At 68.7% G+C, this 57671-nt stretch carries 39 protein-coding genes and 4 pseudogenes (1 of these 43 running past the window's edge); 19 read left to right on the top strand and 24 right to left on the bottom strand.

The features are described from left to right. Both AB0F81_RS01370 and AB0F81_RS01365 read right to left on the bottom strand, forming a co-directional pair. On the bottom strand, positions 1 to 384 hold the 5' portion of the coding sequence (locus AB0F81_RS01370) for a universal stress protein (protein WP_360189510.1). Its footprint begins 57 nt before the window's first position; 384 of the gene's 441 nt are visible here — the first part of the coding sequence; its start codon is at positions 382 to 384; its stop codon lies off the left edge, out of view. A 6-nt stretch (positions 385 to 390) separates the two neighbouring features. Then, positions 391 to 756 (bottom strand): annotated as a pseudogene (locus tag AB0F81_RS01365) (universal stress protein); the annotation flags it as partial. A gap of 678 nt (positions 757 to 1434) precedes the next feature. Between AB0F81_RS01365 and AB0F81_RS01360 the strand changes: the two are divergent. Both AB0F81_RS01360 and malQ read left to right on the top strand, forming a co-directional pair. Next, positions 1435 to 3864 carry a phosphoketolase family protein gene (locus AB0F81_RS01360; RefSeq protein ID WP_328465875.1) on the top strand — a complete coding sequence of 810 codons (2430 nt, stop codon included), beginning with the start codon at positions 1435 to 1437 and terminating at the stop codon, positions 3862 to 3864. A gap of 348 nt (positions 3865 to 4212) precedes the next feature. Further along, on the top strand, positions 4213 to 6048 hold the full coding sequence (gene malQ / locus AB0F81_RS01355) for a 4-alpha-glucanotransferase (RefSeq protein ID WP_360189138.1): 1836 nt from the start codon (positions 4213 to 4215) through the stop codon (positions 6046 to 6048). A 17-nt stretch (positions 6049 to 6065) separates the two neighbouring features. Here malQ and AB0F81_RS01350 read toward each other — a convergent pair whose 3' ends face one another. Then, the gene (locus AB0F81_RS01350; RefSeq protein WP_328465871.1) at positions 6066 to 8501 is read right to left on the bottom strand and encodes a glycogen/starch/alpha-glucan phosphorylase; all 2436 of its coding nucleotides are present in this window, start codon (positions 8499 to 8501) and stop codon (positions 6066 to 6068) included. Positions 8502 to 8838: 337 nt separating this feature from the next. Here AB0F81_RS01350 and gap point away from each other — a divergent pair, with 337 nt between their 5' ends. From gap to AB0F81_RS01335, 3 genes and pseudogenes are all read left to right on the top strand, one after another. Further along, positions 8839 to 9840: a type I glyceraldehyde-3-phosphate dehydrogenase gene (gap, locus tag AB0F81_RS01345; protein ID WP_360189135.1), complete on the top strand. Its 1002-nt coding sequence runs from the start codon at positions 8839 to 8841 to the stop codon at positions 9838 to 9840. 6 nt (positions 9841 to 9846) lie between these two features. Then, complete coding sequence (locus AB0F81_RS01340) at positions 9847 to 11043, top strand: phosphoglycerate kinase (protein ID WP_360189132.1); 1197 nt, start codon at positions 9847 to 9849, stop codon at positions 11041 to 11043. Continuing rightward, positions 11043 to 11350 (top strand): annotated as a pseudogene (locus AB0F81_RS01335) (triose-phosphate isomerase); the annotation flags it as partial. The gene AB0F81_RS01340 and the pseudogene AB0F81_RS01335, both read left to right, overlap by 1 nt. A gap of 87 nt (positions 11351 to 11437) precedes the next feature. Here AB0F81_RS01335 and AB0F81_RS01330 read toward each other — a convergent pair. The 3 genes from AB0F81_RS01330 to pflB all read right to left on the bottom strand — a co-directional run bounded on the left by AB0F81_RS01330 (position 11438) and on the right by pflB (position 15864). Beyond that, positions 11438 to 12556, bottom strand: a complete 1119-nt coding sequence (locus AB0F81_RS01330; RefSeq protein ID WP_328465865.1) for an acetate kinase — start codon at positions 12554 to 12556, stop codon at positions 11438 to 11440. A gap of 231 nt (positions 12557 to 12787) precedes the next feature. Continuing rightward, positions 12788 to 13606 (bottom strand): pyruvate formate-lyase-activating protein, encoded by an 819-nt coding sequence (gene pflA / locus AB0F81_RS01325; protein WP_360189129.1) that lies wholly within the window; start codon positions 13604 to 13606, stop codon positions 12788 to 12790. Further along, positions 13603 to 15864, bottom strand: a complete 2262-nt coding sequence (gene pflB / locus AB0F81_RS01320) for a formate C-acetyltransferase (protein ID WP_360189126.1) — start codon at positions 15862 to 15864, stop codon at positions 13603 to 13605. The genes pflA and pflB overlap by 4 nt, the downstream gene beginning before the upstream one ends. A 654-nt stretch (positions 15865 to 16518) precedes the next feature. Here pflB and AB0F81_RS01315 point away from each other — a divergent pair. Continuing rightward, the gene (locus AB0F81_RS01315; RefSeq protein WP_328465859.1) at positions 16519 to 18168 is read left to right on the top strand and encodes a TrkA C-terminal domain-containing protein; all 1650 of its coding nucleotides are present in this window, start codon (positions 16519 to 16521) and stop codon (positions 18166 to 18168) included. Positions 18169 to 18401: 233 nt separating this feature from the next. Here AB0F81_RS01315 and AB0F81_RS01310 read toward each other — a convergent pair whose 3' ends face one another. The 3 genes from AB0F81_RS01310 to AB0F81_RS01300 all read right to left on the bottom strand — a co-directional run bounded on the left by AB0F81_RS01310 (position 18402) and on the right by AB0F81_RS01300 (position 20716). After that, entirely contained in the window at positions 18402 to 19277 is an 876-nt protein-coding gene (locus AB0F81_RS01310) for a universal stress protein (RefSeq protein WP_328465857.1), read from the bottom strand. Between the two features lie 346 nt (positions 19278 to 19623). After that, positions 19624 to 20253: a GGDEF domain-containing protein gene (locus AB0F81_RS01305; protein ID WP_360189121.1), complete on the bottom strand. Its 630-nt coding sequence runs from the start codon at positions 20251 to 20253 to the stop codon at positions 19624 to 19626. Positions 20254 to 20566: 313 nt separating this feature from the next. Next, positions 20567 to 20716 (bottom strand): hypothetical protein, encoded by a 150-nt coding sequence (locus tag AB0F81_RS01300; RefSeq protein ID WP_328465853.1) that lies wholly within the window; start codon positions 20714 to 20716, stop codon positions 20567 to 20569. A gap of 261 nt (positions 20717 to 20977) precedes the next feature. Between AB0F81_RS01300 and AB0F81_RS01295 the strand changes: the two genes are divergently transcribed. Genes AB0F81_RS01295 through AB0F81_RS01285 form a run of 3 tightly spaced genes read left to right on the top strand, consistent with a single transcriptional unit; the run spans position 20978 to position 25048 of the window. Further along, a complete protein-coding gene (locus tag AB0F81_RS01295) occupies positions 20978 to 21865 on the top strand; it encodes a universal stress protein (RefSeq protein WP_360189117.1) in 888 nt (295 codons plus the stop codon). Continuing rightward, positions 21862 to 24522 (top strand): GNAT family N-acetyltransferase, encoded by a 2661-nt coding sequence (locus AB0F81_RS01290; RefSeq protein ID WP_360189114.1) that lies wholly within the window; start codon positions 21862 to 21864, stop codon positions 24520 to 24522. The genes AB0F81_RS01295 and AB0F81_RS01290 overlap by 4 nt, the downstream gene beginning before the upstream one ends. A gap of 25 nt (positions 24523 to 24547) precedes the next feature. Beyond that, complete coding sequence (locus tag AB0F81_RS01285) at positions 24548 to 25048, top strand: flavodoxin domain-containing protein (RefSeq protein WP_328465847.1); 501 nt, start codon at positions 24548 to 24550, stop codon at positions 25046 to 25048. An 88-nt stretch (positions 25049 to 25136) separates the two neighbouring features. On the opposite strand, the gene AB0F81_RS01280 is transcribed toward AB0F81_RS01285, so the two are convergent. Continuing rightward, a complete protein-coding gene (locus AB0F81_RS01280; RefSeq protein WP_328465845.1) occupies positions 25137 to 25778 on the bottom strand; it encodes a response regulator transcription factor in 642 nt (213 codons plus the stop codon). A gap of 71 nt (positions 25779 to 25849) precedes the next feature. On the opposite strand from AB0F81_RS01280, the gene AB0F81_RS01275 reads away from it, so the two are divergent. The 4 genes from AB0F81_RS01275 to AB0F81_RS01260 are packed head-to-tail and all read left to right on the top strand — an operon-like array spanning position 25850 to position 30905. Further along, the gene (locus tag AB0F81_RS01275) at positions 25850 to 27574 is read left to right on the top strand and encodes a GAF domain-containing sensor histidine kinase (RefSeq protein WP_328465843.1); all 1725 of its coding nucleotides are present in this window, start codon (positions 25850 to 25852) and stop codon (positions 27572 to 27574) included. Between the two features lie 45 nt (positions 27575 to 27619). Then, entirely contained in the window at positions 27620 to 28429 is an 810-nt protein-coding gene (locus AB0F81_RS01270; protein ID WP_328465841.1) for a MerR family transcriptional regulator, read from the top strand. 5 nt (positions 28430 to 28434) lie between these two features. After that, on the top strand, positions 28435 to 29328 hold the full coding sequence (locus tag AB0F81_RS01265; protein WP_328478914.1) for an ABC transporter ATP-binding protein: 894 nt from the start codon (positions 28435 to 28437) through the stop codon (positions 29326 to 29328). Next, entirely contained in the window at positions 29325 to 30905 is a 1581-nt protein-coding gene (locus AB0F81_RS01260) for a hypothetical protein (protein WP_360189108.1), read from the top strand. Before AB0F81_RS01265 ends, AB0F81_RS01260 begins: the two co-directional genes overlap by 4 nt. A 103-nt stretch (positions 30906 to 31008) precedes the next feature. On the opposite strand, the gene AB0F81_RS01255 is transcribed toward AB0F81_RS01260, so the two are convergent. The 11 genes and pseudogenes from AB0F81_RS01255 to AB0F81_RS01205 all read right to left on the bottom strand — a co-directional run bounded on the left by AB0F81_RS01255 (position 31009) and on the right by AB0F81_RS01205 (position 46696). Continuing rightward, complete coding sequence (locus AB0F81_RS01255; RefSeq protein WP_360189105.1) at positions 31009 to 32025, bottom strand: nitroreductase family protein; 1017 nt, start codon at positions 32023 to 32025, stop codon at positions 31009 to 31011. A gap of 296 nt (positions 32026 to 32321) precedes the next feature. Continuing rightward, positions 32322 to 32585 (bottom strand): annotated as a pseudogene (locus AB0F81_RS01250) (transposase); the annotation flags it as partial. A gap of 263 nt (positions 32586 to 32848) precedes the next feature. Beyond that, positions 32849 to 33133 carry a hypothetical protein gene (locus AB0F81_RS01245; protein WP_360189102.1) on the bottom strand — a complete coding sequence of 95 codons (285 nt, stop codon included), beginning with the start codon at positions 33131 to 33133 and terminating at the stop codon, positions 32849 to 32851. Then, a complete protein-coding gene (locus AB0F81_RS01240) occupies positions 33123 to 33938 on the bottom strand; it encodes a slipin family protein (protein ID WP_360189099.1) in 816 nt (271 codons plus the stop codon). The genes AB0F81_RS01245 and AB0F81_RS01240 overlap by 11 nt, the downstream gene beginning before the upstream one ends. After that, positions 33935 to 34597, bottom strand: a complete 663-nt coding sequence (locus AB0F81_RS01235; protein WP_360189096.1) for a hypothetical protein — start codon at positions 34595 to 34597, stop codon at positions 33935 to 33937. Before AB0F81_RS01235 ends, AB0F81_RS01240 begins: the two co-directional genes overlap by 4 nt. After that, complete coding sequence (locus tag AB0F81_RS01230; protein ID WP_360189093.1) at positions 34594 to 36966, bottom strand: cbb3-type cytochrome c oxidase subunit I; 2373 nt, start codon at positions 36964 to 36966, stop codon at positions 34594 to 34596. Before AB0F81_RS01230 ends, AB0F81_RS01235 begins: the two co-directional genes overlap by 4 nt. Before the next feature lie 229 nt (positions 36967 to 37195). Continuing rightward, positions 37196 to 39835, bottom strand: coding sequence for a bifunctional acetaldehyde-CoA/alcohol dehydrogenase (gene adhE / locus AB0F81_RS01225; protein WP_328465827.1), 2640 nt, complete (start codon positions 39833 to 39835; stop codon positions 37196 to 37198). A gap of 228 nt (positions 39836 to 40063) precedes the next feature. Then, positions 40064 to 40813, bottom strand: a complete 750-nt coding sequence (gene narI / locus AB0F81_RS01220; RefSeq protein WP_328465824.1) for a respiratory nitrate reductase subunit gamma — start codon at positions 40811 to 40813, stop codon at positions 40064 to 40066. Continuing rightward, positions 40810 to 41478: a nitrate reductase molybdenum cofactor assembly chaperone gene (gene narJ, locus AB0F81_RS01215; RefSeq protein ID WP_328465822.1), complete on the bottom strand. Its 669-nt coding sequence runs from the start codon at positions 41476 to 41478 to the stop codon at positions 40810 to 40812. The genes narI and narJ overlap by 4 nt, the downstream gene beginning before the upstream one ends. Next, entirely contained in the window at positions 41475 to 43076 is a 1602-nt protein-coding gene (gene narH / locus AB0F81_RS01210) for a nitrate reductase subunit beta (protein WP_328465820.1), read from the bottom strand. The genes narJ and narH overlap by 4 nt, the downstream gene beginning before the upstream one ends. After that, a complete protein-coding gene (locus AB0F81_RS01205; RefSeq protein ID WP_328465818.1) occupies positions 43076 to 46696 on the bottom strand; it encodes a nitrate reductase subunit alpha in 3621 nt (1206 codons plus the stop codon). The genes narH and AB0F81_RS01205 overlap by 1 nt, the downstream gene beginning before the upstream one ends. 560 nt (positions 46697 to 47256) lie before the next feature. Between AB0F81_RS01205 and AB0F81_RS01200 the strand changes: the two genes are divergently transcribed. After that, the gene (locus tag AB0F81_RS01200) at positions 47257 to 48000 is read left to right on the top strand and encodes a YwiC-like family protein (RefSeq protein ID WP_328465816.1); all 744 of its coding nucleotides are present in this window, start codon (positions 47257 to 47259) and stop codon (positions 47998 to 48000) included. Positions 48001 to 48117: 117 nt separating this feature from the next. On the opposite strand, the gene AB0F81_RS01195 is transcribed toward AB0F81_RS01200, so the two are convergent. Continuing rightward, positions 48118 to 49008: a universal stress protein gene (locus tag AB0F81_RS01195; protein ID WP_360189086.1), complete on the bottom strand. Its 891-nt coding sequence runs from the start codon at positions 49006 to 49008 to the stop codon at positions 48118 to 48120. A 374-nt stretch (positions 49009 to 49382) separates the two neighbouring features. On the opposite strand from AB0F81_RS01195, the gene AB0F81_RS01190 reads away from it, so the two are divergent. From AB0F81_RS01190 to AB0F81_RS01180, 3 genes and pseudogenes are all read left to right on the top strand, one after another. After that, a complete protein-coding gene (locus AB0F81_RS01190) occupies positions 49383 to 51875 on the top strand; it encodes a cation-transporting P-type ATPase (protein ID WP_360189506.1) in 2493 nt (830 codons plus the stop codon). A 190-nt stretch (positions 51876 to 52065) separates the two neighbouring features. Then, positions 52066 to 52425 (top strand): hypothetical protein, encoded by a 360-nt coding sequence (locus AB0F81_RS01185; protein WP_360189083.1) that lies wholly within the window; start codon positions 52066 to 52068, stop codon positions 52423 to 52425. Continuing rightward, a pseudogene (locus AB0F81_RS01180) lies at positions 52385 to 52561 on the top strand (DUF4839 domain-containing protein); the annotation flags it as partial. The gene AB0F81_RS01185 and the pseudogene AB0F81_RS01180, both read left to right, overlap by 41 nt. Positions 52562 to 52703: 142 nt before the next feature. Here the strand turns inward: AB0F81_RS01180 and AB0F81_RS01175 are convergent. Both AB0F81_RS01175 and AB0F81_RS01170 read right to left on the bottom strand, forming a co-directional pair. Beyond that, positions 52704 to 52964 (bottom strand): hypothetical protein, encoded by a 261-nt coding sequence (locus AB0F81_RS01175; RefSeq protein ID WP_328465808.1) that lies wholly within the window; start codon positions 52962 to 52964, stop codon positions 52704 to 52706. A gap of 30 nt (positions 52965 to 52994) precedes the next feature. Beyond that, on the bottom strand, positions 52995 to 53906 hold the full coding sequence (locus AB0F81_RS01170; protein ID WP_328465806.1) for a universal stress protein: 912 nt from the start codon (positions 53904 to 53906) through the stop codon (positions 52995 to 52997). Positions 53907 to 54407: 501 nt separating this feature from the next. Here AB0F81_RS01170 and ppdK point away from each other — a divergent pair. Both ppdK and AB0F81_RS01160 read left to right on the top strand, forming a co-directional pair. Further along, the gene (gene ppdK / locus AB0F81_RS01165) at positions 54408 to 57068 is read left to right on the top strand and encodes a pyruvate, phosphate dikinase (RefSeq protein WP_328465804.1); all 2661 of its coding nucleotides are present in this window, start codon (positions 54408 to 54410) and stop codon (positions 57066 to 57068) included. Between the two features lie 9 nt (positions 57069 to 57077). Further along, a complete protein-coding gene (locus AB0F81_RS01160; RefSeq protein WP_328465802.1) occupies positions 57078 to 57437 on the top strand; it encodes a hypothetical protein in 360 nt (119 codons plus the stop codon). Positions 57438 to 57671: the final 234 nt, after the last annotated feature.

The following is a 57671-nucleotide window of genomic DNA, read 5'->3' as shown; positions in this document are numbered from 1 at the left end:
CTTGTCAGCGACGGTCACGACGACATCGCCGGTGCGGACCCGGCCGAGCGGCCCGCGTCGTTTGTCGCCGACCACGAGCAGGGCAGCGCCTGCACCGGCCTGGATCAGAGCGGCGGCGACATTGCCGTGCAACACCGTTGAGACGACGGGCACATCCGGGTAGGTGCGTTGCCGAGCAACGACATCGTCGGCCAGGCGCTGTACGGCTGCCTCCGGCTGCCGCTCGCGGTGGGTGAGAACATGAACCGCGGCGAGCGGCAGCCGATGCTCTTGCGCGAAAGCGAAGGCGAAGTCGACTGCGGCGCCACCGGCGGCACTGGCATCGACGCCGACGACCACCATGCCGGCGAACGATTCCTGCGGTTGTGGCGTTGTGTTGCGCACGATGACAGTCGGGCAGTGTGCACCGCGCAGGACCCGGCGGGAGGTCCTGCCGCCAGCGCCGACGACCAGCAGGTCAGCCCCCGATGATGCCTCGACGAGCCGTGACGAGGCGTCTCCCGAACGAATGGTCAGCCCAACCCGCCGACCGCCCAGTTTCCGGCGGCTGGCCGTGACAGCGCGAGCCAGCCCTGGATCCGTCAGTTCCACCTCAGCAGCCGTCGGTTCACCGTCACCGCGGTCCAGCATTGATCCCGGCGGGCAGACGTGCACCAACACCAGCCGGCCCCCGGACTGATGGCCCTGCTCGACGGCCCACGCCAGGGCATTCCATCCGCCGGCTCCTCCGACACCAACCGCAACTGAGCGACGCATCCTGCTCGCCCTCCTCGTTCGGAAACCGCAACCGGCGCCACCTCGGGTCTCAGCAAAGGGACCTTCCGGCGAACACCAGCGGTGACGTCCTTCACAGCTCACAGTGACCGCGCGGGGCGGTACTTGTTCAGGGCCGAAAGTCCCTCGGCGGCGCAACACGGCCGCCATTCACCGATATGGCGTACCGCACGGCCGACCCACCGGCATGCCGCGCACGCGCTCTGATCGGCGGCCTTCAAGGACTCGCTGGCCAGCCCTGCCCGATGCATCCGCCAAGGGGACGGTGAAGCGGTCACTGACTCCGGCGTGAGGGGATCGGCGTGCGCCCGCTGCGCCGCTGTATTCCTACTTGGGCAACGACTGCGGCGAAGGTGGTTCACGACGGCCGTGGCCTCGGCGACCTCCGTGGCCGCGACCCCGGAGTGACAATCTCGGACAGCCGGCCCAGGGGCCATCGACTCGCCATGGCCAGCGGCCCGCCGCCTGCCGTACACAGGACGGCAAATCATCGGACACTCGCCTCGCCCGGCGTGTCACTCACAAGATCTCGGCGCTGCACAGCCTGAGCTGCGAACACGACCGCACGGCACTGGCCACGGAATCGTCCTTTCGCTGCGAGCCACCGTGCGCGTCAATAGCATTCGATCGAGGTGCCATCGCAACGAGAGGACCACATCTGTGACCGCCGTTTCGGACAACCGGGCCACCCGGATCGACCATGAAGAAGTCGTGCGGCGGCTCGCCGCACCGGACGACGCCGAAGTCGCCGGCCTCGATGCCTGGTGGCGGGCTAACAACTATCTGACGATCGGTCAGATCTATCTGCAGGGCAATCCGCTGCTGCGGGAGCCGCTCAAGAACGAGCACATCAAGCCACGCCTGCTCGGGCACTGGGGCACCAGCCCCGGCCTGTCCTTCATCTACGCCCACGTGTCGCGCCTGATCAAGCAGACCGGCCAGCAGGCCATCTATCTGGCCGGTCCGGGGCACGGCGGCCCCGCCCTGGTCGCCGCCGGTTACCTGGAGGGCACCTACTCCGAGGTCTACCCCAAGGTGAGCCTCGACGAGGGCGGCATGCTGCGGCTGTTCCGGCAGTTCTCCAGCCCCGGCGGCATCCCCAGCCACGTCTCGGTGACCACCCCCGGCTCCATCCACGAGGGCGGCGAGCTCGGCTACGCGCTGGTGCACGCCTTCGGCGCGGTGATGGACAACCCGGACCTGCTCGCCATCGCGGTGGTCGGTGACGGCGAGGCCGAAACCGGGCCTCTGGAGGGTTCCTGGAAGGGCATCTCCTTCCTGAACCCGGCGCACGACGGCGCGGTCCTGCCGATCCTTCACCTCAACGGCGCGAAGATCGCCGGCCCGACGGTGCTGGCCCGCAAAGACCCGGCCGAGGTGCGCAAGCTCCTCGAGGGCCACGGGTACGAGGTGCTCGAGGTTGAGGGAGCCGACCTACCGGGGATGCACCACCGGTTCGCGGCGGTGCTCGCCGAAGCCTGGGACAAGATCCAGAAGATTCAGGACGCTGCCCGTGGCGGGGCGTGGGACGGCCAGCGGCCGCGCTGGCCGCTGATCGTCATGCGTACGCCGAAAGGCTGGACCGGGCCGGAGAAGATCGACGGCATCACGGTGACCGGCACGTGGCGCTCGCACCAGGTGCCGCTGTCCGGGGTGAAAGGCAACGAGGATCACCTGCGTGAGCTCGAGAAGTGGCTGCGCTCGTACCGGCCGGAGGAGCTGTTCGACGCCACCGGGGCCCCGGTCGAGCAGGTCCGCGCTCTTGCGCCGGACGGGGATCTGCGGATGAGCGCGTCCCCGCACGCCAACGGCGGCCTGCTCACTCGCGACCTGGACATGCCCGACTTCCGGGACTACGCCATCGGCGTGGACAAGCCGGCGTGCGGCAGGGCGGAGTCGACCCGCAAGCTGGGCGAGCTGATGCGTGACATCTACACCCGCAACCCGGACCGGTTCCGGCTGTTCTGCCCGGACGAGACCAACAGCAACCGGCTCGGCGCGGTCTTCGAGGTCTCCGACCGCGGCTTCATGGAATCGGTCACCGACGACGACGTGAAGCTGAGCCGTAACGGGCGGGTCATGGAGGTGCTCTCCGAGCACAACTGCCACGGCTGGCTGGAGGGCTACAACCTGACCGGCCGGCACGGCATGTTCGCCACCTACGAGGCGTTCGCCATGGTCAGCGCCTCGCAGACAGTCCAGCACGGCAAATGGCTGCAGGAGGCCTCGCATCTGTCCTGGCGGGCCAAGGTGCCGAGCCTGAACATCCTGCTCACCTCGACCGCCTGGCGCAACGACCACAACGGGTTCTCGCACCAGGGTCCCGGCCTGATCCAGGTGGTGCTCACCCAGCGCGGCGACGTCGCCCGGGTCTACCTGCCGCCGGACGCGAACACCCTGCTCTCGGTGGCCGACCACTGCTTCCGGTCGAAGTCGTACATCAACCTGATCGTGATCGACAAGCAGCCGCAGCTGCAGTGGCTCGACATGGACCAGGCGATCGAGCATTGCAAGAAGGGCGCGGGCATCTGGGAGTGGGCCGGCACCGACGACGGCAGCAGCGACCCGGACATCGTGCTGGCCTGCGCCGGTGACGTGGTGACGATGGAAACCGTGGCGGCCGCCCGAATCCTGATGGAGAAGCTGCCGCAGCTCAAGGTGCGGGTGGTCAACGTGGTCAACCTGATGACCCTGCCGCGGCCGAAGGACCACCCGCACGGCATGAGCGAGACCATGTTCCGGGAACTGTTCACCGACCACGTGGATGTCGTGTTCTCGTTCCACGGCTACCCGGGCGCCATCCACCAGCTGGTGCACGGCCGGCCGGACGCCGACCGGTTCCGGGTGCGCGGCTTCATCGAGCAGGGCACCACCACCACACCGTTCGACATGACGGTGCGCAACCGGGCGTCCCGCTACCACCTGGTGATGGACGCGATCAACAACGCCAAGCGGCTGCCGACCGGCGCTACCGACCTCAAGGCCTGGTGCGAGGCGCAACTGGCCAAGCACGAACGGTACGTCGTCGAGCACCTCGAGGACATGCCGGAGGTCCGGGACTGGTCCCTCGGCGACTGGGCCCAGCACTGACCGACGAAGACGGGCAGGTCCGGCGCCGAGGTTGGCACGGACCCGCCCGTGTCGTTCCCTGGGGCGCACTGTCAGATAGACCGCATAGTCCACGGGTGACGCGCCAGTCTTCTACGCGCGGCCCGCGGCTGCGGGCACCGCGCTCGCTATGGCGTCCGCTGGAGACGGTGATCCGTTCGTCGGCCAGCTGGGAGTGGACGGTGAACCACGTCGCGGCACCGGCGCCGGCATGACGACGCCGGCAAGCCGAGGATCATGGACCTGACGGTGAACCGTGTGGGGCCCTGCACCCGGATCGCTCCCTGGAGATGCGGCCGGTGACAACTGGTAACCGCGACTGTGAACGGCATGACTGCGCCATCGCCTGTTGTTGACCTCGCCGCTCTCGGGGTCGTGCCGGGTTACGTCGATGCCTTCGGCGTCGAGCGGACGCTAGCCGACTCGACCCGCCGCGCCCTCGCCGATAGGTTTCTGCGTAGCAGCATGCTCGCGACGGAGCCGATCGTGGCCACTCCTGGACGGCACCACCCCCGGTTGTACGGGCAGTTGCAGTACGAGGACGGTACGACAAGTCGGGTCTGCGGTGTCGTAGACCGGGTCGGCTACCACACGCTGACTGCTGACGACGGAACGGTGCATCAGGTGCTGGCCGCCGAGGAATACCTGCCGCAGCCGCCACGAACCTCTGGACTCGCGGTGCAGCTGTACGCCGCTCGCAGCCGTGACTCGTGGGGAATCGGCGACTTCCGTGATCTGGCCTTCATCGCCCGGTCAGTCGCGGCGCGCGGGGCGGGGGTGCTACTGGTCAGCCCGGTGCACGCAATGGCCCCCATTTGCCCCGCCCCGAACTCCCCGTACAGCCCGGCCAGCCGGCAGTGGCTCAACGTGTTGCACATCGCGCCCGGCGACGCTCCCGGCGCCGAACGCGTCAACCTGTCCGACCTGGCTGCGCAAGGCCGATCGCTCAACGCCAACCGACGAATCGACCGGGATGCTGTCTCCCGGCTCAAAGGGGAGGCGTTGGAGCGGATCTGGGCGGCTGTCCGTGATGAGGAGCCGGTTGAGTTCCGCGACTGGGCCACAGGTCATGGTGACGATCTGAGCTCGTTCGCGACCTGGACGGTGCTGGCGGAAACGTACGGCGGCGACTGGCGAGGTTGGCCCACCGAGTTCGCCCACCCGCTCGCACCGGCGGTAGCCGCGTTCGCCGCGCAGCACGCCGACCGGGTGCGCTTCCACATGTGGTGCCAGTGGGTCGCCGACCGGCAGTTGGCGGTAGCCTGCCGCAACGGGGCCACCATCTGCCTGGACGCCGCCGTCGGCTTTGACTTCGGCTCCGCCGACGCCTGGCTGCACCAGGATCTGCTGGCCCTCAACTTCGAGGTGGGCTGCCCCGCTGACCCCTGGAACCGGGAGGGCCAGCGCTGGACCCTGCCGCCATTCGACCCGCACGCCCTGGCCGCTGCCGGATTCGCTCCGTTTCGCAACCTGGTTCGCTCGGCACTGCGGCACGCCGGCGCCCTGCGCATCGACCACGTCATGCAGCTGTGGCAACTATTCTGGATCCCGGTCGGTGGCCGGATCACAGACGGCGCCCACGTGCGCTACCCGGTCGACGCACTGCTCGCGGTACTTCGCATCGAGGCCGGCCGCGCGGGAGCATGGATCGTCGGTGAGGACATCGGCACGGTCGCCGACGGCATCCGAGAGACCATGGCCGCAATCGGCATGCTCGGCTACCGTACCGAGATCGCCGGACGCTGCGCCGGGAATCCGGAGAACACCGTCGGCACAACCGGCACCCACGACCAGGCCACCATCACCGGCATCCTGACGGGTTCCGACCAACGTGACATGGCCCGCATCGGTAAAGCCTTCGACGCCACTGACATCGAACAAACGCGAGACCAACTACGCTGCCAGGCCGGCATCGAGGCGTCACAGCCGATCGGCACCAACCAAATACGTGCGGCGATCCTCGCCCAGTACCGGCAACTGGCGGCCTGCCCATCCCGCGTCGTGCTTGCCACGCTGGATGATGCCGCCGGAGTCACCGAGCGGCCCAACATGCCGGGCACTATCGACGACTACCCGAACTGGCGCATCGGCCTGCCCGCACCGGTCGAGGACCTGCTGAATGCACCGTTGGCCAACGACGTGATCGCCGCCATCAGCCGTCGGTAGCCGCCTGACACATCCGATCAGTCCTCGCGGGCAACCGTCACGGCGGCGACGCGCCACACGCGGGCGGCGTAGTCCGCCACCGTGCGGTCGGAGCTGAAAAAGCCGCTGCGGGCGGTGTTGAGGATCGACATGCGGGTCCAGCGGTCCCGGTCATGCCATGCCTGTTCGACCTGTTCTTGAGCGTCGAGGTAGGAACGGAAGTCGGCGAGGGTTAGGTATTCGTCCCAGCCGAGCAGGGAGCCGGCGACCCGCTGGCCGACGTCGCCGAAGGCGCCCGAGCCGAGGGCGTCGAGGGCGGCGCGCAACTCGTCGTCCTGTTCGTAGAAGGCGCGTGGGTGGTAGCCGTTGATTCGGGCCTGGGCTGCCTCGTAGGCGTCCAGCCCGAAGAGGAAGAAGTTCTCGTCGCCGACCCGGGCGCGGATCTCGATGTTGGCGCCGTCCAGGGTGCCGATGGTGAGCGCGCCGTTGAGCGCGAGCTTCATGTTGCCGGTGCCGGACGCCTCCTTGCCAGCGAGCGAGATCTGCTCGGACAGGTCGGTCGCCGGGATGATCTTTTCCGCCAGGGTGACGTTGTAGTTCGAGGGGAAGACCACCTTGAGGTACGGCGAGACCACCGGGTCCGCTTCGATCCGGGCCGCGATCGTCGCGATGAGCCGGATGATGTCCTTCGCCGCGTGGTAAGCAGGGGCCGCCTTGCCTGCGAACAGAATCGTGCGCGGCACAAAGTCACCGCCCGGGTTGTCTCGGATCCGGTGGTAGAGAGAGATGACGTGGAGCAGCTTGAGCTGCTGCCGCTTGTATTCGTGGAACCGCTTGATCATCACGTCGGTGAGCGAGTCGGGATCACCGACTGCCAGGTGCGCCTTGTTGGCACGTTTGATCGCCGCCCATCGGTCCAGGAACCGGGCGTCTCCGGCCAGCGGTTCCAGGCCGGCGAGCTGTTCCAGGTCGCGAATCCAGCCGTCACCGCCGAGACCCTCGGTGATCAGGTCGGACAGGCGCGGGTTGGCCAGCTTCACGAACCGGCGCGGCGAAACGCCGTTGGTGACGTTCTGGAACTTGCCCGGCCACAACTCGGCGAAGTCGTCGAGCACCGTCTCGCGCAGCAGTTTCGAGTGCAGCTCGGCGACCCCGTTGACGGCCTCGGTGCCGACCACCGCGAGATGCGCCATCCGGACCATCCGCGGCTCCTCGCCGATGATCGACATCCGCCGGAGCCGGTCGGTGTCACCGGGGAACCGGGCCTCGACCTCGCGCAGGAACAGCATGTTGATCAGGTAGATGATCTCCAGGTGGCGGGGGAGCAGCCGCTCGAACATGTGTACCGGCCACGTTTCGAGGGCCTCCGGCAGCAGGGTGTGACAGGTGTACGCGAACGTCTTCCGGGTGATCTCCCAGGCCCGGTCCCACTCCACCTCGTACTCGTCGACGAGCAGCCGCATCAGCTCGGGGATCGCGATCGTCGGGTGCGTGTCGTTGAGCTGGATCACCGTCTTCCCGGCGAACTCGTCCCAGCCCTCGTTACGCAGCCGGAACCGCCGGATGATGTCCCGCAGCGAACACGACACCAGAAAGTACTGCTGCTTGAGCCGCAGCTCCCGGCCCAGCTCGGTGCTGTCGTCGGGGTAGAGGACCTTGCTGATGTTCTCGGCCCGGACCGCCTCTTGAACGGCCTCGGCGTACTGCCCGGCGGAGAAACGGGACAGGTCGAACGACGCCTCGCTGGCCTTGGCGCTCCACAGCCGGACGATGTTGACGGTCTCGGTGCCGTACCCGGGGACCAGCATGTGGCTGGGCTCGCCGAGCACGATCTCAGCGGGCACCCACACCTTGCGGGTCGTTGATCCGGGAACCGGCTCGGTGTGTCCGTAGAAGCCGACGGTCTGCCTGTCGTCCGGGGCTGGGAACTCCCACGGATTACCCTGGAACGCCCAGTCGTCGGGGAGCTCGGTCTGCCCGTTCTCGGTGATGACCTGACGGAAGATCCCGAGGTCGTAGCGGATGCCGTAGCCGACGGCCGGGATGTCACGGGTGGCCATCGAGTCGACCAGGCAGGCCGCGAGCCGGCCCAGGCCGCCGTTGCCGAGACCCGGCTCGACATCCAGGTCCTCCAAATCCTCCAGACTGAAGCCGAGGGCCTTGACCGCCTCGGCGGCGATCTCGCCAGTGCCGGAGTAGAGCAGGTTCTGCTCGAGCTGCGCGCCGAGCAGGTATTCCGCAGAGAGGTAGTAGACCCAGCGGGGGTTGCTGGCGAACTGCGCGGCGGCGGTCCGCGCCCGCCGTTCGGCGAGCCGGTCGCGCACGGTCTGGGACAGCGTCTCGTACGCGTCCCGTGCGCTCGCCGACTCGACGGTCGTGCCGCGCCGGTAGTAGAGGTTGCTCAACAGGTCCTGCTGGAACTCGTCGGCGGTCCTGCCCAGTTTGCGTAGCCCGATGCCGTGTCGAAGATCCATGCCGCCATTGTGACCTTCCAAGGTTGCTGGCGATTGACGTTCACGAGGAGCAGTGCCATCGTCCCGGTAGGTCAACTCAGCAACCCAAGTCGCGGACAGCTCGGCCGGTGTTGGTGAAAGACCCGGCGAGCAGCACTCCGTGGGTAGGGTCATCAGTGACGGCGACGTGCTGGAAGTTCGGCCGAACCCCTCGCGGTGACGCCCCGAGTCTGCTGTGGCGTTCTCGAAGTCAAGGGCGCGGCGGCCGGACACCCCATGAGCCGGCCGTCCCTACGGTCGGCATGCAGACCCCTCCGCCGGTCGCAGAATCCGGCGGACCGAAACGAGGAGACCACCTGTGACCATCCGGGTTGGCATCAACGGCTTCGGCCGTATCGGTCGTAACTTCTTCCGGGCGGTTCTCGCTTCCGGGGCCGACATCCAGATCGTCGGCGTGAACGACCTGACCGACAACGCCACGCTGGCTCACCTGCTGAAGTACGACAGCATCCTGGGCCGTCTCGGCCACGAGGTGAAGGCGACCGCCGACGAGATCACCGTCGGCGGCAACACGTTCAAGGCGTTCGCCGAGCGCGACCCGAACAACCTCCCGTGGGGCGACCTGGGCGCCGACGTCGTGATCGAGTCGACCGGCTTCTTCACCGACGCCACCAAGGCCAAGGCGCACGTCGACAAGGGCGCCAAGAAGGTCATCATCTCGGCTCCGGCCAAGAACGAGGACATCACGATCGTGATGGGCGTCAACGACAACCTGTACGACGCCGCGCAGCACACGATCATCTCGAACGCGTCCTGCACCACGAACTGCCTCGCCCCGATGGCGAAGGTCCTGAACGACAGCATCGGGATCGAGAAGGGTCTGATGACCACGATCCACGCGTACACCCAGGACCAGAACCTGCAGGACGGCCCGCACAAGGACCTGCGTCGCGCCCGCGCCGCCGCCCTGAACATCGTGCCGACCTCGACCGGCGCCGCGAAGGCCGTCAGCCTGGTGCTGCCGGAGCTGAAGGGCAAGCTGGACGGCTTCGCGCTGCGGGTGCCGATCCCCACCGGCTCGGCCACCGACCTCACCTTCACCGCCGCTCGCGACACGTCGGTCGAGGAGGTCAACGCCGCGATCAAGGCCGCCGCCGAGGGCCCGCTCAAGGGCATCCTGGTCTACACCGAGGACGACATCGTGTCGGCCGACATCGTCACCGACCCGGCGTCCTGCATCTTCGACGCCGGCCTCACCAAGGTCATCGGTGGCAACCAGGTCAAGGTCGTCGGCTGGTACGACAACGAGTGGGGCTACTCGAACCGCCTCGTCGACCTGGTCAAGCTCGTCGGGGCCTGATCTGCCTTGAAGACTCTCGACGACCTGCTCGGCGAGGGTGTCTCGGGTCGGCGCGTCTTCGTGCGCGCCGACCTGAACGTCCCGTTCGACAAGGCAAACCCGGGTGTCATCAGTGACGACGGCCGCGCCCGCGCGGTTCTGCCGACCCTGATCGCCCTGCGTGACGCGGGCGCCCGCGTCATCGTCATGTCGCACCTGGGCCGCCCGAAGGGCGCGCCGGACCCGAAGTACACCCTGCGCCCGGTCGCGACGCGGCTGGCCGAGCTGCTCGGGTCGTCGGTGGTCTTCGCTGACGACACCGTCGGCCCGGAAGCCACCCAGGTGGTCGCCGAGCTGCAGGACGGCCAGGTGCTGCTGCTGGAGAACCTGCGGTTCAACGAGGGCGAGACCTCGAAGGACGACGCGGTTCGCGGCGCGTTCGCCGACCAGCTCGCGGCGTTCGCCGACTCCTACGTCGACGACGCGTTCGGCGCGGTGCACCGCAAGCACGCCTCGGTGTACGACCTGCCGGCCCGCCTGCCGCACTACGCCGGTGGTCTCGTCCTCAAGGAGGTCGAGGTCCTCAAGAAGGTGTCGGAGAGCCCGGAGCAGCCCTACGTCGTCGTTCTCGGCGGCTCGAAGGTCTCCGACAAGCTCGCCGTCATCCAGGCCCTGCTGCCGAAGGTGGACAAGCTGCTCGTCGGTGGCGGCATGTGCTTCACCTTCCTCAAGGCCCAGGGCCACGAGGTCGGCAAGTCGCTGCTCGAGGCCGAGATGATCGAGACCTGCCAGGAGCTGCTGAAGCAGGCCGAGGGACGGATCGTGCTCCCGGTCGACGTGGTGGCCGCCACCGAGTTCTCGGCGGATGCGGACCACGTGACCGTGGACGCCTCCGAGATCCCGGCCGACCGGCTCGGCCTGGACATCGGCCCTCGCTCCACGGCGCTGTTCGCCGAGGCGATCGCGGGCGCCAAGACCGTGTTCTGGAACGGCCCGATGGGCGTCTTCGAGCTGGCGCCGTTCGCCGCGGGCACCCGCGGCGTGGCCGAGGCGATCACCAAGATCGACGGCTTCTCGGTCGTCGGCGGCGGCGACTCCGCTGCCGCGGTCCGCACGCTCGGCCTGGACGAGTCCGCGTTCGGCCACATCTCCACCGGCGGGGGCGCGTCCCTGGAGTACCTCGAAGGCAAGACGCTGCCGGGCGTCGCCGCACTGGAGAAGTGATGACGACCCGTAAGCCGATCATTGCCGGCAACTGGAAGATGAACCTCAACCACTTCGAGGCGAATCTGCTGGTCCAGAAGCTGGCCGCAAGCCTGTCCGCCGAGCAGCTGGACGCCGTCGAGACGGTCGTGCTGCCGCCGTTCACCGACCTGCGCACCGTGCAGACCGCGGTGGACGGTGACAAGCTGGCCATCGCGTACGGCGCCCAGGACATCTCCCAGCACGCGTCCGGCGCGTACACCGGGAAGATTGCCGACTCGATGCCGGCGAAGCTGGCTGCAGCTCCGTGGTGCTCGGGCATTCCGACGCCGCCGGTGCCTCGGACCTGAAGGCCTGGCTCAAAACCAGCTCAAGACACAACACGTACGCGGTCGAGACCCTCAACGACATGTACTCAATGCGGCCGGGCGGCGAGCGCGCGGCGGGTCTCGTTCGCAATCTCGAGTTCCTCCTCGGTCGGGACCACGCACACAGCGATGGGTGACCCATCAACAGAGATGACAGGGGCGTCGGCCTCATTGCGGTTGCTATCAAGGAAAATGCCGAACGCCTCAAGGCCGGAGAGTGACTGGCTGCGGACAAGCGCTGAGTGCTCACCGATACCGGCGGTGAACGTGATCGCGTCCGCCCGCCCCAGGACGGCCAGGTATGCACCGACATACTCCTTGACTCGCCGGCAGTAGATGTCGAATGCGCGGCGGGCGGCCGGGTCATCAGCGTCCCGCCGCTGTTCGATCAGACGCATGTCGTTGTCACCGGTGAGGCCGAGTAGTCCGGATCGACGGGTGAGCAGCTCTTCGATCTGGTCGAGGGTGAGACCGGCAACGCGATGCAGATGGAAGATGACGCTCGGGTCGATGTCTCCGGTGCGGGTCCCCATGACCAGGCCGCTGAGCGGGGTGAGACCCATGGACGTGGCGACGCTGCGGCCGGCGTGGACTGCGGTGATGCTGGCGCCGTTGCCCAGGTGCAGGATGATCAAGTCAGTGTCCTCGACCGGTTTGCCGAGCAGGCGTGCAGTCGCACGGGAGACATAGGCATGGGATGTGCCGTGGAAGCCGTACCGTCGGATCCCCCACCGCTCGGCGATCTCGGTGTCGAGTGCCCACATGGCGGCCTCGGTCGGGATGGTGGAGTGGAACGCGGTGTCGAAGACGGCGACCTGGGGAACGGAGGGAAGCAGTTCGCGGCAGACCCGGATGCCGGTGACCGCGGCGGGGTTGTGCAGCGGCGCGAGCGGTATCAACTCGCTGATCGCGCTGATGACGTCGTCCGAAACGACCGTCGGCGCAGTGAATGTGACCCCGCCGTGCACTACCCGGTGACCGATTGCGGTCAGGCCGTTGAGGTCGACGGAGTCCATCAACTGCTGAAGAGCCTGGCGGTGGTCGGCAGGCCCGCCACCGGGTTCTCCGATCCGTTCAGTCAAGCCCTTCGCGGTGGCGGTATCGCCGTTGAACAGTTTGTACCGAACCGACGACGAGCCGCAGTTGAGTACCAGCACCCGGTCCATGCCGCCTCCGATCGATTCCTCCGCTCGCTTGCCTGGCGCGGCGTAGTCCCGAGCGCGGCGGCGCGGTGTTCGCACGGATATTGTCGCTCGTGTTCTCCGTGGTCGTGGCCGAAGTCCGCACCTTCCCGCAGTGCGACCCCTTGATCACTGCTCGGCCGGTGCACGGTCGGCGATCATGACCGTGCACCGGCCGATGCGATAGCACACTGAGTTAGAGACAGTCTTACGGATTCAGGCGATCGTCACGCGCAGCCCGCGGTCGGTGAAGTGTGCGGCGGCCGCAGTCAGCTGCTCGGTCGTGGGCGGCTCGGTGTCGGCCAGCGGGTAGCGCAGTCCGAGCTCCTTGTATTTGGCCACGCCGAGGCGGTGGTAGCCGAGGATGTCGACCTGCTCGACCACCCCGCCGTGTTCGACGCTGCCCCACCGGGCGGCCAGGTCGGCTACGCCTGCGATGTTGTCCGGGTCGTCGGTCAGGCCGGGAACCAGCACGAACCGGATTCGCATCTGGTTGCCGCGCTCGGCGAGGCGGTCGCCGAAGACGATGGTCGGGTGCAGGGCGACGCCGGTGACCTTCCGGTAGGTCTCCGGGTTGCTGGACTTGATGTCGAGCAGCACCAGGTCGGTGTCGTCGAGCAGCCGGTCGCTGGCGCGGACGCCGAGGAACCCGGCGGTGTCCAGGGCGGTGTGCATGCCCTCCTGCTTGCAGCGGCGCAGGTACGCCTCGACGAAATGGTTCTGCAGCAGCGGCTCGCCGCCGGAGACCGTCACTCCCCCACCGGACGCGGTGATGAACGCCTTGAAGGTGAGCATCTTGGCGACCAGGTCGTCGAGGGTGACGTGCTGGCCGTTACGGCCTTCCCAGGTGTCCGGGTTGTGGCAGTACAGGCAGCGCAGGTGGCAGCCGGCGAAGAAGGTCACGAACCGGGTGCCCGGACCGTCGGCCGCAGTCACGACATCCCACGAGTGCACCGACGCGACGAGTTCGCCTGGCGGGTGCGTCCCGACCGGGGTGATTCCCAGGTCGGGACGCTGGATCACGGTGCCGTTCACAGCGCGCCGTGGAAGGTGCGGGAGATGACGTCGGCCTGCTGTTCCTTGGTGAGCCGCACGAAGTTGACCGCGTAGCCGGAGACCCGGATGGTCAGCTGCGGGTAGTTCTCCGGGTGCGCCATCGCGTCTTCCAGGGTGGCCCGGTTCAGCACGTTGACGTTCATGTGGAAGCCGTCGACCGCGGTGTATCCGTCGAGCACCCCGACGAGGTTGCGGATCTGCTCGTGGCGGCTGTTGCCGAGACCGTTCGGGGTGACCGTGGTGGTCAGCGAGATGCCGTCCTGGGCGTGCTCGTACGGCAGTTTCGCCACCGACAGCGCCGCGGCGACCATGCCGTGCTTGTCGCGGCCGTTCATCGGGTTCGCGCCCGGCGCGAACGGCTCGCCGGCGCGCCGGCCGTCCGGGGTGTTGCCGGTGTGCTTGCCGTAGACGACGTTCGAGGTGATCGTCAGCACCGACTGGGTGTGCACCGCACCCCGGTACGTCGGGTACTGACGGATCTTCGCCATGAACGACTCGACCAGCCCGGCCGCGATCGTGTCGGCGCGGTCGTCGTTGTTGCCGTAGGTCGGGAACTCCCCGTCGACGGTGTAGTCGACGATCAGGCCACGCTCGTCACGGACCGGCCGTACGGTGGCGTGCTTGATCGCGGACAGAGAGTCGGTGGCGACCGACAGGCCGGCGATGCCGCAGGCCAGGGTGCGCAGGATGTCGGTGTCGTGCAGGGCCATCTCGATGCGCTCGTAGGCGTACTTGTCGTGCATGTAGTGGATGATGTTGAGCGCGTTGACGTAGGTGGCGGCCAGCCACTCCATCATCGTGTCGAACCGCTCGGCGACCTGCTCGTAGTCGAGGACGTCGCCTTCCAGCGGCGGCAGCTGCGGGCCGACCTGGGCGCCGGAGTTCTCGTCGCGGCCGCCGTTGATCGCGTACAGCAGGGTCTTGGCGAGGTTCACCCGGGCGCCGAAGAACTGCATCTGCTTGCCGACCGCCATCGCCGACACGCAGCAGGCGATCGCGGTGTCGTCGCCGAACCGGGGCCGCATCAGCTCGTCGGACTCGTACTGGATGGCGCTGGTGTCGATGGACACCTGGGCGCAGAAGCTCTTGAAGCCCTGCGGCAGCTGCGGTGACCAGAAGACGGTCAGGTTCGGCTCCGGCGCGGGGCCGAGGTTGTACAGGGTCTGCAGGTAGCGGAAGCTGGTCCGGGTGACCAGCGGCCGGCTGTCGGAGCCGATCCCGCCGATCGACTCGGTCACCCAGGTCGGGTCGCCGGAGAACAGCTCGTCGTACTCCGGGGTGCGCAGGAACCGTACGATCCGCAGCTTGATCACGAAGTCGTCGACGAGTTCCTGCGCCTGCTCCTCGGTGAGCCGGCCCTCGGCGATGTCGCGTTGCAGGTAGATGTCGATGAACGTGGAGGTGCGGCCCAGCGACATCGCGGCGCCGTTCTGCTCCTTCACCGCGGCCAGGTAGGCGAAGTACAGCCACTGGATGGCCTCACGGCCGGTGGTAGCCGGGCCGGAGATGTCGTAGCCGTACGAGGCCGCCATCTGCTTGAGCTCGGCCAGCGCCCGGATCTGCTCGGACAGCTCTTCGCGCCTGCGCACGGTGTCCTCGGTCATCGGCTGCGCCGCGCAGGCGTCCTTGTCGGCCTGCTTCGCGGCGATCAGGGCGTCGACGCCGTAGAGCGCGACCCGCCGGTAGTCGCCGATGATCCGGCCCCGGCCGTACGCGTCGGGCAGCCCGGTGATGAGGTGCGACTTGCGGGCGGCCAGGATGTCCGGGGTGTAGGCGTCGAACACACCAGCGTTGTGGGTCTTGCGGTACTTGGTGAAGATCTCCGCGACGGCCGGGTCGGGCGCGTAACCGTACGCCTTCAAGCCGCCCTCGACCATCCGCCAGCCACCGTTCGGGATGATCGCGCGGCGTAGCGGCGCGTCGGTCTGCAACCCGACGATCAGCTCGCTGTCCTGGTCGATGTAGCCCGGCTTGTGGCTGGTGATCGTCGACGGGGTGACCGCGTCGACGTCGTAGATGCCGCGCTCACGCTCGGCCGGAAACATCGCCGACAGCCTGTCCCAGATCCCCCGAGTCCGGGCGGTCGGCCCGGCCAGGAACGACGCGTCACCGGTGTACGGCTCGTAGTTGGCCTGAATGAAGTCACGCACGGCGATGCCGGCCCGCCATCCGTCACCGATGAACCCGCGCCACGGGTCCAGGCCGGCAACGGTGGTGCCGAGGACGGTTGCGCTCATGTCGTTCCCCCAGGTCGTGTGCTGACGGATTCGCCGTCTGCTCTTCGGTATGATCCAGCAGGATCTGAGCCCGGTGTGATGTACGCCGGTAGTACGGATGACCTCCTGGGTATTCAGGTTCCCCGACCAACGCTGCACCGAACAGGGCCTTTGTGCCCGCGGTAGTAGTGCGGACGCACCGGAGTGCCTAGCCAGTTGCGAGATGGCTTTCTTCTGCGGCAACGAGGCCACCGGCGGCGCCAGCGCACTCGGCACCAGCGTGCGCGAAGAGATCGGCGGCGTGGAAACCGTCGCCCAAGCGCTCGGCCCGGCACACGGCACTCTTGTCTCTCGCCGACCAGGCGGAGACCGCCGCGCTATTGCGGCCACCGCCCGTATCTATGACCCGGCGGGCGACCGCCCTGAACGGCAGAGCACTGGCCCGCACACTCGTAACAGGCGAATCACACCATAGCCGCTCAGCAGACGGCCAACCATCCGAAGGCCTCCGCCGTACCGGCGATCCGTTCGGCGAATCCCCGCCGCGCCGACGAGGGACTCATTATGCCGGTCGCTCAAGACAGATGAGTGCGGAATCCCGGCAGGCAACCCCTACGGGGGAGCTCTTTGGTGTAGGCCGCGTCGGCCTGCACAGGGTCGCAGACGATGTCGGGTGTGATCTTGCCTCCGATCGACCTACTGGCGGCCAATGCCGTCCTGCTGTGCGCAGTGGTCCTCGGCGTCGGGCACCTGCTCGGCAGCGTCCGGGTCCACGGCGTCGCACTGGGCGTCGCGGCTGTCTTCTTCGTTGGCCTCGGCCTCGGCGCCCTCGACGAACGGCTACGGCTGCCTGACTTCGCCGACCAGTTCGGGTTGGCTTTGTTCGTCTATCTCATCGGTCTGGCCAGCGGACCCACCTTCTTCGCCGCACTGCGCCGGCGCGGTCTGCGCGACAATGCCTTCGTCGCCGGAGCCCTCGCCGTCGCGGCACTGATCGCCGTCGCAGCCGCTGCCGCCTTCCACCTCAACTCGGCCACCGCCGCCGGGGTGTTCGCCGGCGCGCTGGTCAACGTGCCGGCGCTCGGCGGTGCCCAGGAGGCGCTGCGAGCCATCGCCCCCGCCCACGCGGCGGCCCTGGCCAACGACGCGGCAGTCGGAATGAGCCTGACCTATGGGTACGGCGTGGTCGCCATGATCGGTGCCCTCGTCACCTACATGATGTTCGTCCGGGTCGACTTCGCGCGCGAGGCCTCCGAGAACACGCACCTGGCTACTGCTCCGAGAAAACTGGTCGAACGAACCCTGCGCGTCACCCGAGGCGCCGGCATCGACATCCATGAGCTCACCAACGAACTGGCCCGCGACGGTGAGGCGCTACTGGTTCGGCTGCGACGCGGCGACCGCATCCAGCTGGCCGTATCGGTCGCCACCCTGCATTACGGTGACCTGTTGTCGGTCGTCGGTACCCGTGCAGCCACCAGGGATCTCGTCGCACGCCTCGGAGAGAAAGCCGGTCCGGCGCTGTCGCTGGACCGCAGCACCCTCGACTTCCGCCGGATCACGGTCTCCGATCCTGCGCTGGTCGGCAGGACCGTCGCTGACCTGGACCTGCCCCGCCGATACAATGCGCTCATCACCCGGTTGCGGCGTGGCGATCACGACCTGATCGCGACTCCCACCACCCGATTGCTTCTCGGCGACCGGGTGCGGGTGGTCACATCACACGACCGCATGCCCGCCGTGACGGCCTTGCTAGGCGACTCCGACCAGTCGCTGACCCGGGTGGACTTCGCTGGCCTCACCCTCGGTCTCGCGTTCGGCCTGCTGCTGGGCGCGGTCACGGTGCCACTTGCCGGTGCCGCGACACTGCGTCTCGGCCTAGCGGCAGGGCCGCTCATCGCGGGCCTGATCCTGGGCCGGATCGGACGGACCGGCGCGATCACCTGGCACCAGCCCCGATCGACGATCCTGGTCCTTCGGCAGGTCGGCGTCGCGCTGTTCTTCGCCGGCGTCGGACTCAAGTCCGGTGGCGCGCTCATCCACGGGTTCTCCGACGGTGGCGCCTGGAAGATGATCGCAGCCGGTGCGCTGGTGGCGGCCGGCACCACCGTCGCCTGCATCGTCGGGGGCAGGCTACTGCGCATGCCTCTCTCTTGGCTGATGGGTGTCATGGCCGGCATCGACACCAACCCGGCTGTGCTGACCTTCGCCGAAGACCGAGCCAAGAATGAGCTGCCGGCCCTGGCGTACTCGACGGTTTTCCCGGTCGCAATGGTTTTGAAGGTCCTCATCGCACAGCTGATGATTGTGCTGCTGCACCATTGACCTGACCGGTGGCATCATCGACATCGAGTCCGTGACGGGAACTGACGTACTCCGCCGATCCCGCCTCGATCGGCGGACCAGCGGTGGCACCGGTGGCCGGGCTGTCTCGACCCGTCGAGCGGAGCGCGTACGGATTACTTGTCTCTGGTCCGGCGGCTGCGTCCTCGGTCTCCTGCTGGCACAGCCTGGAGCCCGGCACATGGATGCGGCAGATTGCGGTAACGCGCCCGGGCTCAGGCACCTGCCCTGTCGTCATGCCGCACGATGAGGACCGGACTCTCGGCGTGGTGCAACAGTTGCAGCCCGACCGAGCCGAGCAGGGCTCCGCTCACCCTGCCGTGGCCGCGGCTGCCGACGACGACCAGGCGCGCCTTGCCCGACGCCGCGACCAGCGCCGCGGCCGCACCCTCCCTCGTCACCATCGCCTTGACCGGCACGGCGGAGTACTTCTCCCGCCACGGAGCGAGCTGCTCGTCGAGCCGGGCGCGTTCGTCGTTCTCCTGCTCGGACGTGTCTATGACGTCAGCGACGCCGGCGGCCGCCACCCAAAGCGGGACCGCCGGCGGGTATGCGCGTATCACCAACAGCGGCGCATTCCATTCGGCCGCCGCCGCGAAGGCGGCCTCGAGAACCACCTCCGCTGCCGGGTTCTCGTCAACCCCCGCGACGATCGGTCCTTCGGTACGGCCACGGACGACCACGACCGGGCACGAAGCGTTCGTGGCCATGCTCGCGCTGACCGAACCGAGCAGCAGACCGGCGAACCCGCCCCGGCCGCGGCTGCCGACCACGAACAGGTCCCCGCCGTGCGAAACCTCCAGCAGACACGGCACGGCATGCCCGATCAGCAGATTCGTCTGGATGGCGATTCCGGGCGCGACCTGCCGCGCTCGGTCGCGGGCGGTCGCGACGATGCCCTCGGCGACCTGACGCGCGATGTCGACGTAGTCGCTGCCGCCGCCGGGGCGTACCTTCACCCAGTCCCGTTCGTAGGCGTGCACGATGCGTAGCACCCCATGGCGCCGCTCGGCTTCGCGAGCCGCCCATGCCACGGCCCCGAGGCTGGATTCCGCGCCATCGGTGGCGACGATGATGGTTCCGGTCGTCATGTCGGACGTCCTCTCTATCACCTATCGATCTTCGAGCGCTTCCACGCTGACGATCAGGGAAGGAGACCCGCACAGCCCAGGCCGGAAGTCCCGACTGCGCTCGGACACGTTGACGCCACATCGATAATCACAACTTGGTCGACAGGTAGGCTTCCACCTCGCTGAGTTCCTGTGCCCCCGTGAAGTCGTCGGCGACCAGCGCGCGCTTGGACGCGGCCGTAGGGCGCGACCACCGCGGTTTGCCTGACGGCCATCCGCCAGCCGAGCATGACGACGCGGCGGCGGGGGGCGACCAGGTTCTGCGCGGCGCCAGAATCGGCGTCCAGACGCAGCGCCTTACAAGTCGTCAGGCGGCGTGCGCTAGCTCGAACGAACCTTTGCCCGAACGCTTGGCCGCGTACATGGCACCGTCGGCCCTGTGCAACAAGGCCGAGGCGTCACGGTCGTCGTCGGCCGCCATCGCCCCCGACGCTGGCGTGGACCGGACCTCGGTGCCGCCTTCGAGCCGGCACGGTTCACCGAGCGCCTCGACGATCCGGTCGGCGACGGCCGCGAGGTCGCCAAGCTGTGCCTGCTCGATCAGCACCGCGAACTCGTCGCCGCCGAGACGGGCGGTCACACCGGCCGAGCCGGCACTGAGCCGCAGCCGCTCTGCGGTCCGCATCAGGACCGCGTCGCCCGCGGCATGCCCGTAGGTGTCGTTGACCGGCTTGATGTCGTCGAGGTCGATGAGCACACCCACTCGACTGTCGCCTCGGCGTAGCGCGTCCTCGAGGCGTTCGAGGAACAAGGCCCGGTTGGCAAGGCCGGTGAGGCCGTCCGTGAAAGCCATGGTGTGCAGCCTGGCCGCCAGGACGTCACGCTCAGCGAGCAGTTCCTGGATGGCGACGAAAGACGTGAGGAACCAGCCGGACAGCGTTAGGGTGACCGCAGTCGCGGTGGCGGGCACCGCGACCCCGAGACGCGGGCTGCTCACCTGACCTCGTCACCGGCAGGTCCGGCCGGCCGCTGCCGCGAGTGGCGTGTACGCACCTCGTCCCCGTTCTTGCGATGCCGCGGGCGGCCTCGCGCACCACCCAGTTCAGCTTTCGCCTCAGTTATCGGCAGGCAGCGCCGCGGAATGAGAGAGAGCTCCGGCATTCCGACCGGCGGAGGAGGCGGACCTTGGCGCGACGCCACCGGCGCGTCCGACCAGGTACGGGACCAGCAAAAAGTCCGAGATCAGCCGCCCGACGCGACATGGGCCGACGAGCACCGCGTCCGGCCAGCCGCGCTGCTGCGTTCGCCCGTTAGAAGAAGTCACCGTACACATCGACACCCCGGGCATGCCACTGCTCAGCCTCATCCGCGTGATTGGCCCGGCAATAGTCGCCGATCGCCCGCAACACCGGCATCGGGTTGCGCTGCAGGTCGAGCACAGCAAGCCGGGCCAGAGTCACGACCGTGCTGCGTCCACCGCGGCTGCCTGAAGCATCCGGCGCGGCACGAGCAGTGCCGACGGCGGTGTACAGCGTCGGGGAACCAGCCCTTGCGGCCCGCCCGCCACCGCCAGACGACCCGCTGGGACGCCCGGCAGGTGCGTTCGAAATCGCCAAAGCCGGGCGGAACAGGACTCCCGGCCCGCCGCGGCGGGCCGTGCCGCCCTGCCGGCGGGCATCGGTACGGATGAGGCTGAAGGAAGGGAACGCCGAGGAGGAATCATGCGTACGCCAGCGATCGTCGTCGCAGTCGACGGCACCGAGCCCAGCCGGGCGGCAGTGCGTTGGGCCGCACGGGAGGCGGAACTGCGCAAGCAGCCGTTGCTGCTCACCCATGTCCTGGACTGGGATTGGGCGGGCACGCAGTACGACGTCGATGGCCGGCACTTCGAGACGGCCCGTAGGTTCGGTGAAAGCATCGCCGTGCGCGCGGCGCAGGAGGCGGCGACGGTCGCATCGGCGATCGAGATGGATACCGATGTTTTGACCGGCGACCCGGCGGCCCAGCTGATCATCGCCTCCGAAGGTGAGGACCTGCTGGTGCTCGGCAGCCGCGGCCGCGGCGGCTTCGCCGGCCTGCACCTCGGCTCGGTCAGTCAGCGGGTGGCCATGCATGCCGACTGCCCGGTCGTCGTGGTCCGCGGACGCACGGATGCCGGCAAGGGCCCGGTCGCGGTGGGCGTCGACGACAACGGCTCAGCCGATCGGGTCCTGGAAGCGGCGTTCACCGCGGCGCGGGCCCGCTGCACCTCGTTAACCGCGATCCGCTCATACCTGCCGTCCGTACTGGTCTACTCGGGGCATCTCCCGCCCGCTCAGGTGTATAGCCCGGAGCAGGACCAGGCCGAGCGGGCCAACCTGACCACGCAGCTGGCGCCGTGGCGCGAAAAGTTCCCCGACGTACCGGTGGAGATCCTGCTGTCGCACGACAGCGCCGCGGCGGTGTTGGTCGGCGTCTCCCGTGGCGCACAGCTGGTGGTGGTCGGCAGCCGCGGCCACGGCGTGATCGCCGGCACCCTGCTCGGCTCGACCGGTCTGCAACTGCTGCATCACGCCGACTGTCCGGTCCTGATCGTGCGGCCGCACGGCAAGCGGGACAGCGGGCGATGACCGTGCCCGGCCGGGTGGTTCCCGGCACGGATCCGGTCGACGCGCTGACCGCCGACGGCGGCATCGTGTCGATCCGGTCTGTCACGGCCGCGGACCGCTCGGCCGTTACCGCGCTGTACGAGCAGGCGTCGGCGGCCAGCCTGCACCTGCGGTTCTTCGCCCAACCCAGCGCCGCCACGCTGAGCGCCGAGGTGAGTCGGTTGTGCCGGCCGGAGTCAGCGCACCACGTGAACGTGCTGGCCTACGAGGGCGACGAGCTCGTTGGCGTCGCCTCCGCCGAGCGGTTCGGCGACCGGCCGCGTTCCGAGTTCGCTCTGCTGGTCGCCGACCGGCACCACGGCCGCGGCATCGGCACCCTGCTGCTGGAACACCTCGCGGCCCGCTGTCGCCGGTACGGCATCACCGAACTCTCCGGCGAGGTGCTGCCCGGCAACGTCGGCATGCTGCGCGTCGCGCGGGACCTCAGCTCGCAGGCTCGGCACCGTTTCGACCGGGGCGTGGTCGACGTGACCTTGCAGATCAGTAATGACGGGAGCACCGCAGCGGTCGTTGACGAGCGGGACCGCACGGCGGAACGCGCCTCGCTGCGCGCGTTGCTCAGCCCGTCGTCGGTCGCCGTGGTGGGTGCCGGCCACCAGATTGGCGGTGTCGGCCGGGAAACCTTGCAGTCGCTGCTCGACTACGGGTTCACCGGTCCGCTATACGCGGTCAACGGCCACGGTGACGCGGTCGGTTCGGTACCCGGCTACCGCAGCCTGCGTGACCTGCCGGGCCCGGCGGAGCTGCTGGTCATCGTCGTGCCCGCCGAGCAGGTCGCGGGGGTGCTCGCCGACGGTGCCGCCGTCGGAGCGCGCGCGGCCGTCGTGCTCAGCGCCGGCTTCGGCGAGGCGGGTCCGGACGGCCGTAAACGGCAGGCCGAGCTGGTACGGGCGGCCCGCTCCCACGGCATCCGCCTGGTGGGCCCGAACTGCCTCGGGGTGTACAACACCGACCCGCGGATCCGGCTCGCCGCGGGCTTCGCCCCGGCGCTTCCGGCCCGCGGCGCGTTGGCGGTTGCTGCTCAGTCCGGCGCGGTGGCCATCGCCGTGCTGGAGCACGCGGCCCGCACTGGCGCTGGGGTGTCCACCCTGGTCTCGCTCGGCGACAAGGCCGATGTGAGCGGCAATGACCTGATCGCCTACTGGTACGACGACCCGGAGACCCGGGCGGTCGCCCTTTACCTGGAGTCGTTCGGCAACCCGCGCAAGTTCGCCCGTACCGTGAGGGCCTTGTCGCGCCGCAAGCCGGTGCTGGCCCTCAAGAGTGGCCGTTCGGTTGCCGGGCAGCGTGCCGGCGCCTCGCACACCGCGGCCGCCGCGGCCCCGGCAGCCGCCGTCGACGCCTTGTTCGCCCAGGCCGGTGTGATCCACACGGAGAGTCTCGGTGAGCTGCTGGACGCCGCCCGGATGCTTACCGATCAGCCGTTGCCCGCCGGCGAGCGGCTCGCGGTGGTGAGCAACGCCGGCGGCCTGAACGTCCTGGCCGCCGACTCCGCGGAGCTGGCCGGACTGCACCTGCCGACAACTGGCGAAACTGCGCAGGATAATCCGCTCGACCTGGGCGCTGACGCCTCTCCGCAGCAGTTCGCCGCCGCAGCCGAGGCCGCCGCCAGCGGCGTCGACATGCTGCTGCTCATCGTGGCCTGCACCCGGGCAAACCAGCCCGCGGAAATCCTGGCCGCGCTCGGTGGCGTCGCTGACCAACACCCGGATCTGAGCGTCGCCGCGGTGGTGACCGGAGGCACCGGCCTGCCGAACCGGCTCGGCGCCCGTGGCGCACCCGTCTACGACCTACCGGAACCGGCCGTTCGCGCGCTCGCGCACGCCGCCTCGTACGCTTCCTGGCGGCGCCGGCCGCTGGGTGGCCGCGCCGAGCTGACCGGTATCGACCGGCAACGCGCACAAGCCCTTGTCGACAAGGCATTCGAACACGGACCCGGCTGGCAGACCTACGCCCGGACCGCGGAGATTCTCGCCGCGTACGGGATCGACGTCGTGCCCGCCACGCTCGTCCGTGACGCGTTCGCAGCCGCGGTGGCCGCCGGACAGATCGATGGTCCGGTCGTCCTGAAGTCGGCCGACCCGCGGCTGGTACACAAGAGCGACACCGGCCGGGTCCGCACCGGACTGAGGGGTCCGGCCGCCGTACGGGAAGCCTTCGACACGGTCGCCGCGGCCGGCCGCCCCGGCCAAGGCGTGCTGGTCCAGCCGCACCTGAACGGACCCGTCGAGCTGGTCGCCGGGCTGGTGCACGACCCGCTATTCGGATCGCTGGTGCTGCTCGGCCACGGCGGAACCTCGACCGACCTACTCGACGACCGGGCCCTGCAACAGGTTCCGATGACCGACCTGGACTCCGGCCGCATGTGGCGTTCGCTGCGCTGCGCCCCGCTGCTCACCGGCTACCGGGGAACCCCGCCAGTGGACACCGCCGCCCTGCAGGATCTGCTGCTGCGGCTGAGCCGGCTCGCCGAGGACCACCCCGAGATCGCCGAACTCGACCTCAACCCGGTGCTCGCCGGCCCGGACGGGATGCACGCGGTCGACGCCAAGCTACGGCTCGCACCCGTCGGCGGCGAACCCGACCCGGTGCTGCGGCGCCTGCGCGACCCGGGCTGACCGGTACGGATGGAGACGACCTGTCATGAAAGCGCTAGTGGTCTACGAGTCCATGTTCGGCAACACCGCCACGGTGGCCCGCGCGGTTGCCGCCGGCCTCGCCGGCACCTTCGACGTCACCCTCGCCGACGTCCAGGACATGCCGCCGGTGGCTGGTGCCGACCTGCTCGTGGTCGGCGCGCCCACCCACGCCTTCGGGATGAGCCGGCCCAGTACCCGCACCGACGCAGCCAAACAGGGTGACGTACGCGCGGGCGCCCAGCAGACCGGCATCCGGGAGTATCTCGACAACACGCCGGAACTCGCCGGGCTGCCGGTGGCCGCCTTCGACACCAAAGTGAAGATGGCGTTGCTGCCCGGCTCGGCGGCCGGCAAGGCGCTGCGGCGGCTGCGCGGTCTCGGCGGCCGCCCGGTCCTGTCCGCGGAGAGTTTCCGGGTCGTCGGCACCGCTGGTCCGCTGGTCGCCGGCGAACTCGAACGCGCCCAGCAGTGGGCGCAAGGCATCGGCGCTGCAAGCCCGCCGTGACCACCCACGCAGTCGAAGCCATCGGTCCGCCGCCCGTTGGCGCGCACCCGGCTCGACGGCCGGTCTGGTGGTCGGTCGGCGTGGCAGTTCAGTGCGGATGCTCGCCGAGTAGGCGAGTGGCCAGCACGGCTGCCTGGGTGCGGCGTTCCAGGCCCAGCTTCGCCAGCAGGCTGGACACGTAGTTCTTCACCGTCTTCTCGGCGAGGAACATCCGGGCGGCGATCTCCCGGTTGGTCAGCCCTTCCGCGACGAGTTCGAGGATCTTGCGTTCCTGGTCGGTCAGCCCGGCCAGTTCCCGGGGCTGTTCCACGCCGTTGCGGATCCTTTCGAGCACGCGCTGGGTGACCGCCGGGTCCAGCAGCGACTGCCCTTCGGCGACCCGGCGGATCGCATCCACGAGGTCGTTGCCGCGGATCTGCTTCAAGACGTAGCCGGATGCTCCGGCCATGATCGCGGCGAACAGGGCTTCGTCGTCCTCGTACGAAGTGAGGATCAGGCCTTTGATCGACGAGTCGACGGCGCGCACGTCGCGGCACACGTCGATGCCGCTGCCGTCCGGCAGCCGGCCGTCGAGGACGGCGACGTCGGGGCGCAGCGCCGGAATCCGGCGGGTCGCCTCCTGCGCCGAGCCGGACTCGCCGACCACTTCGATATCGCCACTCGCCTGCAGCAGGTCGATCAGGCCGCGGCGGACCACCTCGTGGTCGTCGAGCAGGAACACGCGAATCATGTGTACTTCATACCGTCCGGCAGTGGTTACCGGCAAAGAAGGTCCGGGAGGCTCTGTATAGCCTGTCGGTCATGGTTGAGCACCCCACCGACGGATCGCGGCCGGAGCCTCCCTCGTTGGGTCTGAGTCCGCTGTCGCGGGTCCGCCTCGACGAGTTGTTGCAGGAGATGCTCGACCGGGTCGGTGAGGTGCTCTCGAGCCGGGAACGGCTGCGGGCCCTGCTGGACGCGGTGGTGGGGATCGGCACCGACCTTGACCTGCGCAGCACCCTGCAGCGCATCGTCGAAGCAGCCTGCACCCTGGCCGGAGCCCGCTACGGCGCGCTCGGGGTTATCGGCGCCGACCGCACCCAGCTGGTCGACTTCATCACCCACGGCATCGACCCAGCGATTCACGCGAAGATCGGAGATCTGCCGCACGGCCGGGGTGTGCTCGGTCTGCTCATCACCGATCCGCACCCGGTGCGGCTGCCGGACATCACCAAGCATCCCGACTCGTACGGGTTCCCTCCCCACCATCCGCCGATGCACAGCTTCCTCGGTGTGCCCGTGCGGACCCGTGACCAGATCTTCGGCAATCTGTACCTTGCGGAGAAGCAGGGCGCCGCCGAGTTCAGCTTCGACGACGAGGAGATCGTCGTCGCGCTGGCCGCTGCCGCCAGCGTTGCGATCGACAATGCCCGCCTGTTCGCTGTCGCGCAACGCCGGGAACGGTGGCTGGCCGCCACCGCCGAGATCACCGCCGTGCTGGTCGGCGCCGTTCGGCGCACCGAGGCGTTACGGTTGATCGCCCGCCGTGCCCGCGAACTGTCCGACGCCACACTGGTCATGGTGCTGTTGCACGACAACGTGAACGACCGGTACACGATCGAAGTCGCCGAAGGCGCCGACCCGGGCTGTTCGGGGCTGGCCGGTAAACCCGTCCAGCTGGACGGACCGACCGTCACCGGGTTCGCGGACACGACGCACCGCACGGTGCCGGACCTGCAGGCCGTCGCCGACTGGCCCGGCCCGGTCCCGGCCGGCCCGGCGCTGGCCGCTCCACTGGCCGGTACCGACATGCCGCACGGCGTGCTGATCGTCGCGCAGCCGGCCGGACAGCTGTTCGGCGACGAGGACGCGGCGCTGCTGGCCGCGTTCGCCGGGCAGGCCGCCCTGGCGCTGGAACGGGCCCGAGCTCAGGAGGAACGCGAACAACTGGTGGTGCTCGAGGACCGTGAACGCATCGCCCGGGACCTGCACGACGTGGTCATACAGCGGTTGTTCGCCACCGGCATGCAGCTGCAAGGTGCGGTCGCCCACGCGGTACGCCTGGAAGCAGTGGACCGGATCAACACCGCGGTCAACGACCTGGACGCGACGATCCGCGACATCCGCCGGTCGATCTTCGAACTGCGGTCCCCGACCGGACCGTCATTGCGCGCCGACCTGCGCGAGGCCGTCGACGCGGCTGCCGCCGCCCTCGGTTTCCGGCCGGTCCTGGACACCTCCGGCCCGGTCGACAGCGCCGTCCCCGACGACATCGTCCCGGAACTGCTGGCCGTGGTCCGCGAAGCGCTGTCCAACATCGCCCGGCATGCTCAGGCCAGCCAGGCCCGGGTCAGCGTGCACGCCACGAACACCAACGTCACGCTGCGGATCGAGGACGACGGGATCGGCCTTGATCCGAGCCTGGCCCGCGGCGGTGTCGTCAACATGAGCGACCGGGCCGACGACCTGGGCGGCACCTTCGAGACCGGTACCGGTCCGAACGGGCGCGGCACGATACTGACCTGGCGCGTCCCGCTGACCGGCTGAACCGATGGTTGACTGTGACGTTACGTCACAGCAGACACTGGCCTGGTGCGCATCGCGGAGCTGGCGGACCTGACCGAGACGACCGTCCGGACGATCCGGTACTACCACCAGATCGGCCTGCTCCCGATCCCGCCGCAACGTGACGGTCGCCGCGATTACGACCTGTCGCACCTGGCCCGGCTGGTGCGGATCCGCTGGTTGAGGCAGGCTGGGATCCCACTGACCGCTATCACGGCGATGCTCGATGAGACACCGGCCGTGGCTACGGATGGCTCGGCGCCTGTTCTGACCGACCTGCGGGCGGCCGTGGACTCCGTCGACGTTGAGATCCAGCGGTTGCACGACCGCCGCGACCGGCTGCTGAACCTGATCGACGCGGTAGAACGCGACGGGCACCTGTCGCCGATGCCGGCGTCGATGGTGCGGTTCTACGACCAGATGTACGCCCGTGCCACCGATCCGCAGACCCGGCGGGTGATCCGCCGGGAACGTGACTTCATGGAGCTGGCGTTCTACCGCGGCGACATGCCACCGGAGTCAGCGGCCGTGTACGAGGGGTTCACCGACACCGGTCTCGTGGAGAGCTCGGCGTTGTTCGGGCAGATCGCTGAGAGGAATCAGCACGGCGACCATCTTGACCCGCAGGAGATGGACCGGATCGCGGCAGCGGTCGTCGGCCGGGTCGCCCGGCATCTCGGTTCCGACCTGCCGCGGCTGCTGCGAACGATTGACCTGAATGTCGCCCGCAGGGCGGTTGACCTGTATGTACGCCTCGCCGAACCGAACGAAAGGCGGATCGCCCAAGTGATCGGCGACGCGGTCCTGGCCATGATCGAGAAGGGACAGGCGGAGTGACAGAGCTGGTTGTCGACGTCGCCGCGCTGGTCAAACGGTTCGGCGTGTTCACCGCGGTCGACGGTCTCGATCTGCGGGTCGGGCGGGGCGAGGTGCACGGTTTCCTCGGCCCCAACGGTGCCGGCAAGTCGACCACGATCCGGGTGCTGCTCGGCCTGTACCGGGCCACGTCAGGCCGCGTTCGGGTGCTCGGTCATGACCCGGCCCGGCGCGCGGCCGAGGTCACCGCCCGGATCTCGTACGTGCCCGGTGAGGTCACCCTGTGGCCGAACCTGACCGGACAGGAAATCCTGGACGCGTTCGCCGGTCTGCGGGGCCGACGCGACGCCGACGCCGAGCGGCGCCTCGCCGACGCGTTCGCGCTCGACCCCCGCCGGCTGGTCCGCACCTACTCCAAGGGCAACCGGCAGAAGGTGGTGCTCGTCGCCGCGTTCGCCGCCCCCACCGACCTGCTGATCCTCGACGAGCCGACGTCCGGGCTCGACCCGCTGATGGAGGAGGTGTTCCAGCAGTGTGTCCGCGACGCGGTCGCGGCCGGGCGCACGGTCCTGCTCTCCAGCCACATCCTCGCCGAGGTCGAGGACCTCTGCGACACGGTGACGATCATCAAGGACGGCCGGCTCGTCGAGTCCGGCAGGCTGGCCGACATGCGGCATCTCGCCGCGTCCACGGTCACCGCGCGGCTGCCTGCCGAGCAGGCCGTCATGATCCTGCAGCAGCTGCGTCAACCCGGCGTCAGCGTCGACGCCGGCATCGACACGGTGCGGCTCGCCGTGCCCCGCGACCGGGTAGGCACCGTGCTGGCGGTCCTGGTCGACGCGAACGCCGACGACATCACGTGCACGCCGGCGGGGCTCGAAGACCTGTTCCTGCGCCACTACGAGGTAGCAGCCCGATGACACTGACCCGCCTACTCGTTCGCCGGCACCGGCTGTTGCTGGCTTCCTGGCCGGTGCTGCTGGTGGCGTTGTGCAGCACGATGACCGCCTACCAGGACACCTACGCCACCGAAGCGCAGCGGCGGACCGCCGTCGAGCTCGCTCAGCAGAATCCGGCGACGACCCTGCTGTACGGGCGGCTGCCGGATCCCGGCACCCCGGCACAGTTGTTCACGTGGGAGATCGGGGGGTTCGTCACGATCCTCGCTGCGATCATGGCGGTCCTGGCCGCGGTGGCGGTGACCCGCGCGGTCGAGGACGACGGGTCACTGGAGCTGCTACGCGGCTGCGGAATCGCCCCGTTGCAGCCGCTACGCAGCGCGCTGATCATCCTGGCGGCGATGGCCGGCGTGCTGACCACAGGCTGCGCGGCCGCGATCATGGCATCGGGCGGGCAGGTCGAAGGAATGACCGTGGCCGGCGCTGCCGCGTTCGGGGCGGTGGTCGGGCTGACGTTCCTGATCGTCGCCGCCGCGACCGTGGCGCTGGCACAGGTCGCGCCGACGGCCGGGCAGGCCCGGCTGCTGGGCTTCACCGTGCTGGGCGCTTCGTTCGCGGTACGCGCGTTCGCCGACACCGAGCACGTCGACGTTCTCAACTGGGTGAGCCCGCTCGGGCTGCGCGCGACGGTCGAGCCGTTCACCGACGACCGGTGGGCAGCCCTGCTTCCCGCGCTGCTCACCTCCGCGGTCTTGGCCCTCACCGCCGTGCGGCTATGCGCACGCCGCGAGTTCGGCACCGGTCTGATCCGCCGGCACGACACCAGCACCAGCCGGCTGCGCGTGCACACAACCGTCGGGCTGATCGCCCGGCTCACCCGGTCGTCGGTCCTCGCCTGGACCGTCGCGGTCGCGGCGATCGGCACGTTGTTCGCGACCATGGGTTCGGGCGCGGTCGAGCAGCAACGCGACGGTGAGATCGGCGGATTCCTCGGCGCCCAACTCGGCACCGGCGATCCCGCCGCTGGGTACCTCGCGTACTGCGGCACGCTCGTCGGAATAGTCGTGTCCGCTTTCGCGATCCTGTCGATCCTGGCCGCCAGACGGGCTGAGGAGACCGGCCTGACCGGCCTCGTACTGGCCACCGGCGTGCGCCGGTGGACGCCGGTAGCCGCCCACGCCGGTGTCACCGCTGCCGCCAGCGCCGTCATCCTCACTGTCACCGGTGTGATCAGCGCCATGATCACACCTGCCGTTCTGGACGGCGACGACATCGCCGTGCGCAGCCTCGGCTACACCATCGGGCAATGGCCGGCCATAACAGTCATGACCGGCTGCGCCACGCTGCTGGTTGGCGCGGTCCCCCGCCTGGCCGTGCTGGCCTGGCTGCCCCTGCTGGCCAGCAGTGTCCTGGCCATGCTCGGTGACCTGCTCGGCGTTCCCGAGCAGGTCCAGGACCTGGGTTTCTTCGGCCAGGTGCCGGACGTCGCCGCCGAGAACCCGCACGCCGGTGCGCTGCTGCTGCTCACCACGATCGGCGCGGTCCTGATCCTGCTCGGCACGTTCGCCGTCACCCGCCGCGATCTGCGGACCGAGTGATACTCGCCCGGCGACTCGAGTCAGCGAGCAGCGCTTGGTCGAACGGAACGGCCAGATGACTGCCGCCGCGCACGTACCTGGCGGCGTCATCCGGCGCAGCAAATCAGGTACAGACGGAATCTGGCAGAAGGACATCAGCCAGCAGCCGTCGCGGCGTGGCGGTGGTGGCCGGGCCGTACCCGACTCGAAGGACCATCTGAGCCCAAACACCCGCGCTGGTGTCGGTGAGCCGTTCGCGGACCTCCGGTACCTCGACGGACTGACAGATCGGTGTCGTGGCCAGGTTCTGCCAGGTCGCGGTGAGCAGCACCCGCTGCAGGGCCTGGCCGGCGGTGACCCAGGCGGTCCGGTCGTCACCGAAGGTGGAGAGCACCATGATCGTCGGATGCGGCTCGAACTCATCAGTCGGCCGCGGCAGGTGTGACTGCAGCTGTCCGAAGTCCCGGATCGGCATGCTCTCCATGGCGTCCCAGGGCCCGGTCGCCGTCGGCGGGACGCCGTCGTGCCGACGGATCCGCTGGGTGGTCCAGCGGGCCAACTCCTGTTCATAGCCCTCAGCGGCGCGTAGGCGCCGATCGGCCTCCTGCGACAGCGCAAGGATCTCGTCCCGGCTGGCTGGGTCTGCCAGCACCAGGCGGGCGTTTTCCTCAGCGGCGGCCTCGACCATGGATTCGATCGCGGCGTCTGGGATGGCGGTGCCGGCGAATGGGGACCGGTTGGTGTGCCGGTGCGGCACGGCTGCTGCCAAGCGTTCGATCATCGGGTCGGCAGCCGCCTGGCCTGTGGTGCTCACCCTGGCCACGAGGACCGGATCATCCTCGGCCGGAAAGATCGCGACGCTAGGCAGGTAACCGGCGGCATGCAGGCTCACCCGCAATGTGAAGACCGCGGCACCGACGCTGATCATCAACTCTCGGCCGACCGGATCGAGAACGTCGAGTCGCCGATCGGGATCGGCGTACACGTCAACGGTTCCGTCACCGATCCGGAACAACCATGGCTGACTGTTGTGCAGCGAAGGCGCGAGCATCGCTGTTCTGACACAGTTCTCAAGCACGTCCACGGTGGGTATCGCGGGCGTTTGAAGATCGTCGACTTCCGTGGTGAGGTCCACGGTCATCGCCTCCCGGTCTCTCGTTCTGCGCGGAGGCGTGTCAGGCACCGTCCGGCGGGCTGCGGTCCGCCGCGCACGGCCTGCGCTGGCGCCACCGCCGTGTCACTTCAAGTATTCGATATCGTCCTGTTCACCGGGCCGTTTTCAGTGCCAGCCGGCTGGAACGTTGTCGTCGTCGGCAGTCACGGGCGTTCTTTCGGCCCCTCCCGGGCCATAACGTCCGCCTGTACGCGTGAGGCGCCTCCCGCTCGCGACCAGTCCAGATTGCCCGCCGCTTGCAGCTCCGGCTGCAGCACCTCACGCAGTCGCTCCCATGTACCGGCAGCGTTCCACTCTGCCAGGCGGCGCCAGCAGGTCATCCCTGAGCCGAAGCCGAGTTCCTTGGATAGAGACTTCCATTGGATCCCGGTGTGCAGCACGAAGAGGATCCCGCACAGGACCTGCCGGTCCGGCAGACGCTCCCGCCCCGGGCTACGGGCTCGACGCGGCTTGTCCGGCAGCAGCGGCTCGATCCGATGCCATAGGTCGTCCGAAAGGATCCACAGCGGCGGTGCCTCACGTTCCACCTCACCGACGATGGAAGATCACTGCAAGCTACACACTCGAACCGGTTCGCCTCACCACATCGTGTGTAGGGTTCCTCGTTCAGGATCACCTCCGCATACACGGTCAGCCGACCGGTCGATCCCTTCGTCCGGCGGATATAACGGTGTCATTGGCCGCGCAATCCGCCAGTTGGCGCGTTGCACCCACACGGTGAAGCACGTGGTCCCCGCGCTGCCCACTCTCAGCCGGCACCGGCCGAGAGAGCGGATCACGTGGTCGAGGTTCAGGCCGTGGCCTTCGTGCGGTTGCGGAGGATGCGGCGGACGCCGAGCATCGCGGTGCCGACACCGGCGCCGGCGACGAGGAAGCCGAGGAAGAGGAACAGGAAGATCGGGCTCAGTCCGAGAGTCTCCGCCTCGGCTCCGAGGACGGTGCCGATGAGGAAGCCGAAGAGCGGGCCCAGCACCGCCACTCCGCCACCCAGGATGACCAGCCAGACGCCAGGGGCCACCGGGGTCAGCTGGATCGGGCGACCCTTTTCCGGGCCGGAAGCCACATCATTGGGCATCATGCGTCCTTTCCGTAGCTTTGATCACGGGCGAGGCGCCGTTGACGCCGCGCGTGGCCGGCCCACGGATCGCGTCGAGGAACGGGCCGATGATGTCGATCGGCAGGGGAAACACGACCGTGGAGTTGTGGTCGGCACCGAGCTCGAGCAGGGTCTGCAGGTAGCGCAACTGGAGGCTGGCCGGGCTTTCGCTGAGCGTCTTCGCGGCGTCGCGCAGTTGCGCCGAGGCCTGGAGTTCGCCACGGGCGCTGATCACCTTCGCCCGGCGCTCCCGCTCGGCCTCGGCCTCGCGCGCCATCGCCCGCTGCAGCGCTTCAGGGATCTCGACGTCCTTGATCTCGACGACCTCGACCTTGATCCCCCAAGGCTCAGTCATCGCGTCGATCGACTTCGCGAGATCCTCGTTGAGGTCTGCCCGATGGGCGAGCAGCGTGTCCAGCTCCGCGCGACCGACCACCGATCGCAACGTGGTCTGAGCGATCTGGGAAGTAGCAACCGCGTGGTTCTCCACCGACATCACCGATTTCACCGGGTCCACCACCCGGAAGAGAACGACGGCATTGACGCGAGCCGGCACGTTGTCGCGGGTGATGACCTCCTGCGGCGGAATCGTCAGCGTGACCACTCGAAGATCAACTCTGATCAGCTTGTCCAGGCCCGGCACCAGGACCCTGATACCCGGGCCCAGCGGCTCCCGCAGCCGTCCCAGCCGGAACGCCACGCCGCGTTCGTACTCTTTCAGCACCTTCAGCGAGACAGCGGCCAGGACGAGCAGTACCGAAACGACGACGACACCGATGATCATCTTGCGGCCTCCGTTCCTGGTTCACGTCGGTCGGATCCGTAACGTGAGCGTCTGCGGGCCACGGCCGGTGCGGCCGCTGCCCGCTCGGCGACCGGGTCATCGAGTGAGCGGGAAACGATGCCCTCGGGGATGAACACCGCGTTGCGGCGCAGGTGGGACCAGAGCGGCACGCTGAGCAGCACTGCCACAACCATGGCCGCGGCCAGGACCAGCAACGCGTCAGGTCCGGGGCCGGTGAGTGCGGCGCCCAACGGCCACACCAGGCCGAGGACCACCACGGCGCAGGCAATCCCGCGGTGGAAGCGGGCAGCTTCGGAGGCCGGCCACGAGTCGATCGAGCGCTGGATCTCGCGCCCGGTGGAGGATGTCGTGCAGGTGTTCTTGACCGGGCAGGCGTTGCAGATCGCCGGAGTGCCGCGGTAGCGCATCACACGGTTTTCCGGGTCGAAGGATTGCGGCCACAGCCACTGGTCCTGCGGGCACCGCCACGCGTCGTGGTCCTTGTGGTAGGCGAATCCGCCGGACATGCCGCCTTCGGAGACCGACGCTGCTCGGCGCGCCAGCGCGTCGATGACGTATGCAAGCCCGACAACGGCCACGCAATAGCCGGATGCCAGCCAGGCCTCCACCCCGACGGCGGAGGCCGAGAACCCGGTCACGGCCCTTCCGCCTCCTCACGAAGGTCGGAGGCGTAGCGGCTACGCGATCGGCGCAGCCCACCCTCGGCGCCGGCACTGCTCATGGCCGGAAGACCGGTGCGGTCCTGCGCGGCCTCAGCGGTCTCCTCGACGTAGAGCGTCTCCGGTGGCAGCTCGGTCGCCGTCGGCTTGATGCCGTGGCGGATGCCGAGATACGTGATCCACAGGAACGGCAGCACCCCGCCGATGATCAGGATGAGGTCGCCGGGCATCCGCATCCATTCGAGGAAGGCGTTGCCCGGTTCGGTGATGTAGCCGAGCGTGCGTGCCTCGAAGTACCCGTCGTTGACCGAGTGCCACAGTTGCAGGATGCCCAACGGCAGCAGGGTCACGAACACCATCCAGGCCAGCCCGATGTTGAGCGACCAGAATGAGATCTTCGCCAGTTTGTCCGGCCATTTCGACGCGGGAACGATGTAGCGCAGCGCGAAGAGCGCCAAGCCGACGGCGAGCATGCCGTAGACGCCCATCATTGCGCCGTGTCCGTGGTTGGCGGTCAGCGCTGTGCCGATCTGGAAGTACGACACGAGCGGCAGGTTGATCAAGAAGCCGAAGACGCCCGCGCCGACGAAGTTCCAGAAGCCCACGGCGACCAGGAACATCACCGCCCATCGGTGCGGGAACGGCGCGTTGCTGCGGGCCTGCTGCCGGGAGCCCAACTGCAGGAAGGTCCACGCTTCGACGGTCAGGAAGGTCAGCGGGACCACCTCGAGAGCCGAGAAGAACGCGCCCAGCGCCATGTGCTCCACCGGTGTGCCGGAGAAGTAGAGGTGGTGCATCGTCCCGATCACGCCGCCCGCGGAGTAGAGGATGACGTCGAGGAAGATGATCTGGATGGCGATCCGGCGCCGGACCACTCCGAGCATCACGAAGATGTAGGCCACCATCACCGTGGTGAACAGCTCCAGGAAGTCCTCCACCCACAGGTGTACGACCCAGAACCGCCAGAACTCCGCCACGGTCAGATGGCTCTGCGCTGACGCCAGCATGCCGACCGCGTAGAACGCCGGGATCGCCAGGCCGGCGTAGAAGAACAGCCATGGCATGTTGAGCCGGTGCTCGGTCCTCAGCCGGGATCGGATCCCGCGATAGACGATCGCGATCCACAGGAACAATCCGATCACCAGCAGCGCCTGCCAGAATCTCGGCAGGTCCAGGTATTCCCACTGCTGGTCGAAGAAGATCGACCCCTTGGCCCAGTCGGCGCCGAAGATGCTGATCGCTTCCCCGGTCATGGAGCCGACCACCACGATCACCAGCGCACCGAGCAGTCCCCATGCCAGCCAATGCTGCCGGCGCGGTTCCCGGCCTGCGATGATCGGCGTGAGGAACACGCCGGCCGCGAGGAACGCTGCCGCCGTCCAGAACAGCGCCAGCTGTACGTGCCAGGTGCGAGCCAGGTTGAACGGCAGCACCTGCGCGAGATCGATGCCGAAGAACGTGCTCAGATCGGCGCGGTAATGCTCGATGGCCCCGCCCAGCAGAGACTGCACCAGGAAGAGCGCGGCCACGACGAAGAAGAACCACGCGGTCACTTTCTGTGCCTTGGTGATCTGGACCTCGCCGGGCTGACGGAACGCCAGGCTCGGCTGCTCGGAGGCGTGCCAGCCGATAGTCCGGCTCCAGCGCCCGTACAACGCGAACAGCGCGCCGAGGCCGACCAGCAGAGCCGTCAGCGACAGGCCTGACCAGACCACGATGTCGGCGGTCGGGGTGTTGTCGACGCGTGGTTCGGGCGGCCAGTTGTTGGTGTAGGAGTAGCTATGCCCGGGCCGCTCCGCGGCGCTCGCCCAGGCCGTCCACGAGAAGAACGCGGTCAGCTCGTGGATCTCCTGAGGGTCGGTGATCACCTTGGGCAGGAGACCGTACTTCGTGCTGTCGGTGCCGAAGAAGTCGGCGTAATGCCTGGTAGCGGCCTCGAAGGCAGCGACCTGCTCGGCGGTGAAGGCGAGGCTGCCGGTCGCCTCGTCGTACCGGTTCTCGCGCAGCATCCGTTTCGCTGCCTCGGCGGGCTCCTGCTGTCCGGAGACGGCGAGACCGTCCCTGATGTGCTCGGCCGAGATGCGCAGATACTCGGCGGTGTAATCCGGACCGAGGTAGGCGCCGTGCCCCATCACGGAGCCGTACTGCTGCAACCCGCGGCGCAAGAAGGTCTGCTGCCCGGCCGTCACCTCCGCGCCGGTGTAGAGCACTTCACCGCTCGGGCCGGTCACCTGCTTCGGTAACGGCATCGAGTCGGTGTAGGTCCTCAGGGCCAGCATGCCCATGACGAAGAAACCGAAGACCATGACCAGGGCAACGCCCTGGACCCATCCCTTCGAGAGGCGCAACTCCGCACGGTCGGAGCCCTTTACCCGCGCTTGATCAGACACCAGTCGGCCCTTCGTCGCACCAGCGATCGACCCGACCGTAGCGAGAAGTCAGATGCCGCGGACGAAGAAGCGGTTCTTACCCTCGAACGTACGAATAAGCAGCATTTGAAACCAAACCGGCCGATCTTGATTCGCCGGGTCGGGCGGGCGCCGGATGGCCTCATGCGTGCGGCCACCCGGCGCGAGGTCAGCCGTGTGTTTCGTCGTGGCCGGTGCCGTAGTAGGCGGCGCGCATGAGTTCCTGCATGTCGTCGAGCATCGGCATCCGCGGGTTGGCCGGCGCGCATTGGTCCTCGTAGGCGTTGAGGGCCTGTTGCGGCAGGGAGGCGAGGTACGCCTTCTCGTCGACGCCGATCTGGGAGAACGACGATTCGATCCCGACTGCGGTCCGTAGCCGTTCGACCGCCGCGGCCAGCGCCTCGACCGCCTCGGCCGGGTTGGCGGCCGGCAGTCCGAGCATGCCGGCGATGTCGGCGAACCGCTGCGGCGCCTTGTAGTTCTCGTACTTGGGCCAGCCGGACAGCTTCGACGGCGGGGTGCCGTTGTAGCGGATAACGTGCGGCAGTAGCACCGCGTTGGTGCGGCCGTGGGCGATGTGGAAGGTCGCGCCGAGGGTGTGCGACATGGCGTGCACGATGCCGAGGAACGCGCTGCCGAACGCCATGCCGGCGATGGTGCCGGCGTTGTGCATCCGCTCTCTCGCCTCGGTGTCGCCGTGCACCACCGACTGTTCGAGGTTGGCGAAGATCAGCCGGATGGCGTGCAGGGCGAGACCGTCGGTGAAGTCGTTGGCGTACACCGACACGTACGACTCGATGGCGTGGGTGAGTGCGTCGAAGCCGCTGTCGGCGGCGATGGCCCGCGGCATGCTGGCGGTCAGCATCGGGTCGACGATCGCCACCGTCGGCGTGAGCGCGTAGTCCGCCAGAGGGTATTTCTTGCCGGTGCGGTGGTCGGTGATGACCGCGAACGGGGTCACCTCCGCGCCGGTGCCCGAGGTCGTCGGCACGCAGACCAGGCGGGCCTTCTCGCCGAGGTTCGGGAAGGCGAACGCCCGCTTGCGGATGTCGAAGAACTTCTCCCGCATGTCGTCGAAGTCGACTTCGGGGTGCTCGTATTTGAGCCACATCACCTTCGCGGCGTCCATGGCCGAGCCACCGCCGAGCGCGATGATCGTGTCCGGGCGGAACGAGCGCATCAGTTCGGCGCCCCGGTCGACGGTGGTCATCCGCGGTTCGGGTTCCACGTCGTCGATGATCTGCAACGCGACCTGGTTCGGGCGCCGCTGCAGGACCCGGTTGATCCGGTCGACGAAGCCGAGCCGGGTCATCGTCGCGTCGGTGACGACGGTAACGCGGTGCACGTCGGGCATGTCAGCGAGGTAGCGGATGGCGTGCGGCTCGAAGTAGATCTTCGACGGCACCTTGAACCATTGCATGTTGTTGGTGCGCCTGCCGATCCTCTTGACGTTGATGAGGTTGACCGCCGACACGTTGTTCGACACCGAGTTGCGTCCGTAGCTGCCGCAGCCCAGCGTCATCGACGGCAGGAACGCGTTGTACATGTCGCCGATGCCGCCCTGCGAGGCCGGCGAGTTCCAGATCACCCGGACCGCTTTGACCCGCTTGCCGAACTCGACGACCAGCTCCTCGTCCTCGGTGTGGATCGCCGCGCTGTGCCCGAGCCCGTGGAACTCCACCATCTCGGTCGCGGCGCGCAGGCCCTCATCACGCGACCGGACCCGCAGCACCGCGAGGACGGGGCACAGCTTCTCCCGGGTCAACGGCTCGTTCGGGCCGACCTCGCCGACCTCGGCGAGAATCACCGATGTCTTCGGCGGCACGCTGAACCCGGCGTGTTCGGCGATCCAGGCCGCCGACTGGCCCACCACGTCCGGGTTGAGCTTCGCTCCGCTGCACGCGGTGCCGTAGGCGGCGGTGCCGAAGATGAACTCTTCCAGCATCCGCTTCTCGTCGGCGGAGGCGACGTAGGCGTGCAGGGAGCGGAACTCGTCGAGGGCGGCGTCGTAGATCTCGTCGTCGATGATCGCGGCCTGCTCGGAGGCGCAGATCATGCCGTTGTCGAAGGATTTCGACAGCACGATGTCGTTGACGGCACGCTTGAGTTTGGCGCTCTTCTCGATCCAGGCGGGCACGTTGCCGGCGCCGACGCCGAGGGCGGGTTTGCCGGCCGAGTACGCCGCCCGGACCATGTTGTTGCCGCCGGTAGCCAGGATCGTGGCGATGCCGGGGTGGTGCATCAGCGCGGTGGTCGCCTCGACCGACGGGTGCTCGATCCACTGGATGCAGTTCTCCGGCGCTCCGGCCGCGATCGCGGCGTCCCGGACGATCCGCACCGCTTCGACGCTGCACCGCTGCGCCGCCGGGTGGAACGCGAACACGATCGGGTTGCGGGTCTTCAGCGCCAGCAGCGCCTTGAAGATCGCCGTGGAGGTCGGGTTGGTGACCGGGGTGATACCCGCGACTACACCGACTGGATCCGCGATCTCGGTGATGCCGCTGATCTCGTCCTCGCTGATCACACCGACGGTGCGCAGCTTCGCCATGCTGTGCGTGACGTGCTCACAGGCGAAGATGTTCTTGACCGCCTTGTCCTCGAAGACGCCACGGCCGGTCTCCTCGACCGCGAGCTTCGCCAGCACGGCGTGCCGGTCCAGGGCCGCCACCGACGCCTTCTTGACGATGTGGTCGATCTTCTCCTGGTCGAAGGCGTCGTAGTCGGCCAGCGCCTTCAAACCCGCGGTCACCAGGGCGTCAATCATGATGGAAACGTCGGACGGTGCGGCGGTCTGCTGATCCGCGGTCATGCTCTCGTCACCTCGGCTGTCGTCGGTACTTTCGGCTCTCGCGTGTGCTCGCTTCCCCGCCGGGCAGGTGCTCCTTTCGAGCATGTCCCGCAGGCGCCGGTCGGACCCGCCGTATCGATCAATACTGAGATGCGGTTCCCGACACCTTCAGCCTGGTCGATCATCGATCTCGATGCCCGAGTCGCCGGTCCCGGCGCAACAGGCCACAAGTCCCGGGTTCGCGCCGGGTCACTGCCTGTTGACGGCCGGGTGGCGGGTGGCGTCGCGGACCGCCGCGGGCGCCTGCTGGGCGGCGGGGGCGGGGCCGCGCCGGCGGCGGTAGACGACGTACGGGCGCCACAGGTACGCCATCGGCGCGGACCACACATGCACCAGGCGGGTGAACGGCCAGAGCGCCAGGAACAGGAACCCACCGAGGGCGTGCAGTTGGAAGACCAGCGGCGCCCCGGTCATCAGCGCGGGATCCGGCTGGAACCAGAAGATGCCCCGGAACCAGACCGCGATCGTCTCCCGGTAGTCGTATCCCTCGCCGAACAGGTTGATCACGACGGTGCCGCTCATGCCGAGCACCACCATGGCCGCCAGCGCCACGTACAAAACCTTGTCCATGGTCGTGGTGACCTTCCGGACCCGGCCGCTGACGACGAAACGGCGCGCGATCAGCAGCGCCAGGCCGGCCACCAGCATCACGCCGGTGACCGTGCCGCCGGTGACCGACACCACGTGATAGGTGTGCTCCGAGATCCCCAGTGCTTCCGTCCACGAGGCGGGAACCAGCAGGCCCATCGCGTGCCCGCCGATCACCCCGAACGCGCCCAGGTGGAACAGGGGCGAGCCGAGCCGCAGCAGGCGGTTCTCCAAGAGCTGGCTGGTGTGGGTGGTCCAGCCGAACTGGTCGTGCCGCCACCGCCACACGTGTCCGGCCACGAACACCGCCAGGCAGGCGTACGGGATCACGACCCACAGCAGAACGTTCATCTCGAGGCCTCCGCGGGTGAGCAGGCGGGGTAGGCGGACAGGTCGGGTCCGAGGCCGATCGTGTCGAGGCCGACGGTCTCGACCGGTGGGCCGTCGAAGGCGAGGGCGGCGATCGCGGCGCGGTCGTCATCGGTGAGATCAGGCAGGGCGGCGCAGACCGCGTCCAGAACCTTGGCGTACGGCGTGCGCGTCTCGTGCAGTGCTGCTCGTAGCAGTTCGATGCCCTGCCGGTGCTGCCGCAGTGGCGCCTCGCCGTCACCGGGTCCGACGGTGGCCGCGAACTCCAGGACGATCGGTAGCAGGTCGGGAAGTTCCCCGTCGGCGAGCCGCAGCCCGCGGGCGCGGTAGCGCTGCTTGAGCATGAGAAGCGCCATCCCGCGCTTGCGGGTATCACCGTGCAGGTAGTAGGTCAGATAGAGCCCTGACCGGCGCCGCAGGTCGAACGTCTGCACGTAGTGGCGCTGCGCCTCGGTCGGGCTGGCGGTGAGCAGCCAGTCCAAGAACTCTTGGATCTGTGGGAGGTCGGCGGCGGCCGTCCGCAGTTGCGGACCGGCGGTGAGCAGCTCGTCGTCCGGGTAGGTGAGTAGCAGCGAGGCGAGCTGGAAGATCCGGGCCCGCTCGGCCGGCAGGACCGATGCGGTGGGACGAGCGGATGTCAACGTCATGACCGGCCCCGCAGCGGGTTGATGGTCAGGCCACGCCGGCCGTCGCCGCGCCGGGAGAACAGGCCGGGCCGCCCCGGGCGTACCTGTTCGGCGTCGACCAGGTGGAACCGTTCGACGACGGCCTCACCGCCCATGCCCGGGCCGCCCTCGCAGTCCAGTGAGCAGTCCGGTTGGGCGGCGGCCTGAGCTTCGAGGGCGGCGGCGTCCTTGGCGTGGGCGGCCGGGATGACGTACCGCTCGTCGTACTTGGCGATGGCGAGGAGCCGGTACATGGCTTCGACCTGCGCGCCCGTCATGCCGATGCCGTCGAGGATCTCCTGGGCGACGGTGCCGTCCAGGGTGCGGGCCCGCATGTATGACCGCATCGCGGCGAGTTTCATCAGTACTCCGCCGGCCACCTCGGTGTCGCCCGCGGTGAACAGCGACGCCAGGTATTCGACTGGGATCCGCAGGTCCTGGATGGTGTGGAAGATGTCGTCAGCGTCGGTGTCGTCGCGCCCAGCGGCGCCGGCCGCGTCCAGCACCGGTGACAGCGGCGGGACGTACCAGACCATCGGCAGCGTCCGGTACTCCGGGTGCAGCGGCAGCGCGATCCGGTACTCGCTGATCAGCTTCCAGACCGGCGACGCCATCGCCGCCTCGATCCACTCGTCCGGGTGGCCGGCGTCGCGGGCCGCCTGTTGCACGGCCGGGTCGAACGGGTCGAGGAAGACCGATCGCTGGGCATCCAGCAGGTCAGCGTCCGAGGGGACTGATGCGGCGGCAAGGACGGCGTCCTCGTCGTACCAGAGGATGCCCAGATAGCGCAGCCGGCCGACGCAGGTCTCGCTGCAGATGGTGGGCTGCCCGGCCTCGATGCGCGGGAAGCAGAAGGTGCACTTCTCGGCCTTGCCGGTGGCGTGGTTGACGTAGACCTTCTTGTACGGGCAGGCCGAGACGCACATCCGCCAGCCCCGGCAGCGGTCCTGGTCGACCAGGACGATGCCGTCCTCCTCGCGCTTGTACATCGCGCCGGACGGGCACGCCGACACGCACGCCGGGTTGAGGCAGTGCTCGCAGATCCGCGGCAGGTGAAACATGAAGGTCTTCTCGAACTCGAACTGAACCTTCTCAGTCATGTTCTTCAGGTTCGGGTCCTGCTCGAAGGTGCTGCCGCCGAGGGAGTCCTCCCAGTTCGCGCCCCACTCGATCTTCATCGGCTCGCCGGTCAGCTGCGAGTAGGGCTTCTTCACCGGGGTGTCGGCCAGGCCGCCCGGTGCGTTGACCAGGATGTCCTTGTCGAAGGTGGCCGGCTCGTAGTAGTCGTCGATGCTCGGCAGGTCTGGGTTCGCGAAGATCCGGGACAGCCGCTTGGCCCGGCCGCCGGAGCGCAGCACCAGCCGGCCTTTCGCGTCGAGTTTCCAGCCGCCCTTCCAGCGTTCCTGGTCCTCGTAGTGCTTCGGGTAGCCGATGCCGGGCTTGGTCTCGACGTTGTTGAACCAGACGTACTCGGTCCCCTCCCGGTTGGTCCACGTCTGCTTGCAGGTGACCGAGCAGGTGTGGCAGCCGATGCACTTGTCCAGGTTCATCACCATGGCGACCTGCGCGCGGATGCGCATCAGTACTCCACTTCCTGCCGGCGGCGGCGGATCACGGTGATCTCGTCGCGCTGGCTGCCGATCGGGCCGTAGTAGTTGAAGGCGTAGGTGAGCTGGGCGTGGCCGCCGGCCAGATGGGTCGGCTTGATCAGCAGCCGGGTCATCGAGTTGTGGTAGCCGCCGCGCCGGCCGGACTTCTCGGCCTTGGGGACGTTCACGGTGCGTTCCGGCGAGTGGTACTGGAAGACCGTGCCCTCGGGCATCCGGTGGGAGACGACCGCGCGGGCGACCACGACGCCGTTGCGGTTGTGCGCCTCGATCCAGTCGTTGTCGGCGACGCCGACCTTGAGGGCGTCCGGGACGCTCATCCAGATCACCGGACCGCCCCGGGAGAGGGCGAGCATCAGTTCGTTGTCGTGGTACATCGAGTGGATCGACCACTTGGCGTGCGGGGTCAGGAACCGTACGGTCACTCCCCCGTCCACGGCGTCGCCCGGCTTGCCGAAGTGCCGGGCCATGTTCAGCGGCGGTCGGAATCCCGGTAGTTGCTCGCCCAGTTCGGCGACCCAGTCGTGCTCGACGAAGAAGTGCTGGCGCCCGGTGATCGTGTGCCACGGCTTGAGCCGCTCCACGTTGATCGTGAACGGCGAGTAGCGGCGGCCGTTCTTCTCCGAGCCGGACCACTCCGGGCTGGTAAAAACCGGTTGCGGGGCTTCCTGGGTTTCCGGATAGGTGATCCGGTCGTTCTCGTGGCCCTCGATGAAGTCGGCGAACCGTTGCCCGGTGCGCTTCTCCAACTCGGCGAATCCGGCGTGGGCGACCCGGCCGTTGGTGGTGCCGGAGAAGGCGAGGATCGCCTCGCACATCCGGTCGGCGGTGGCGAGTGAAGGCCTGCCGTCGATCACGCCGTTCTGGTGCTTGAGGTAGTCGATCTCAGGATTGACGTCGACCGTGATCGCCTTGGTGGTGGTGCCGAGCTTGTCGAGCAGCGGGCCGACGGTCCGCATCTTGCGGCCGATCTGCGTGTAGTCCCGCTCGATCGCGATCAGCTTGGGCATGGTGCGGCCCGGCATCGGATCGCACTCGCCGAACTTCCAGTCGCGGACCCGGCCGCTGGGCATGGCCAGCTCATCCGGAGTGTCGTGCTGCAGCGGCGCGGCCAGGACGTCCGTCCGTACGCCCAGATGGTCGACGGCGAGCTCGCTGACCTTGTCGGCCAGCGCGAGGAACGTGTCGTAGTCGGTGTGCACGTCGCCGGGCGGGTCGACGGCAGGGCTGAACGCGTGCACGAACGGGTGCATGTCGGTGGTGGAGATGTCGTGCTTCTCGTACCAGGTGGCGGCAGGTAGGACCAGGTCAGAATGCAGGCCAGTGTTGGTCATCCGGAAGTCGATCGCGGTGAGCAGGTCGAGCTTGCCGACCGGCGCCTCGTGCCGCCAGGTCACGTCGCGCGGCCGCTGTCCGGGCTCACACTCGGTGGCGGTGGCGGTGCCGTCGACGCCGAGCAGGTGGCGCATGAAGTACTCGTTGCCCTTGCCGGAGGAGCCGAGCAGGTTGGCCCGCCAGAGCGTGAGGCAGCGCGGGAAGTTGGCCGGGTCGTCGGGGTCCTCCGCGACGGGCTTGAGGCGGCCGGCTTGCAGCTCCTCGACGATGTACTGCTGCACCGGCTTGCCGGCCGCTGCGGCGGCCGGGGCCAGGTCGAGGGGGTTGCGGTTGAAGAACGGGTGACCGGGACTCCAGCCCATCCGCTGGGCGGCGGCGACGGTGTCGGCGAACGCCATCCCGGTGAACCGCCCGGTGCCCAGCGGCGAGGACAGCTCGTCGGCCGGGACCCGCTCGTAGCGCCACTGGTCGGTGTGCAGGTACCAGAACGGGGTGGACGCCTGGTGCCGCATCGGCCGCTGCCAGTCGAAGGCGAAGCTCATGTGCTGCTGGCCGGTGATCGGCCGGGCCTTCTCCTGACCCACGTAGTGCGCCCAGCCACCACCGTTCACACCCTGGCAGCCGGTGAGCGTGACCAGCGTGATGAACGCCCGATAGGTCATGTCGGAGTGGAACCACTGGTTCGCCCCGGCACCCAGGACGATCATCGACCGGCCGTTGCTGCGCTCGGCGTTGCGCGCGAACTCCCGGCCGATCCGGGTGGCGAGCATGGCCGGCACGCCGGTGATCTTTTCCTGCCAGGCCGGGGTGTTCGGCGAGTCAGCGTCGGCGTAGCCGAGCGGCCACTCGCCGGGCAGGTCGCCGCGACGGACACCGTACTGGGCCATGACCAGGTCGAAGACCGTGGTGACGGCGTGCCCGCCAATCCACCGGACCGGCACGCCGCGACGGATCGTGGTACCGCCCTCGGTCTCACCCTCGTCGAACCGCGCCAGGTCGATCTCGACCGTCTCCCCGTCGACGTCCAAACCGAGCTGCGGAACGACGTCCCCGAGATCAAGGTTCCAACGGCCGGCGCCGGCATCGCCGTAGCGGAAGCCGAGCGAACCGTTCGGCACCACCGGCTCACCGGTCCGCTCGTCTATCAGCACCGTCTTGTGCGCACCGTCCGGATCACCGAGGTCCGCGGCGGTGAGGAAACGGTCCGCGGCCCACGCCTCGCCGGTGTTGCGCAAGGTCACCAGGAACGGCAGGTCGGTGAACTTGCGGACGTAGTCGGCGAAGTAGGGGACCTCGCGGTCGGCGAAGAACTCCTTGAGGACCACGTGCCCCATCGCCATGGCCAGCGCGCCGTCGGTTCCGGGATGCGGCGCCAGCCAGTCGTCGGCGAACTTCACGTTGTCCGCGTAGTCCGGCGACACCGCGACCACCTTGGTGCCCTTGTAACGGGCCTCGGCCAGGAAGTGCGCGTCCGGCGTCCGGGTCACCGGGATGTTCGAACCCCACATCATCAGGTAGGTGGCGTTCCACCAGTCCCCCGCCTCCGGCACGTCGGTCTGGTCACCCCAGATCTGCGGGGAGGCGATCGGCAGGTCGGCGTACCAGTCGTAGAAGCTGAGCAGGGTTCCGCCGAGCAGCGCGTGATAGCGGGTGCCGGCCGCGAACGACGCCATCGACATCGCCGGGATCGGCGAGAACCCGACCACCCGGTCCGGCCCGTACTTCTTCGTCGTGTAGACGTGCGCAGCCGCCACCAGCTCGATCGCCTCGTCCCAGCCGGCCCGCACGAACCCGCCACGGCCACGCTGCGACTTGTAGGCCAGGGCCTTCAGCGGGGTCTCCACGATCTCCGCCCACGCGGCCACCGGGTCACCCAGCCGCTGCCGCGCCTCACGGAACATCTCCGCCAGAACCCCACGCAGGTACGGGTGACGCACACGGGACGGCGAGTACTCGTACCAGGAGAAGCTCGCCCCCCGCGGGCAGCCGCGCGGCTCGTAGTCCGGGGCGTCCGGCCCGGTCGTCGGGTAGTCGGTGGCCTGGTGCTCCCAGGTGATCAGCCCGTCCTTGACGAAGACGTTCCACGAGCAGGAGCCGGTGCAGTTGACCCCGTGGGTGGACCGGACCACCTTGTCGTAACGCCACCGGTCCCGGTAGAACGCGTCCCAGTCGTTGCCGTCGACCTGATGCAGGGTCCGCCCGTGGTCGCCGACCGTCTCCCGGGTGAGGAAGCGGCGCGCCGCCAGCAGCGGAGCCATACCGGGAACGGTGTCCGTCGAGGGGTCTCGTGACACGGTGTCTTCCTTCGCCGTGGACCAGCCACCGGACGGTCGCCCGGCGCAAGATCAGCCTGTTCGAACGCACTGCCACTGGCCTGAGCCGCCGGTCCCGCTTCGTAGGGGACTAAAGTCCCGAACTTGTCGGAGAGGCAGCGGTCGCAACTCGTCGCCCACAACCGCCGAACAGTGCAGCGCCGGAACGGAGCGGCCAGTCGTCTGCCGCAAGGCCACGACGCGTCGCGGTTCTCCCGCTGTACTCGGCGGCCAAAATCGGCGTGCCGTTGCGGACCAAGCGGCGCCCGGCCGGTGCGGTCTCCGTTACTGGAGAACACTTCACTGTCGGCGGGCCACTCATGGTGCTCAACGGAATCATCGATTGACGTGCGGCTGCCTGCGATGGTTGTCCGCAGTCACGTTTGCGGGCCGGAAGACCCTTTCTTAGGGCCCTCCGACGCCATAGCTTGCAACGCGTGGAAGATGCCTCCCTGCACGCAACGATCGGTGCTGCGGGCCGCACGACGGTTCGAGCTGAGGGTGGCATGAGCCGTCCCGTTCCCAGCCGTCGGCGCAGCATGCGCCGATACATTCCACCGCAGCACGGCGCGTGGGCGATGTTGCTGGTGCCGTACCTTGTCGGTCTGCTCACCGCTGGTTTCCGCTGGCCGGATCTGCCGTTGTTCGGCGCTTGGCTAAGCGGCTACGTTTTTTCCTACTTCGCCTTCCAGTCCATCAAAACTCGCCGGCCCAGCCGAGTCCGGGCACAGCTGCTTTGGTACGGCCTGATCACCGTCGTACTCGCCGTTCCAGTCCTGCTCGCCCGGCCGCGGGTACTGTTCTTCGCGCCCGCGTACGTGCTGCTGCTCGCCATCAACGGCTGGTATGCCCTGCGACGCCGCGAACGCGCGCTCCCCAACGACTTGGCATCGGTCGTCCAGAGCTGCCTGATGATCCCGGTCATCGCCGTCATCGCCGAGGTACCGGCGGATCGGGTGTTCGTGCCCTTCCTGCTCGTGCTGCTCTACTTCACCGGCACGGTGCTCTACGTGAAGACGATGATCCGGGAACGGGGCGTCGTCGCCTACCGGCGGGCCTCCGTCGGCTACCACCTTGTCGCGTTTGCGGCAGCAAGCCTGACTGGCGTCGGATCGGCGCTGATTTTCGTGCTGCTGCTGGCCCGCGCCTGGCTGCTGCCCGGCCGCCCGCTCAGCCCGAAGCAGGTCGGTCTGATCGAGATCGGGGCGAGTGTTCTGGTGCTGACGGTTGCCGCCCTCGCCATGCCGTAGGACGCGAGTGCCGGTGGCGTGCTGCGATCGATGTCCGGCGGCCCGAACGCGGCACCCGGAACGGGCGCGTTTCGCCACACCGCTATCCGGCCCACGCACCTCGTGCGCTTGATGCAGTCAGCATCGAGCGGTGTTGGCCGACGCGGCCTGTGCCAGCAGCCCGCTCGGCCATCCCGGAGGGACGAGCAGGACCGCGCAGGCCTGGCGCGTACCGACATCGGCAAACGTGGAACGGCGGGCAACTTCGATAGTCCAGCCCTTGTGCCCCACGCCGGCCACCAGAAGACGGCTCCGCCGCATCGCCCGCTGCACCGTGTAGGCGATGTCGTTCTCATTGATGAGTAGTCGCTCAACCTCGACGTCAGGCCACCGTGCACCGCCCACGGCGAGTACGTCAGCGAGTCGACGTTCGGCCGCGCCTCGGCCGCTGTCACGCGCTTGACCGGGGTGGCCAGCGGTCCACACGTGCACGGCCACCAAAGGGGACGTCGTTCGGGCGGCGAAGTCGTAGGCCAGTTCCATAGTCGCGGTATGACGGCCGGATGCCGCCAGTACGACCGGCCCCCGCGACGTGGCCGGGCCTTGATGGACGAGCAGCGGGCAGGAACTGTGATGCGCCAGGTATGTCGCGGTCGGGCCCCATCCAAGCCGGCGTCCGGCAGTGTCCCGGTGACCGATCACGAGCAGCGAAGCCTGCCCCGAGCGCTCGAGCAACGCTTTGGCGCCGCTGTCGTCGGTCAGTTCTGCGCGGACCGGCAGGCCGGGATGGGCATGCTCGGCGCGCTGGACAGCGAGGTCGAGTAGATGCCGTCCATCCTTGCGGTCCGCAGCTACCGCCCGATAGCGGGTACCGCGGTGCCATCCGGGCCAGGCATGCACGATCACCAGGGGCACACTGAGGCGTACCGCCTCATCGGCGGCAATATCCACACTGTGCAGGGCGGTCGGCAGGTCATCCACGCCGACCACCACGGACAGCTTCTCTGTGACCGACGCGATCGTCTGCATACTCGCACGCTAAGCCGCTCATCCATGAGACCGGCACGGCCGGTTGGCATCGGAGGACGGAGCCGAAAGGCCTGCTACGCCCCGTTCGCTCAGACAATCCGTGGGCTCTGTCGGCGAGTCGACGACGGGGCCGAGTCTGAACGCAGAGGCGCATACCTGCCGGGGGCCCAAGCCTCCCGTTGGAGACAGGGCCGCCGGCGGGTACGCCGCCCGCGGCGGATGCTGGCCGGCTGGTGATTCCACGCCGCGCACAGGACTACCGACTCTGTTGCCAGCGCCCTGCCGAGGCCCACGCTGGATGGGACGGCGCCCCGCCGGAAGGGCTGCGGTGACGATGAGCCACATCGAGACATCCCAAACCACGGGTCGGTGGACTGTCGAGCGCGGAGGCGGCCGCACGTCTTGCCGCCCACGGCGCGAACACGACCGCCGTGCCACCGCCGCGGAGCATCGCCAGACGGGCCAGACGGCAACTGGCGGACCCCCTGGTGGCATTACTCCTTGCAGCCGGGGCGGTGACCGCGGTCCTTCGTGACCTTCCCGACACGCTGATCATCGTCCTCGTGGTCGCCGTGAACACGACGATCGGAGTGATCCAGGAGGTCCGCGCGGACGCGGCGGTCGCCGCCCTGAACCAGCTTGCTGCACCCGTCGCCCGGGTCGTCCGAGACGGCCGCGACCAGATCGTGCCGGCCGCTGACCTCGTACCTGGTGATCACGTGCGTCTCGAAGCCGGGGACATCGTGCCCGCAGACCTGGAGCTCACCGAGGCGCAGCGGACCGCGTTCGACGAGTCGTCGCTGACCGGCGAGTCCGTCCCGATGCACCGGCAGGTGGCGGACATCGCAAGCGGGGGCACCGTCCTGATCAGCGGGCGTGCTGCCGGCACGGCCTTACGCACGGGAGCGGACAGCGCGCTAGGGCGCATCGCCGACCTCGTCGCCAACACCAGATCCGGGCCGACCCCGTTGCAGCGTCGCCTGGTCGCCCTCGGCCGGATGCTCGGTGTAACCGCAGTCGCGGTGTCCGCGCTGGTGTTCTTCCTCGGCATGCTTGCCGGTCGGCCGGTGGCGCAGATGGCGATCACCGCCGTCAGTCTGGTCGTCGCGGCAGTCCCCGAGAGCCTGCCTGCTGTCGTCACCCTCGCCTTGGCGCTCGGCGCGCGGCGGATGGCCCGCATCCGGGCGATCCCCCGCCGGTTGCACGCGGTGGAAACGCTCGGGTCGGTCACTGTGATCGCCTCCGACAAGACCGGAACGCTCACCGAAAACCGAATGATGGTGCAGCAGGCGGTCACCGCGAACGGTGCCCGGTACACGATCTCCGGAACCGGGTACGTGCCGGACGGCACGGTCACCGGCCCCGACGGAGCCACAGCGATCCCGGCGGACCTGGTGGAGTTGGCGCGTAGCGCGGCGCTCTGCAACGACGCAAGCCTGCTGGCACCGGACGATGAACGTGCGCAGTGGGCGGCAGCCGGTGATCCGATGGAGGCCGCGCTGCTCACGTTCGCCGCCCGCTGCGACCTGGACCCGAATGCTGAACGGGCCACCACGCCGCGGGTAGCCGAGCAGCCGTTCGAGCAGGCCCGCCGCCAGATGACAACAGCACACGAGCTGCCTGACGGAGGCTATCTGCTGGTGCGCAAGGGTGCCCCGGAATACATCCTCGAGACCGACAACGACGCCGTGCTGCTGGCGGCCGCGGCACAACTGGCCGCGGACGGGCTGTGGGTGCTGGCCGTGGCCACCGCCACCACCCGCGGCCGGCCCGACCCGGCCAGTCCGCCGCCGATGCGTCCGGCCGGGCTGGTCGGGATCGGTGACCCCCTACGGGCCACCGCCCAGCAGACCGCAACGGCGTTCGAACGTGCCGGCGTACGGCTGCTGCTGATCACCGGTGACCACCCGGGAACCGCGGCCGCGATCGGCGCCCGGCTCGGCATCCTCGCCGCGGGCGACGCTGTCGTCAGCGGTGACCGCGGCCCGCTGACCGACGCGGACATCACCAGGGTGCGCGTGTTCGCGCGCACGCAGCCAGAGCAGAAGCTCGACATCATCGCCGCCCTGCAGCGCCGGGGCGAGGTGGTCGCGATGACCGGTGACGGCGTGAACGACGCGCCCGCGCTGCGCCACGCTGACATCGGCGTCGCCATGGGCGACGGTACCGAGGTCGCACGGCAAGCCGCCGACCTCGTCCTGGTCGACGACAACCTCGGCACGGTGGTGGCTGCGATCGGCGAAGGCCGCCGAATCTACGACAACATCCGCCGGTTCCTGCGTTACGCCCTTGCTGGCGGAGTGGCCGAGTTGCTGGTCATGCTCGCCGGACCGTTCCTGGGAATGCCACTGGCATTGCTGCCCGCCCAGCTGCTGTGGATCAACCTGCTCACCCACGGCGTGCCCGGGGTCGCGCTCGGTGCCGAGCCCACCGAAGCCGACGTGCTGCAGCGACCGCCCCGCTCACCGCAGGAGTCGGTCCTCGGCGCCGGCCTGTTACGCGGCGTCCTAACCGGTGCAGGTCTGCTAGCGGGCGTGACTCTCACGGCCGGTATGCTCGCTGGCCAGCTCGGCCTGCCGTGGCAGTCGGTGATGTTCCTCGTGCTCGGGCTCGCCCAACTCGGCGTCGCCCTTGCCGTGCGGGCCACGGCCGTCTCCGGCACCGCCCGGAACTGGTCGCTGATCGCCGCCGTAGCCGTATGCGCGCTCCTGCAGGTCGCCGGAGTCGCCGCCGCACCGTTGCGGGGCCTGCTCGGCACCGAACCACTCACCGCCGCCACGATCCTCGCCTGCACCGCCGTTGCTGCTGTCCCCGGTCTGCTGTTGCGGGTCGCGGGACAGCGGCGGGTCGCCCGGCCATCGCAATGACGTGCCTACCGGACACCACTCGGATCACCAGGCTCCTGCAGCTTCCGAACGCGTGCAACAATCCCGACGGCGGCCTTGTGAATCAAGCAGGCCCACGGGCGCACCGTCAGCGGATCCGGCTGCTCGCCGACGCCTCCTATACTCGCGAGGCCGTTGCGGTCATCAGTGTGTTCAGGGGGCGCGGAGCTGCATGGCCGACGAGATCAAGTACGACTACGAGACCAAACAGGCAATCCGGGGCACCGAAGGCCGGGCCATCGCCAGGATGCAGAACGACGGCTGGGAACCCGTGGAACAGAGCCAGGGCACCCTGCGTTCGACCCTCAAGTTCCGCCGGCCGAAGAAGCCGGTGCCGTGGCTGCTGATCGGGGCGGGAGCGGCCGTCCTCGCGGTCCTGGCCGTCGTCGGCGGCATCACCTCTGCCTTGAGCAGCCCAGGCAAGCAGAAGCCCGTACGACAGCCGGTACGACCTCCTCCTCGGACCTGGCAACAAGGGCCCGAAAACGACAGAAGGTCCGGCTTTCAAGTACGAGGACGTCAACGTCGGTGACCTGAACCTGGCCGGCGACACGATCCCCTCCGCCGTAGGCGAAGGCGACAAGTTCCGTTTCGTCGCCAAGGTGGTCGAGTTCAACCCCGTCCAGTGCCTCTTCTACCTGCAGCCGGTCTCAACCGTAGTCCGGTAGCCGAGACGCCCCGGGACTAGGTCGCTGCCGGCTGGCTGCCCGCACCTCTCCGCAGACCAACCTTGCCGGTTGGGTGCCCGCGACGAGCACGACGACGACCAGCACGACAGCAGCCGGGCGGATCAACGGGCCACCAACCGAGCTACCTGAGTCGCGCCGCGTCCGCCATGGCGGCCCGATATTCCTCCTGCCCGATGTCGCCGGATAACAACCGGTCAAGCAGAACCCGTTCCAAGTCAAGCGCGGTTGCCGGAGAGCGCACGAGACCGGCCGATGAACACGGATCGCCGGAACTGGCCGGTGGTCCTGCTGGTCCCGGCTGCCGTAATGCGAGGAACTGTGCGACTAAATCGGCGCTGCGGATGAACAGCAGGAGGAGGACCACCACCAGCAGGGCTTCCATGATTCCTCCTGCTCTTCACCGCAAGCAGCGTCAACCCACCAGGAACACCGGGCACAGCGCCTTCTGGGGCAGCACGCGAGCCGCCATCTCCAGCAGCGGTGCGGACAGCCCGTGCTGAGCAATCACCATCGCCGCTGCGGCGTCGGACGCCTCCACCAACGCGTTCACGGGATCCCCGCCTAGGATCCGGTGACGGACGGTCACGCCACCCAAAATCTCGTGACGGCGGGCCAGGTCCGTTCCGGAACCGATCAGGTGCAGGAGGGTGACGTCGCAGCCGCGGACCCGTGCTTCGTCGAGCGCGAACTGGACACTCTTGCGCGACGCCGGGGACCCGTCGACAGCCACCATCAGCGGCCGGGCCCCGAACTCGGCCGGCCAGCCCGGCATCCGGACGATCAGGAGCGGACGGGTGTGGTTGCGGGCGACACGGCCGGCGACGCTGAGCCCGACAACGCTCGCCGCAGCACCCTGGTGATGGCCAACGACCACGAGGTCGGCGTCGCCCGCCTCCGCGAGCAGTGCCTCGGAGGTGTCCGAGCCGACGGCGATCCGGGCGACGGCGGCGACTTCCGGTGCGCTGGCCTGGACTCGGGCCAGAAGCCGCCGCAGCAGCGCCACCCCGGCCTCGTCGCTGGCGCTACGCCGAACGTTCACCAGGCGCAACGCCCAGCTGTGCAGCGCGGCCTCGATAGCCGCGTGGTCCACCGCGATGCAGCTGATCGCGCTGTCATCCACGCCCACCACGACCAGGCCGCTGGTTTGCTGACCGGTATCGGCCGGTGCCGTGCCGGCATGTTGCCCGACGGTGGCGTACGGGTCGGGGTAGCCGGTGGCGGCGAGGTACTGGTTGATCGCCTCCCCGAAACGGGTGGGTTGAAGAACCTGGCCGGCATGCCGGCGCGCCTCGGTCTCCCCCTGGAAGCCGTTGAGGTTGTTCATGGCGGCACCTCCGACAATCACACGCTGCCGTTCCCTATATCTCTATGGCACTCCTAGCCGGATCCCGACGGCAGAGTCTTTGGTCCCGGCTGGACCAGGCAGCATGGTCAGGACTGGTGGCGTGTCCTTCACCACCGGGGAACACCTCATACCGGGGCACTGATCGGAGTCGGGCGTGCCTGATGTCGATTGGGTGTCCGCATTCGACTGGCCCGCACGTCGATGCCGCACTGACCAGGCGCCGGCTCTCCAGGCCGGGGCGATCGTGCTGCTTTGCCGGAGGATTCCGAGCTGCTCGGACAGGGCGTCACCGAGAATCCTGTTCTCTTGGCCGCCGGGCGTGACCTCGACGGTAGGACATCGGCGTTCGCCTGTGGTTGTGTCGGCCGGTGACGCACGCCTCGGCCCATTCAGACGGGACTTCGTGCCCTACAGGACAGGTCCCGCGCGGGTTAACGACGAAGAGAGAGTGCCCGCAAAGCCGAGCGGAAGGCGGGAGAGATGTCCGGATACGTGTACGACTTTGCTGACGGCAACAAGGACCTCAAGGATCTGCTCGGCGGTAAGGGCGCCAATCTCGCCGAGATGACTCGGATGGGCCTTCCCGTACCGCCCGGATTCACCATCACCACCGAAGCGTGCCGTGCTTACTTGCACACCGGATCCATGCCCGACGGGCTGCTCGCTGAGATCCACGACCACTTGCGATTGGTCGAAGCGCGGATGAACAAAGCCTTCGGCGACCCGCGCGACCCGCTGTTGCTGTCGGTGCGTTCCGGGGCGAAGTTCTCCATGCCCGGCATGATGGAGACGATTCTCGACATCGGTTTGAACGACACCACCGTGATCGGTCTCGCGCAGCGCAGCGCCGACGATCACTTCGCCTGGGACTCCTACCGGCGTCTGATCCAGATGTTCGGCAAGACCGTCTTCGACATGCCGGCCGACGCGTTCGAGAACGAGCTCGCCGCCGCCCGCACCACAGCGGGGGTACGCACCGACGCGGAACTGAGCCCGACGCAGCTGAAGCAGCTCGTCTCCGCGTACCAGAAGGTCTTCAACGCGCACACCGGCCGCGACTTTCCGCAGGCGCCGCACGAGCAGCTGTTTCTCGCCGTCGGCGCGGTGTTCCGGTCGTGGAACGCCGACCGGGCGGTGCTCTACCGCCGGCAGGAACACATCCCGGCCGATCTGGGCACCGCGGTGAACGTGATGGCCATGGTCTTCGGCAACCGCGGTGACGACTCCGGCACCGGGGTGGCGTTCACCCGCGACCCGGCCACCGGCCGCCGCGGCGTCTACGGCGACTACCTGCGCAACGCCCAGGGCGAAGACGTCGTCGCCGGCATCCGCAACACCATGAGCCTGCACGAACTCGCCGACATCGACCCGGTCAGCTACCGCAAGCTGCTGCAGATCATGCAACGCCTCGAGCAGCGCTATCGGGACCTGTGCGACATCGAGTTCACCATCGAGAACGGCAAGCTGTGGATGCTGCAGACCCGGGTCGGCAAACGCACCCCGGCCGCCGCGTTCGTCATTGCCGCCCAACTCGTCGACGAGGGCACCATCGACCTCGACGAGGCGCTGCGGCGGGTGACCGGTGAGCAACTCGCCCGGCTGATGTTCCCCAGCTTCGACCTCGACGCCGCGCCGGAACCACTGACCACCGCCGTGGCGGCGTCGCCGGGTGCAGCGGTCGGTGCCGTCGTGTTCGACTCCGCGTCCGCTGCCGCCGCGACCGGCCCGGTCGTCCTGGTCCGCCGGGAGACTAACCCGGACGATCTGCCCGGCATGATCGCCGCCCAGGGCATCCTGACCGCGCGCGGCGGCAAGACCTCGCACGCCGCCGTGGTGGCCCGCGGCATGGGCAAGACCTGCGTCTGCGGCGCCGACGACATCCAGATCGGCGCGGATTCGTTCACCGTCGGCGGCCGTACCATCCGCGCGGGCGAGATCATCTCGATCGACGGCACCACCGGCCGCGTCTACGCCGGCGCGGTACCGGTCCGTCCCTCCCGCGTCGTGCGCTACTTCGAGGGTGAGTTGACCGCCCACGGCGACCCGCTGCTCGCCGCCGTGGAACGTCTGATCATCCACGCCGACCACCGCGCCCGGCTCGCCGTGCACGCCAACGCCGACACCACTGCCGACGTTGCCCGTGCCCGCCGGTTCGGTGCCGTCGGTGTCGGGCTGTGCCGCACCGAGCACATGTTCCTCGGCGAGCGGCGGATCCTGGTGGAACAGCTGATCCTCGCCGCCACTGACACCGAACGGACGGCCGCGCTCGCCGCACTGCTGCCGCTGCAACGCGCCGACTTCGAGCAGCTGTTCGCGGCGATGGATGGGCTGCCGGTCACGGTGCGCCTGATCGACCCGCCGCTGCACGAGTTCCTGCCGCCGCTGGAGGACCTGACCGCCCGTGTCGCCCGCGCTCAGGCGCTCGGCGAGGACTCGGGCCGCGATGGGATCCTGCTGGCGGCCGTACGTCGCATCCATGAGCAGAACCCGATGCTCGGTCTGCGCGGCGTACGTCTCGGTCTGGTCGTCCCGGGTTTGTTCGCGATGCAGGTCCGCGCGGTCGCCGAGGCTGCGGCGGCGCGGGTCGCCGTCGGCGGTGACCCGCGGCCGGAGATCATGGTTCCGCTGGTGGGCGCGGTGCAAGAGCTTGAAACGGTCCGCGCGGAGGCGCAGACGGTACTGGCCGGTGTGCCCGGCGCGCCGCCGATCCGGATCGGCACGATGATCGAGGTGCCGCGGGCCGCGCTCACCGCCGACCGGATCGCCACCGCCGCGGACTTCTTCTCCTTCGGTACCAACGATCTGACCCAGATGACGTGGGGATTCTCCCGCGACGACGTCGAGGGCGCGTTCTTCGGCCGCTACCTCGAGTTGGGGGTGTTCGCCGTGTCGCCGTTCGAGACGATCGACGTCGGCGGCGTCGGTGAGCTCGTGCGTGTCGCTGTCGAACGCGGCCGTGCCGCCCGCCCGCAGCTCATTGCCGGTGTCTGCGGCGAGCACGGCGGTGACCCCGCCTCCGTGCGGTTCTTCCACGAAGTGGGTCTCGACTACGTGTCCTGCTCACCGTTCCGCATTCCCATCGCCCGGCTCGAGGCCGGACGTGCCGCGGCCGGAGGCATCACCGCCGCGGAAAGCCGTTAGGAGGCGGCCATGCGCACCACCATTGATGATCACCGTCAGCCGACTCGGCCGCCGGAGGTCGTGCCTGTCCGCTGCGGTAACCGTGAGATCGGCGCCTACGTGACCGCGCCGGCGGGCACGCGGTTCGTGTCCGCCGTCGACGTAACCACCGTCACCGTGGCCGTTCTCGCCACCGTCGCGGTGGCCGCTGTCAGCGCGTCGATCGGCCTGGCTACCCGGCGCCGTCCCGCGATCGGCACGGTGACCATGGGACCCGGCGGATGGGTCAGCCTGAAACGCACCACCCGGCCGCCGCTGCGTCAGGCACGCCCCGGCCGGCCGTGGTGGGCTCATCTGCTTCGCGCCCAGCGGCTCGTCGTCGAACGCTGACACATGAACGGCAGCTTCCGAAGGTTGGTGTCGGCATACCAGCGTCGCCGCTATGCGCTGAACCGGCCGCGACGCGGTCGACGCCGAGCCGGGGACCACGCCGAAGTCCTGACCGCGTCAGCCGTTGAAGTCAGTCATCTGGGCCTGCCCCGTTTTGACGGACATCCAAGATCAGGGGACCTGGGGTCTCCGGGAGGATGTCCAGCATCATGGAGAGTGTGGGAAAGAAGCGAT

It is taken from the genome of Actinoplanes sp. NPDC024001 (genome assembly GCF_040638955.1).
In the GTDB taxonomy this organism is placed as follows: domain Bacteria; phylum Actinomycetota; class Actinomycetes; order Mycobacteriales; family Micromonosporaceae; genus Actinoplanes.
This window is presented reverse-complemented; position numbering and strand designations above follow the sequence as displayed.

Coding starts and splice junctions, on each gene's coding strand:
- malQ (WP_360189138.1), top strand. CDS start 4,213: ATGACTGCGCCATCGCCTGTTGTTGACCTCGCCGCTCTCGGGGTCGTG.
- AB0F81_RS01350 (WP_328465871.1), bottom strand. CDS start 8,501: ATGGATCTTCGACACGGCATCGGGCTACGCAAACTGGGCAGGACCGCC.
- AB0F81_RS01330 (WP_328465865.1), bottom strand. CDS start 12,556: ATGGACCGGGTGCTGGTACTCAACTGCGGCTCGTCGTCGGTTCGGTAC.
- pflB (WP_360189126.1), bottom strand. CDS start 15,864: ATGAGCGCAACCGTCCTCGGCACCACCGTTGCCGGCCTGGACCCGTGG.
- AB0F81_RS01310 (WP_328465857.1), bottom strand. CDS start 19,277: ATGACGACCGGAACCATCATCGTCGCCACCGATGGCGCGGAATCCAGC.
- AB0F81_RS01295 (WP_360189117.1), top strand. CDS start 20,978: ATGCGTACGCCAGCGATCGTCGTCGCAGTCGACGGCACCGAGCCCAGC.
- AB0F81_RS01290 (WP_360189114.1), top strand. CDS start 21,862: ATGACCGTGCCCGGCCGGGTGGTTCCCGGCACGGATCCGGTCGACGCG.
- AB0F81_RS01285 (WP_328465847.1), top strand. CDS start 24,548: ATGAAAGCGCTAGTGGTCTACGAGTCCATGTTCGGCAACACCGCCACG.
- AB0F81_RS01280 (WP_328465845.1), bottom strand. CDS start 25,778: ATGATTCGCGTGTTCCTGCTCGACGACCACGAGGTGGTCCGCCGCGGC.
- AB0F81_RS01275 (WP_328465843.1), top strand. CDS start 25,850: ATGGTTGAGCACCCCACCGACGGATCGCGGCCGGAGCCTCCCTCGTTG.
- AB0F81_RS01260 (WP_360189108.1), top strand. CDS start 29,325: ATGACACTGACCCGCCTACTCGTTCGCCGGCACCGGCTGTTGCTGGCT.
- AB0F81_RS01255 (WP_360189105.1), bottom strand. CDS start 32,025: ATGACCGTGGACCTCACCACGGAAGTCGACGATCTTCAAACGCCCGCG.
- AB0F81_RS01245 (WP_360189102.1), bottom strand. CDS start 33,133: ATGCCCAATGATGTGGCTTCCGGCCCGGAAAAGGGTCGCCCGATCCAG.
- AB0F81_RS01240 (WP_360189099.1), bottom strand. CDS start 33,938: ATGATCATCGGTGTCGTCGTCGTTTCGGTACTGCTCGTCCTGGCCGCT.
- adhE (WP_328465827.1), bottom strand. CDS start 39,835: ATGACCGCGGATCAGCAGACCGCCGCACCGTCCGACGTTTCCATCATG.
- narI (WP_328465824.1), bottom strand. CDS start 40,813: ATGAACGTTCTGCTGTGGGTCGTGATCCCGTACGCCTGCCTGGCGGTG.
- narJ (WP_328465822.1), bottom strand. CDS start 41,478: ATGACGTTGACATCCGCTCGTCCCACCGCATCGGTCCTGCCGGCCGAG.
- narH (WP_328465820.1), bottom strand. CDS start 43,076: ATGCGCATCCGCGCGCAGGTCGCCATGGTGATGAACCTGGACAAGTGC.
- AB0F81_RS01205 (WP_328465818.1), bottom strand. CDS start 46,696: ATGGCTCCGCTGCTGGCGGCGCGCCGCTTCCTCACCCGGGAGACGGTC.
- AB0F81_RS01200 (WP_328465816.1), top strand. CDS start 47,257: ATGAGCCGTCCCGTTCCCAGCCGTCGGCGCAGCATGCGCCGATACATT.
- AB0F81_RS01195 (WP_360189086.1), bottom strand. CDS start 49,008: ATGCAGACGATCGCGTCGGTCACAGAGAAGCTGTCCGTGGTGGTCGGC.
- AB0F81_RS01185 (WP_360189083.1), top strand. CDS start 52,066: ATGGCCGACGAGATCAAGTACGACTACGAGACCAAACAGGCAATCCGG.
- AB0F81_RS01175 (WP_328465808.1), bottom strand. CDS start 52,964: ATGGAAGCCCTGCTGGTGGTGGTCCTCCTCCTGCTGTTCATCCGCAGC.
- AB0F81_RS01170 (WP_328465806.1), bottom strand. CDS start 53,906: ATGAACAACCTCAACGGCTTCCAGGGGGAGACCGAGGCGCGCCGGCAT.
- ppdK (WP_328465804.1), top strand. CDS start 54,408: ATGTCCGGATACGTGTACGACTTTGCTGACGGCAACAAGGACCTCAAG.
- AB0F81_RS01160 (WP_328465802.1), top strand. CDS start 57,078: ATGCGCACCACCATTGATGATCACCGTCAGCCGACTCGGCCGCCGGAG.